Source organism: Pseudoalteromonas sp. SA25 (assembly GCF_011378705.1).
Lineage (GTDB): Bacteria > Pseudomonadota > Gammaproteobacteria > Enterobacterales > Alteromonadaceae > Pseudoalteromonas > Pseudoalteromonas arctica.
In genome coordinates this window covers 229,983-287,653 of the sequence record NZ_WTKV01000001.1, presented here as the reverse complement: position 1 = coordinate 287,653, position 57,671 = coordinate 229,983, and the positions used below count along the sequence as shown (strand labels likewise).

Annotated in this window: 46 protein-coding genes and 1 pseudogene (2 of these 47 cut by a window edge); 26 read left to right on the top strand and 21 right to left on the bottom strand. The window is 39.1% G+C overall.

The annotated features are described in order from the left end of the window. Positions 1–1,303 carry the 5' end (the start) of a preprotein translocase subunit SecA gene (secA, locus tag GQR45_RS01325; RefSeq protein ID WP_007582061.1) on the bottom strand. Its footprint begins 1,412 nt before the window's first position, so the window shows 1,303 of its 2,715 coding nt (coding positions 1–1,303); the start codon lies at positions 1,301–1,303; the stop codon falls past the left edge of the window. A 371-nt stretch (positions 1,304–1,674) separates the two neighbouring features. Beyond that, on the bottom strand, positions 1,675–3,702 hold the full coding sequence (locus GQR45_RS01320; protein WP_165724886.1) for a methyl-accepting chemotaxis protein: 2,028 nt from the start codon (positions 3,700–3,702) through the stop codon (positions 1,675–1,677). Between the two features lie 116 nt (positions 3,703–3,818). On the opposite strand from GQR45_RS01320, the gene GQR45_RS01315 reads away from it, so the two are divergent. After that, positions 3,819–4,589, top strand: a complete 771-nt coding sequence (locus GQR45_RS01315) for an NADP-binding protein (protein WP_165724885.1) — start codon at positions 3,819–3,821, stop codon at positions 4,587–4,589. Here the strand turns inward: GQR45_RS01315 and hutH are convergent. The 3 genes from hutH to hutC all read right to left on the bottom strand — a co-directional run bounded on the left by hutH (position 4,586) and on the right by hutC (position 8,571). After that, entirely contained in the window at positions 4,586–6,121 is a 1,536-nt protein-coding gene (gene hutH / locus GQR45_RS01310; protein WP_165721234.1) for a histidine ammonia-lyase, read from the bottom strand. The two genes, GQR45_RS01315 and hutH, sit on opposite strands and share 4 nt — an antisense overlap. A gap of 2 nt (positions 6,122–6,123) precedes the next feature. Next, entirely contained in the window at positions 6,124–7,797 is a 1,674-nt protein-coding gene (hutU, locus tag GQR45_RS01305) for a urocanate hydratase (RefSeq protein WP_165724884.1), read from the bottom strand. A gap of 66 nt (positions 7,798–7,863) precedes the next feature. Then, positions 7,864–8,571 (bottom strand): histidine utilization repressor, encoded by a 708-nt coding sequence (gene hutC / locus GQR45_RS01300; RefSeq protein ID WP_165724883.1) that lies wholly within the window; start codon positions 8,569–8,571, stop codon positions 7,864–7,866. Between the two features lie 119 nt (positions 8,572–8,690). On the opposite strand from hutC, the gene hutI reads away from it, so the two are divergent. Both hutI and GQR45_RS01290 read left to right on the top strand, forming a co-directional pair. After that, positions 8,691–9,938, top strand: coding sequence for an imidazolonepropionase (gene hutI, locus GQR45_RS01295; RefSeq protein WP_165721233.1), 1,248 nt, complete (start codon positions 8,691–8,693; stop codon positions 9,936–9,938). Positions 9,939–10,058: 120 nt separating this feature from the next. After that, positions 10,059–11,723, top strand: coding sequence for a GGDEF domain-containing phosphodiesterase (locus GQR45_RS01290; protein WP_010553808.1), 1,665 nt, complete (start codon positions 10,059–10,061; stop codon positions 11,721–11,723). Here the strand turns inward: GQR45_RS01290 and GQR45_RS01285 are convergent. Then, positions 11,720–12,769 carry a formimidoylglutamase gene (locus tag GQR45_RS01285; protein ID WP_165721232.1) on the bottom strand — a complete coding sequence of 350 codons (1,050 nt, stop codon included), beginning with the start codon at positions 12,767–12,769 and terminating at the stop codon, positions 11,720–11,722. The genes GQR45_RS01290 and GQR45_RS01285 overlap by 4 nt on opposite strands. Before the next feature lies 1 nt (position 12,770). After that, a complete protein-coding gene (gene rraA, locus GQR45_RS01280) occupies positions 12,771–13,268 on the bottom strand; it encodes a ribonuclease E activity regulator RraA (protein ID WP_002959955.1) in 498 nt (165 codons plus the stop codon). A 205-nt stretch (positions 13,269–13,473) separates the two neighbouring features. On the opposite strand from rraA, the gene GQR45_RS01275 reads away from it, so the two are divergent. The 3 genes from GQR45_RS01275 (at position 13,474) to GQR45_RS01265 (ending at position 17,031) form a co-directional block, all read left to right on the top strand. Beyond that, positions 13,474–14,013 carry a phosphatase PAP2 family protein gene (locus GQR45_RS01275; RefSeq protein ID WP_165724882.1) on the top strand — a complete coding sequence of 180 codons (540 nt, stop codon included), beginning with the start codon at positions 13,474–13,476 and terminating at the stop codon, positions 14,011–14,013. Then, positions 14,010–15,041, top strand: a complete 1,032-nt coding sequence (locus tag GQR45_RS01270) for an MJ1255/VC2487 family glycosyltransferase (RefSeq protein WP_165724881.1) — start codon at positions 14,010–14,012, stop codon at positions 15,039–15,041. The genes GQR45_RS01275 and GQR45_RS01270 overlap by 4 nt, the downstream gene beginning before the upstream one ends. A gap of 109 nt (positions 15,042–15,150) precedes the next feature. Next, positions 15,151–17,031 (top strand): methyl-accepting chemotaxis protein, encoded by a 1,881-nt coding sequence (locus tag GQR45_RS01265; RefSeq protein WP_007582034.1) that lies wholly within the window; start codon positions 15,151–15,153, stop codon positions 17,029–17,031. An 86-nt stretch (positions 17,032–17,117) separates the two neighbouring features. Here GQR45_RS01265 and GQR45_RS01260 read toward each other — a convergent pair whose 3' ends face one another. The 5 genes from GQR45_RS01260 to priA form a co-directional block, all read right to left on the bottom strand. Further along, the gene (locus GQR45_RS01260; RefSeq protein ID WP_010553804.1) at positions 17,118–17,492 is read right to left on the bottom strand and encodes a gamma-butyrobetaine hydroxylase-like domain-containing protein; all 375 of its coding nucleotides are present in this window, start codon (positions 17,490–17,492) and stop codon (positions 17,118–17,120) included. Between the two features lie 62 nt (positions 17,493–17,554). Beyond that, the gene (gene hslU / locus GQR45_RS01255; RefSeq protein ID WP_007582032.1) at positions 17,555–18,883 is read right to left on the bottom strand and encodes an HslU--HslV peptidase ATPase subunit; all 1,329 of its coding nucleotides are present in this window, start codon (positions 18,881–18,883) and stop codon (positions 17,555–17,557) included. An 11-nt stretch (positions 18,884–18,894) separates the two neighbouring features. Next, the gene (gene hslV / locus GQR45_RS01250) at positions 18,895–19,413 is read right to left on the bottom strand and encodes an ATP-dependent protease subunit HslV (protein ID WP_002958366.1); all 519 of its coding nucleotides are present in this window, start codon (positions 19,411–19,413) and stop codon (positions 18,895–18,897) included. A 79-nt stretch (positions 19,414–19,492) separates the two neighbouring features. Next, positions 19,493–20,020 carry an SPOR domain-containing protein gene (locus GQR45_RS01245; RefSeq protein WP_007582031.1) on the bottom strand — a complete coding sequence of 176 codons (528 nt, stop codon included), beginning with the start codon at positions 20,018–20,020 and terminating at the stop codon, positions 19,493–19,495. Between the two features lie 20 nt (positions 20,021–20,040). Continuing rightward, positions 20,041–22,227, bottom strand: a complete 2,187-nt coding sequence (priA, locus tag GQR45_RS01240; protein WP_165724880.1) for a primosomal protein N' — start codon at positions 22,225–22,227, stop codon at positions 20,041–20,043. A gap of 230 nt (positions 22,228–22,457) precedes the next feature. Between priA and rpmE the strand changes: the two genes are divergently transcribed. Together rpmE and GQR45_RS01230 are read left to right on the top strand one after the other, a co-directional pair. Next, positions 22,458–22,673 carry a 50S ribosomal protein L31 gene (gene rpmE / locus GQR45_RS01235; RefSeq protein WP_007582029.1) on the top strand — a complete coding sequence of 72 codons (216 nt, stop codon included), beginning with the start codon at positions 22,458–22,460 and terminating at the stop codon, positions 22,671–22,673. Positions 22,674–23,361: 688 nt separating this feature from the next. Continuing rightward, on the top strand, positions 23,362–24,603 hold the full coding sequence (locus GQR45_RS01230) for a malic enzyme-like NAD(P)-binding protein (RefSeq protein ID WP_007582028.1): 1,242 nt from the start codon (positions 23,362–23,364) through the stop codon (positions 24,601–24,603). An 82-nt stretch (positions 24,604–24,685) separates the two neighbouring features. Here the strand turns inward: GQR45_RS01230 and metJ are convergent, their stop codons facing one another. Next, positions 24,686–25,006, bottom strand: a complete 321-nt coding sequence (gene metJ, locus GQR45_RS01225; protein WP_007586263.1) for a met regulon transcriptional regulator MetJ — start codon at positions 25,004–25,006, stop codon at positions 24,686–24,688. 289 nt (positions 25,007–25,295) lie between these two features. On the opposite strand from metJ, the gene metB reads away from it, so the two are divergent. Continuing rightward, positions 25,296–26,543, top strand: coding sequence for a cystathionine gamma-synthase (gene metB / locus GQR45_RS01220; protein WP_165724879.1), 1,248 nt, complete (start codon positions 25,296–25,298; stop codon positions 26,541–26,543). Between the two features lie 5 nt (positions 26,544–26,548). Continuing rightward, positions 26,549–28,894, top strand: coding sequence for a bifunctional aspartate kinase/homoserine dehydrogenase II (gene metL, locus GQR45_RS01215; RefSeq protein ID WP_165724878.1), 2,346 nt, complete (start codon positions 26,549–26,551; stop codon positions 28,892–28,894). 64 nt (positions 28,895–28,958) lie between these two features. Here the strand turns inward: metL and GQR45_RS01210 are convergent, their stop codons facing one another. Continuing rightward, positions 28,959–31,451 carry a PBP1A family penicillin-binding protein gene (locus GQR45_RS01210; protein ID WP_165724877.1) on the bottom strand — a complete coding sequence of 831 codons (2,493 nt, stop codon included), beginning with the start codon at positions 31,449–31,451 and terminating at the stop codon, positions 28,959–28,961. A 130-nt stretch (positions 31,452–31,581) separates the two neighbouring features. On the opposite strand from GQR45_RS01210, the gene GQR45_RS01205 reads away from it, so the two are divergent. From GQR45_RS01205 to GQR45_RS01165, 9 genes and pseudogenes are all read left to right on the top strand, one after another. Beyond that, on the top strand, positions 31,582–32,661 hold the full coding sequence (locus GQR45_RS01205) for a pilus assembly protein PilM (protein WP_165724876.1): 1,080 nt from the start codon (positions 31,582–31,584) through the stop codon (positions 32,659–32,661). Beyond that, the gene (locus GQR45_RS01200) at positions 32,649–33,221 is read left to right on the top strand and encodes a PilN domain-containing protein (RefSeq protein ID WP_165724875.1); all 573 of its coding nucleotides are present in this window, start codon (positions 32,649–32,651) and stop codon (positions 33,219–33,221) included. The genes GQR45_RS01205 and GQR45_RS01200 overlap by 13 nt, the downstream gene beginning before the upstream one ends. Next, a complete protein-coding gene (locus GQR45_RS01195; RefSeq protein ID WP_165724874.1) occupies positions 33,211–33,816 on the top strand; it encodes a type 4a pilus biogenesis protein PilO in 606 nt (201 codons plus the stop codon). Before GQR45_RS01200 ends, GQR45_RS01195 begins: the two co-directional genes overlap by 11 nt. Next, complete coding sequence (locus tag GQR45_RS01190; RefSeq protein ID WP_165724873.1) at positions 33,813–34,352, top strand: pilus assembly protein PilP; 540 nt, start codon at positions 33,813–33,815, stop codon at positions 34,350–34,352. The genes GQR45_RS01195 and GQR45_RS01190 overlap by 4 nt, the downstream gene beginning before the upstream one ends. Continuing rightward, positions 34,339–36,445 (top strand): annotated as a pseudogene (locus tag GQR45_RS01185) (type IV pilus secretin PilQ family protein). The gene GQR45_RS01190 and the pseudogene GQR45_RS01185 overlap by 14 nt, the downstream one beginning before the upstream one ends. Positions 36,446–36,629: 184 nt before the next feature. Then, complete coding sequence (gene aroK / locus GQR45_RS01180; RefSeq protein ID WP_004589350.1) at positions 36,630–37,148, top strand: shikimate kinase AroK; 519 nt, start codon at positions 36,630–36,632, stop codon at positions 37,146–37,148. Positions 37,149–37,175: 27 nt separating this feature from the next. Beyond that, on the top strand, positions 37,176–38,246 hold the full coding sequence (aroB, locus tag GQR45_RS01175) for a 3-dehydroquinate synthase (protein ID WP_007586276.1): 1,071 nt from the start codon (positions 37,176–37,178) through the stop codon (positions 38,244–38,246). Next, positions 38,247–39,590, top strand: coding sequence for an AAA family ATPase (locus tag GQR45_RS01170; protein ID WP_165724871.1), 1,344 nt, complete (start codon positions 38,247–38,249; stop codon positions 39,588–39,590). A 53-nt stretch (positions 39,591–39,643) separates the two neighbouring features. Then, positions 39,644–40,501, top strand: coding sequence for a Dam family site-specific DNA-(adenine-N6)-methyltransferase (locus GQR45_RS01165; protein WP_007586285.1), 858 nt, complete (start codon positions 39,644–39,646; stop codon positions 40,499–40,501). On the opposite strand, the gene GQR45_RS01160 is transcribed toward GQR45_RS01165, so the two are convergent. Then, positions 40,458–40,643, bottom strand: coding sequence for a DUF2970 domain-containing protein (locus GQR45_RS01160; RefSeq protein ID WP_007586286.1), 186 nt, complete (start codon positions 40,641–40,643; stop codon positions 40,458–40,460). The genes GQR45_RS01165 and GQR45_RS01160 overlap by 44 nt on opposite strands. Positions 40,644–40,646: 3 nt before the next feature. After that, on the bottom strand, positions 40,647–40,949 hold the full coding sequence (locus tag GQR45_RS01155; protein ID WP_007586287.1) for a hypothetical protein: 303 nt from the start codon (positions 40,947–40,949) through the stop codon (positions 40,647–40,649). A 161-nt stretch (positions 40,950–41,110) separates the two neighbouring features. Here GQR45_RS01155 and rpe point away from each other — a divergent pair, with 161 nt between their 5' ends. Genes rpe through trpS form a run of 3 tightly spaced genes read left to right on the top strand, consistent with a single transcriptional unit; the run spans position 41,111 to position 43,496 of the window. Continuing rightward, positions 41,111–41,794 carry a ribulose-phosphate 3-epimerase gene (rpe, locus tag GQR45_RS01150; RefSeq protein ID WP_165724870.1) on the top strand — a complete coding sequence of 228 codons (684 nt, stop codon included), beginning with the start codon at positions 41,111–41,113 and terminating at the stop codon, positions 41,792–41,794. Further along, positions 41,794–42,459 carry a phosphoglycolate phosphatase gene (locus GQR45_RS01145; protein ID WP_007586289.1) on the top strand — a complete coding sequence of 222 codons (666 nt, stop codon included), beginning with the start codon at positions 41,794–41,796 and terminating at the stop codon, positions 42,457–42,459. Before rpe ends, GQR45_RS01145 begins: the two co-directional genes overlap by 1 nt. 32 nt (positions 42,460–42,491) lie before the next feature. Further along, complete coding sequence (trpS, locus tag GQR45_RS01140) at positions 42,492–43,496, top strand: tryptophan--tRNA ligase (RefSeq protein ID WP_024589884.1); 1,005 nt, start codon at positions 42,492–42,494, stop codon at positions 43,494–43,496. 115 nt (positions 43,497–43,611) lie between these two features. Here the strand turns inward: trpS and GQR45_RS01135 are convergent, their stop codons facing one another. Beyond that, positions 43,612–44,532, bottom strand: a complete 921-nt coding sequence (locus GQR45_RS01135) for a TraB/GumN family protein (protein ID WP_007586291.1) — start codon at positions 44,530–44,532, stop codon at positions 43,612–43,614. A gap of 36 nt (positions 44,533–44,568) precedes the next feature. After that, on the bottom strand, positions 44,569–44,934 hold the full coding sequence (locus GQR45_RS01130; RefSeq protein ID WP_165724869.1) for a hypothetical protein: 366 nt from the start codon (positions 44,932–44,934) through the stop codon (positions 44,569–44,571). A gap of 282 nt (positions 44,935–45,216) precedes the next feature. On the opposite strand from GQR45_RS01130, the gene GQR45_RS01125 reads away from it, so the two are divergent. After that, the gene (locus tag GQR45_RS01125) at positions 45,217–47,361 is read left to right on the top strand and encodes a winged helix family transcriptional regulator (RefSeq protein WP_165724868.1); all 2,145 of its coding nucleotides are present in this window, start codon (positions 45,217–45,219) and stop codon (positions 47,359–47,361) included. A gap of 198 nt (positions 47,362–47,559) precedes the next feature. Here GQR45_RS01125 and uvrA read toward each other — a convergent pair whose 3' ends face one another. After that, on the bottom strand, positions 47,560–50,385 hold the full coding sequence (gene uvrA / locus GQR45_RS01120; protein WP_165724867.1) for an excinuclease ABC subunit UvrA: 2,826 nt from the start codon (positions 50,383–50,385) through the stop codon (positions 47,560–47,562). A gap of 162 nt (positions 50,386–50,547) precedes the next feature. Here uvrA and GQR45_RS01115 point away from each other — a divergent pair, with 162 nt between their 5' ends. The 3 genes from GQR45_RS01115 (at position 50,548) to GQR45_RS01105 (ending at position 55,590) form a co-directional block, all read left to right on the top strand. After that, positions 50,548–51,915 carry an MFS transporter gene (locus GQR45_RS01115; protein WP_010553785.1) on the top strand — a complete coding sequence of 456 codons (1,368 nt, stop codon included), beginning with the start codon at positions 50,548–50,550 and terminating at the stop codon, positions 51,913–51,915. Positions 51,916–51,935: 20 nt separating this feature from the next. Continuing rightward, positions 51,936–52,616: a single-stranded DNA-binding protein gene (gene ssb / locus GQR45_RS01110; RefSeq protein ID WP_165724866.1), complete on the top strand. Its 681-nt coding sequence runs from the start codon at positions 51,936–51,938 to the stop codon at positions 52,614–52,616. A 244-nt stretch (positions 52,617–52,860) separates the two neighbouring features. Next, positions 52,861–55,590 carry a response regulator gene (locus tag GQR45_RS01105; protein WP_165724865.1) on the top strand — a complete coding sequence of 910 codons (2,730 nt, stop codon included), beginning with the start codon at positions 52,861–52,863 and terminating at the stop codon, positions 55,588–55,590. Between the two features lie 228 nt (positions 55,591–55,818). Here the strand turns inward: GQR45_RS01105 and pntB are convergent, their stop codons facing one another. Beyond that, positions 55,819–57,213 (bottom strand): Re/Si-specific NAD(P)(+) transhydrogenase subunit beta, encoded by a 1,395-nt coding sequence (gene pntB, locus GQR45_RS01100; protein ID WP_165724909.1) that lies wholly within the window; start codon positions 57,211–57,213, stop codon positions 55,819–55,821. Positions 57,214–57,223: 10 nt separating this feature from the next. Then, positions 57,224–57,671, bottom strand: partial view of a Re/Si-specific NAD(P)(+) transhydrogenase subunit alpha gene (locus GQR45_RS01095; RefSeq protein ID WP_165724864.1) — the 3' portion only. It continues 1,091 nt past the right edge of the window; 448 of the gene's 1,539 nt are visible here — the last part of the coding sequence; the start codon falls outside the window, past its right edge; it ends in the stop codon at positions 57,224–57,226.

Genomic DNA, 57,671 nt, shown 5'->3' with positions numbered 1-57,671 from the left:
ATTTTTCTTCTTGTGTTAGGTAAACTAAGTCGGCGCGATCATCACGAACCATTGGCTTATTAGTTGGCATAACAACAGTATCTAGGCCGTAGATAGATTGAAACTCAAAAGCTTCAGTATCGGCAGTACCTGTCATACCTGCTAATGTTTCGTATAAACGGAAGTAGTTTTGGAACGTAATAGATGCAAGTGTTTGGTTTTCGTTCTGAATATTTACACCTTCTTTAGCTTCAACAGCTTGGTGTAAACCTTCTGACCAACGACGACCTTCCATTGAACGACCAGTATGCTCATCGATAATGATTACTTCGTTTTCTTTTACTACGTAATCAACATCTTTTTGGTATAGCTTGTGGGCACGAAGGGCGGCATAAACGTGACTTAGTAGCGTAATGCTTGCTGCTGAGTAAAGCGAATCGCCTTCTTCAATTAAGCCGCGTTCAGTAAGTAGCTCTTCTACTTTAATTTGACCACGTTCTGTTAAATGAACTTGCTTAGACTTTTCATCAATAGTGTAATCGCCGTCACCTTCAACACCTTCTTCGTCTTCTTTTTCTTGAAGTTCAAGTAAAGGAACGATGGTATTTATTTCAGTGTATAGCTCAGAGCTGTCCTCAGCTGGGCCTGAAATAATAAGCGGAGTACGCGCTTCATCAATTAAGATTGAATCCACTTCATCGACTACGGCATAAAATAATGGACGCTGAACACGTTCATCAATGCTAAAAGCCATATTATCGCGAAGGTAGTCAAAACCAAATTCGTTATTTGTACCGTACGTAATGTCAGCAGTATAAGCTAGCTTCTTCTGCTGTGGCATCATACCCGGTACGTTACAGCCTACAGTAAGGCCTAAAAATTCAAATAACGCACGGTTGGTTTCAGCATCACGTTTAGCAAGGTAGTCATTCACAGTAATTACGTGAACACCTTTGCCTGTTAAGCCGTTTAAATAAGCTGGTAGGGTAGCTGTTAGTGTTTTACCTTCACCGGTACGCATTTCTGCAATGCGACCTTGATGTAAAACCATACCACCTAATAACTGCACGTCGAAATGACGCATGCCATTTACACGCTTTGACGCTTCACGTACCACAGCAAAAGCTTCAGGTAGGATATCGTCAAGGCCTTGTCCGTTATCGTAACGTTCTCTAAACTCAGCTGTTTTAGCTCTTAAATCTTCATCAGAAAGCGCTTCAAGTTGCGTTTCTAGCGCATTGATTAGCGCGACCGTCTTTCTTAAGTTTTTAATAGTGCGGTCATTGCGACTACCAAAAAGCTTGGTAAATAAATTAGATATCATGATAAAACCGTTACAATGTATTCTTTGTCAGCCGAGTATCGGCTAACCCATTTTTAACAATTGGTAATTAATATGTGCTTTTAAATAACACTTAGAACATATTAATTAGCAATATCGTATTAAACCGCTCAAAAAGCACTGTTTATTACGTGCGCTACTATACCAGACTCTGCCAAACAACAAACTATCTCAATAAAAAGATCTGTGTATAAAATCGAAAAATTTGATCTGGTTCGTAAAAATAACTTTGTATTACTCAATTACAGTAAAAATAGTAGCGAACTGTAAAGATATGGTGCTAAATAAATTAAAAACAAGGGTTATAGCTGCGCTTAAGTTTGACGCTTAAACACAGCTATTAAATGAGTGTTTTATAATTTAAATTGGTTAACCGTTTTGTTAAGTGCTGCAGCTAAATCACTTAAGTCACGAGCTTCGTCAGCGAGGGTGTGCGCATGGTCAGCGGTACTGTTCACTAAGTTATTAATTGCCGAAAGGCTCGTATTAATATCTTCAGCAACGACTGTTTGCTCCTCAGTTGACGTGGCTATTTGATGACTTTGGTCTTGTACTTTAGTGACCGACTGCGCAATATTGTGAAGTGAGCTAAGTACTTCTTTAGTTTGCAGTACTGAGCCCTCGGTTTGATCTTGTCCTTGTTGCATCATCACTGAGGCCTGTTGAGCTATTTGCTGCAAGCGCGAAATCATATTACGAATATCGTCAGTTGATTCTTGTGTGCGACTTGCTAGTGAGCGTACTTCATCAGCAACAACGGCAAAGCCTCGACCGTGTTCACCGGCACGAGCTGCCTCTATAGCCGCATTAAGTGCAAGTAAGTTGGTTTGATCGGCTATTGAATTAATTACATCTACTAATGCACCAATATTATTACTTTCTTGCTCAAGGCCTGCAACCACTTTAGATGCTTCGCCAATATGCAACGCCAGTTCAGTCATTACTTTTTGCGCCTGTGTAGAACGGCTTGCACCTTCAGCTGTAATTGCCTGAACTTCTTCAGCTGCATTATTTGTATGTTGTGCATTACGTGATATTTCAAGCACAGTAGTCGCCATTTCAGTTACCGCGGCGCTGACGCTATCAACTTGCTGCTTCTCTTGCTGAATTTCAGAATTAGTTTGCTCAGAAACATGTCTTAGCTGAGCTGCTGCATTACTTAGCTGTTCTGCTTGCGCTGCGGTTTCTAGCATCATGGCTCGTAATTTATCAATAAAAGTGTTCATATGATTGGCCAGCTGTCCCACTTCATCTTGGCTATTAATATCAATTTTTTGAGTAAGGTCGCCTTCACCCGATGCTATATCACGCATAATGTGCGTAAGTGTAGTGATGGGTTTTGAAATCATATGGGTAGCCCATAAAATCATGGCTAATATAATAATTAAGATAATAACTACTGCAGTTGTTGTTGCGGTTACTGCGGCATTTACGGGCTCTTCAATCATGCTAGTAGGAATAAGTAGACCTACATACCAATCTATATGAGGCTGCTCTAGCTGCAGACGATGGTAAACCACATAAAACTGCTCACCTTTAAAAGTAACCATTTGGCTGCCTTTAAGGTTATTTCGCATTTGTGTATTTAATTCTTTAAAGCCTGCTGTATCTGTAAATTGTTGCTCAAGCGCATCGAGTCCTTCTTTACCGTTTGCACCTTCATCTGTAATTGAAAGTTTGTGTCCAGTGGCTTTTGAAAAGTGAACTACTTTTTGATTTCCATCGAGTAAAAATCCATAACCTTGGCCGTTAAAGCGAATATTTTCGACCATGTCGTTAATTTTGTTTAGTTGTAAATCAACACCGCCCATACCAATGAGTTTACGCTGTGCGTTATAAACAGGTTGTTGTACTACTGCAGATGCTACGCCTGTGGTTAAATCAACAGAGATTGGACCTACGTAAAGTTTGTTAACTTGCATGGCTTCTTGCCACCAACCACGCTTGTAGGCGTAATAAGGCTGGCCGTTGTAGTGACTTGTACGTTCATTTTCTTTAAAGTATTCACCGGTGGTTGCTGAGGCAAAAAAGGCCGATAAGATGTTTTCGTCGTTTGAGCTTAAACGCACAAAGTCTTGGTTTACTTCGTTGTAACCTGACGCGCTTTCGAGTGCTTGATCGCGAGTATCCCAATTTTCAAAAAAATTGATCAAATGTGGGTTATTAACAAAGGTTGATACCATTTTACCGTACATCGCAAAGTAACTTTGCATTGAAAGTTGCTCGGTCTGTAGATAACTTTGTGCTTCGTTTTCTATGTTTTCTCTAGAGAGATTAGCAATGTGTTTAACAAAAAATGTTGAGGCGATAATTAGTAAAACGGTAATTGTTCCACCAATCAATAATAATATTTTCTTCCGTAATGATAAATTATTTAGCATGAGTGCGCATATTTTTATTATTTATGAAATTATATCTAATCATATCTTACTTAAAATCTCTATAAAGTTAGATAGAAAGAACTAATTATGCGTTTAAAATAAAGGCTTATACAAAAATGACAAATAAAAGTAATAAATTAGTAGTATTAGGTGCAGGTTGGTTAGGGCATGCTTTATGCGTAAGTGCGCAAAAAACTGATTGGCAAGTACAAGGAACGCATAGAACAGATATACACGAGTTTGATTTTGAGCGTCAGTTTACACTTGAAGATGGGCAATTAAGACATCAAGTTGATTTACAAAATGCTTATTGGGTATGTGCTATTCCACCACGTAGCAGAGACAGTGAAAGTAATTATCCTGAAACCCTCACCGCAGCGCTTAAGCTCTCAAAGGAGTTAAACGCAAAGGGCTTTTTATTATGCTCATCAACCGGCGTATACGATCAAGAGCCTGGTGTATATAGCGAAAGTTGCGATATTTCATGCACAAACGAGCGCCAAATAAAGCTCTATGAGGCAGAAGAGCAAGTACTTGAGCAAGACGGGAAAGTGCTGCGTTTAGCTGGATTACTAGGGCCTAATAGAGAACCTGGTCGTTTTGTGGCAGGCAAAGAGCTTAATACATCAAGTGAGCAAGTAGTAAATATGGTGCATCAACAAGATGTAATTAATGCTATTTTTACAGTGATAGAGCACTGGCAAGTAGGGCAAAATATTTATAATGTTGTTAATCCTGCGCACCCAACAAAAGCTGAATACTATGCAGTGAAGTGTGCAGAACATGGTGGCGAGTTACCACGCTTTACCAGTGATGATAAAGCTGAGCGCAAAGTTATTGGCTCAGCTATTGAAGCGCTAGGCTTTACTTACCAATATGGTATTTAATATGCTGAAGGCAGGGGACTGCTCTCTATGAAGTCGCATAGCTTACCTTCACTTAGTAATGTATTAGCAGCTTCGATATCGGGAGCAAAGTAGCGGTCTTTATCATAATAACTCACATGCTCGCGTAATAACGCTTTAGCGCTTTGCACTTTATTTGATGGTTCAAGCGGCTTTCTAAATTCTAGCCCTTGAACCGATGCTAACCATTCTATTGCCAAAACACCTTGGGTATTATTGGCCATTTCATCTAAGCGCCTTGCTGCAAAGGTTGCCATAGAAACATGATCTTCTTGATTTGCAGATGTAGGCAAGCTATCGACCGAAGCCGGATGCGCTAATGATTTGTTTTCTGACGCAAGCGCTGCTGCGGTAACTTGGGCAATCATAAATCCTGAATTTACACCGCCGTTTTCAACTAAAAATGGCGGTAATTTGGATAGGTTTGAATCGATAAGTAATGCAATTCGCCTTTCTGCTAATGCACCAATTTCGGCAATTGCGATAGCTAAGTTATCGGCGGCCATTGCAACTGGCTCTGCATGAAAGTTACCTCCCGATATTATGTCGCCTACATCGGCAAAAACTAGCGGATTATCGGTTACACCGTTTGACTCGCATAACAATACTTCTGCGGCTTGGCGTATCTGAGTTAGGCAAGCACCTAGCACTTGAGGTTGGCAGCGAAGGCAGTATGGATCTTGTACTTTTTCACAATTTACGTGGGAATCACTAATTTGAGAGTGCGTATCGAGTAGCTCTCTAAATACTTGAGCGGTGTCTATTTGTCCGCGCTGACCACGAATATCATGAATACGTGCATCAAATGGCGCGCGACTACCCATTGCCGCTTCTATGCTTATCGAGCCGATAACGCAGCTTTGTGCATATAAGTTCTCGCTTCTAAATAGGCCTTGTAGTGCAAACGCAGTCGACGCTTGTGTGCCATTTAATAATGCTAAGCCTTCTTTAGCTGCAAGGGTAAGAGGTTCAAGCCCCGCTATTTTTAACCCTTGTGCTGCACTAATTATTTTTCCTTTATGTCGCATTTGACCTTCAGCTAATAAAGGTAGGCACATATGCGCAAGAGGGGCTAAATCCCCCGATGCCCCCACGGAGCCCTTTTTAGGCACGCACGGATATACTTCGCTACTAAGCAGCTGCATAAAAAATTGGATTACTTGCAGGCGAATACCCGAGTAGCCGCGCGAAAGCGAGTTTACTTTTAAGGTGATCATTAACCTTACTGTGCTGTCATCCATGTATTCGCCAATGCCCGCAGCGTGTGAAAGCACAATGGAGCGCTGTAATAATTCAAGTTCGTCGTCGGCAATTTTGGTATTAGCTAATAACCCAAACCCGGTGTTAATTCCGTATACAGTGCGGTGCTCATTAATAACGTTTTGAACGGTTTGTGCGCTGGCTGCTATTTGTGATTCAGCATGCTTTACAAGGTTTAACTTTACCGGTGAATTATTAATTTTTCTCAATGTGTTTAAATCAAGTGAGCCTGGTGTGAGAGTAAGTTCGAACATGATCATTCCTCGTTTAGCATAGGTAGGTCTAAATTTTGTTCTTTAGCGCAGTTCTTTGCTATGTCGTATCCAGCATCAGCATGGCGCATTACACCCGTTGCAGGGTCGTTCCAAAGTACGCGAGCAATACGCTCTTTAGCTTCATTTGTACCATCGGCAACAATAACCACACCTGAGTGTTGGCTAAAGCCCATACCTACACCGCCACCATGATGAAGAGACACCCAAGTAGCACCACTTGCCGTATTAAGCAGTGCATTGAGTAATGGCCAATCCGATACTGCATCTGAGCCATCTTTCATACTTTCTGTTTCACGGTTAGGGCTGGCAACTGAGCCCGAGTCGAGGTGGTCACGACCAATAACGATAGGGGCTTTAAGTTCGCCATTTTTAACCATTTCATTAAAGGCCAGTGCAAGGCGTGCTCTATCTTTTAAACCTACCCAACAAATACGTGCAGGTAGCCCTTGAAATTGAATGCGTTCACGCGCCATATCAAGCCAGTTATGCAAATGTGCATCATCAGGAATAAGCTCTTTTACTTTAGCGTCGGTTTTATATATATCTTCAGGGTCGCCTGATAATGCTACCCATCTAAATGGTCCAATACCTTCACAAAATAAAGGGCGAATATAGGCGGGTACAAATCCAGGAAAATCAAACGCGTTGGTAACACCTTCATCAAACGCCATTTGACGAATATTATTTCCGTAATCAGTAGTGGCGGCACCCGCTTTTTGCAGCGCCAGCATGGCTCTAACTTGGACTGCCATTGATTGTTTAGCTGCTTTTACTACCGCTTTTGGATCTTGCTCACGCATTTTTGCAGCGTGCTCCATTGTCCAGTTTTGTGGTAAGTAACCATTTAATGGATCGTGAGCTGATGTTTGATCTGTGACTACATCAGGTGTAATACCTGTTTTAACCAGTGTACTAAATACATCGGCAGCGTTACCAAGTAAGCCAACTGATAGGGCTTCACCTTTTATGCACGCGTCGGTTATTAATTGCAGTGCGTGTTCAAGGTTCGTTGCTTTTACATCAACGTAGCCTGTTTTTATACGAAAATCGATACGGCTTTCATCACATTCAACAACTAGCGCACTAAACCCTGCCATTGTAGCGGCAAGTGGTTGCGCACCGCCCATACCACCAAGGCCACCCGTTAATACCCACTTGCCTTTAGCACTGCCTGAAAAATGTTTCTTTGCCATGGCTATAAAGGTCTCGTAAGTGCCTTGTACAATGCCTTGCGAGCCAATATAAATCCAAGAACCCGCTGTCATTTGTCCGTACATCATCAAGCCTTTTTTATCGAGCTCGTTAAAGTGCTCCCAATTTGCCCAGTGTGGAACAAGGTTTGAGTTGGCAATAAGTACACGAGGGGCATTACTGTGGGTTTTAAATACACCAACGGGTTTTCCTGATTGTACAAGCAGAGTTTCGTCGCTTTCGAGTCTATCGAGGGTTTCTATAATTTTGTCATAACTTGGCCAATCACGAGCTGCTCGGCCAATACCACCATATACAACAAGTGCATGAGGATGTTCTGCAACTTCAGGGTCTAAATTATTCATTAGCATGCGCTTAGCAGCTTCAGTTTGCCAGCTTTTAGCACTTATTTTATCGCCATGAGGTGCACGTATTACGCGACTTGTGTCGAGTCGGTTGTTCATGTTTTGCTCCTGTTGTATATACAAGGTGATTTGTTATAAAAAAAGCGCAGTAAGCGCTATTGTTTGTTATTTTTTAAATGTTAAGTGACCACCTAAGCGATATTTACTGCCTGGTGATACAAGGCGCGCAAAGCTTACAATGCCGTTAATAGACCATGTGCGTCGAATAACTTGTAAGCATGGCTCTTCGTTATATAAGTTTAACCATTGGCACATTTCGCTGTTTGGCATAATAGCCTCTACGGTATGCCTCGCTTGGGTAAGTGGTGCAACACTAGATAGATATTCATGAGGTGTAAGCGTGCTAAAGTCTTGTTGTAAGTAACCAGCCGCAAGTGCAGGGTTTACAAAACGCTCTTCTAGCTGCAAGGGGCTGTCGTTTTCGTTATGCACGAGTACACTTCGATATACAACACTGTCAATCTCAACACCAAGCGCAATGGCAATAGGTGCGACTGCATTTATTGATTCAAGTATGAGTACACTACAGGTGTAGTTGCCGTTACGCTCTTTTACTTCATCAGCAATGTTTTTTATTTCGAGTAACGATGACTGCGATTTAAATGTGGCTACAAATGTACCTAACCCTTGGCTGCGGGTTAAAATACCTGCCTCGGTTAACTCGCTTAGTGCTCGGCGGGCTGTCATTCTGCTGACACTAAATTGACTACTTAGTTCGTTTTCAGAGAGAACACGTTGGTTTTCTTGCCACGTACCGCTGCGAATTTTATCAACAATGAATTGTTTTATTTGCGCAAATTTAGGTGTCGTCATTAAATTTATGGTTACATTAAAAATAAACTATATAAATAAGATGACACAATTACCTTGTATATACAAGATGGGTTGTTAGACTATATTTTCATCACTCTGGGCGTAAAAAGGGCTGTAAAATGCAAAGCACAACAAAAAACTATGAGTTGGAAGAAATCGACTTACTTTTAACTGATGCCAATATTGCCACTATGGATAGCAATATAAATGCCCCTTATGGCGCAATCGAAAATGCTGCTATAGCTATCAAAAATGGTAAAATTGCGTGGATTGGAGAGCAATCAACATTGCCCAGTTTTGATGTGTTTGCAACGCCGACATTGAGTATAAAAGGGCAGTGGTTAACGCCGGGCTTAATAGATTGTCATACACATTTAGTGTTTGCAGGTTCAAGATCGCAAGAGTTTGAGCAGCGCTTGCAGGGTGTAAGTTATGAGCAAATTGCGGCACAAGGCGGTGGCATAGCAAGTACGGTTAAGGCGACGAGAGCAGCCGATCGAGAGCAATTATTTGTTGATGCAAAAGATCGCTTAAATACGTTGTTAAAAGAGGGTGTAACCACCGTTGAAATAAAGTCGGGCTATGGGCTAGATACTGAAAACGAGATAAAAATATTAGAAGTCGCTCGTTTATTGGGTGAGCATCATCCTATTGATATTAAAACTACTTTTTTAGGGGCGCATGCTCTACCGCCTGAATACAAAGACCGTGCTGATGAATATATTGATTTGGTATGTACTGACATGCTTGATCAGGTAGTGGCTAATGATCTTGCTGATGCAGTCGATGTATTTTGTGAAAATGTAGGGTTTAGTTATTCGCAAACCAAACGTGTTTTCCAGGCGGCTAAAAAGCATAACCTCCCAGTAAAATGCCATGCTGAGCAGTTATCTAATCAACATGGTGCTGAGCTGGTGGCGCAGTTCAATGGCCTTTCGGCAGATCATATTGAGCATCTCGATGAAGAGGGTGTAAAAGCCATGGCAAGCGCTGGGACGGTCGCGGTATTACTGCCCGGTGCATTTTATTTTTTAAGAGAAACTAAATTCCCACCTATTGAGTTACTTAATCAATATAAAGTACCTATAGCTATTGCGAGTGATTTTAATCCTGGCACTTCACCGCTGTGCTCAGTGCACTTGATGATGAACATGGCATGCACATTGTTTAGATTAACACCCGAGCAAGCATTGGCAGGTGTTACTCGCAATGCTGCTAAAGCACTAGGGTTAGACGACCGTGGTATTTTAAAGGTTGGTGCAAGAGCTGATATTGCGCATTGGCAAATAAGTCATCCATCACAATTAAGTTACCAATTTGGCGTAAATAAACTGTTAAATTTATGGATTTTGGGTAGAATTAACTAGTTTGTATTATTTTTACCCACATATAATCTGGTTTAAACTTTTTTAGCGAATACGGATGCCGTTAATTTGAACATACTAACCGACAGTAACTTCCCAATATTTTTTAGTGGTGCACTATTGATGGCGATGATTGCCACTTTATTTGCCGTTAAAAATGCCAGTATTAAATTTAGCTATTTATGCACAGCAGCTGTTGGTTTGGCTATTTTGAGTACGGGCGCAGCTTGGCTTGCCATTTTACTTGCCTTTGGATTTTGTTTTCATTTATGGCAAGCCTTTGAGCGAAATAATTGGAGCATGATTATTACCAGCTCAATGGCTGGTCTTTTATTTGTTGTTCTATTTTCAGCTCATTTATTATTGGAAGTTCCGTTATTTTGGGTTGTGTTAGCAATATTATTATTAGCTATTGTTGGCTTTTTAAATGACGAAAGCGCTGAAATAGAAGTCGTGATAGAGCCAGAGCCTACAGGTGATACATTTATAGAAGAGTCTCCGCTTTCGGTTTTTGCAGATAGAAAACAGTTACGCCAAGGTTACTATGCATGGTGCGACAATAAGCAAGTAAGTGCAGCGTTAATCGTTATTCGTCTTGAAGGATTTGAGCAAGTTAACCAGCATATAGGACGCGACTTTGGCGATATACTGTTAGCGCAATCGGCTAATCGAATAAAAGAGCTACTTTCAAGTGACGAAATAGTGACTTTAACTGGGCAAGAAAAGCTAGCCCACTTAGGGGGCCTTAACTTTGCATTTATTTGTAGTTTCGCGAATCAAAAACATTTACATGAGTTGGTTATTGAACAAATACTGGGTGCAACGCTTAAGCCATTTAATGTTGCTAACTGCACTGTAGAGGTAAAAGCGAGGGCGAGTTATGTTGATTGTAATGAGCAAGACAATAACTTTGATAATTTAATATCGTACGCATACCTAGCACTCGATAGCCACCCAAATCGCAAGGTTGTGCCTTATCATCAACAAATGATGATTGAACTGCGAGAGCAACAAGCGCGACTAAAAGAATTAGCAAATATTGATTTTTCGAGCGAATTAGAACTCTATTTTCAACCTATAATTTGTAACGAAAACGGTCAAATTGAGTTTCTAGAATTACTACTGCGTTGGCAGCACCCTAAGCAAGGAATTTTATCTGCTAATCGTTTTATTGACGACATAAGAATAGCAGGGCTTGGTTACCCGCTTGCTAAATTTGTAATGGAGAGAGCCGCTGAACTTGCAATGGCGCTTAGAGTAGAAGGTATTTCTATACCGCTTAGCATTAACGTATTTGGCCCTGAAATGCTAAATGAAGAGTTTGTTGAATTTGTTGATGTTGTTATAAATGAACATCACTTAGAGGCGGGGGACTTAATTGTTGAATGCCCTTTACATATTTTTGCTGGTTTAGATGACAAAGGCCGAGGCATGATCGCAAGGCTTAATAACATAGGCTTAAAAGTATGCGTGGATGGACTTGGTGATAACCCGGTACTACTTTCTAAGTTGCCAAGTTTAGCGGTTGAGTATATTAAGGTTTCACCTTCACTTACCGCTGACTTTAGTAATCAAAACAATATACGCAGTTTAGTTGGTGGAATGGTTGATATGCATAGCCAACAAAAAACAAAAGTGATTTTTGAAGGAGTAGAAACACTTGAGCAACTTAAGTTTGTAAAAAGCTTAAAAGGTTATGCTGCCCAAGGTTATTACTTTGGTCACCCGCTAAGTAGTATCGGTTTAATGAGCTGGCTAAAAGAGTGGCGATCGGTTCAACAACGTTAAGTGTTTTCTTTGGCTTGTAGGTAGCTATTTACAAGTGCACTAATCACTTGCCCTACATGGGCAGCACCGGCATCTAACCCGTTAGGGTGCTGGCTAGGCGCTGCTTCACATAAGTGTAAGTACTTAGAGTGCCGGTGGCTTGCAGCTAAATGCACAAAGTGCTCAGTGTCACTCACACTAAATCCGCAATATGTATACGCACTAACTGGCATATAAGTAATACTATCTAAATCAACTTCAACACCCAGTGGTAAATCATTAAAATTACTTAGTGCATTTTCAATTGCCTGCGTTAGTGTAATTTTTCGCTTAACTTGTATAGATTGATAGCTATCAAACTTAAAGTTAGCTTCACTCATTGCATCTATAATTGCTTGATTATTTTTTAATTCATGTAAGCCAATAACATGGTAATTACTTAGATGTTGCTCGTTATACGCGTAGCGAAAACCATTACCACTATGGCGACCTTCACATTCTCTAAAATCGGCATGAGGGTCAAAATTGATAGCATTAACAGGCGTGTTTTTTGACTTACTTAGCGCGCGAATAATACCTAAGCAATTATTGTGACCTCCGCCAATTACGATTGGCTCAAGCCCTGCTTTAAAAATAAGGCTTAATACTGACTCTACGCGTTCATCAAGTTGTTGGCATAAATCTCGTAATTGAGTTAACTGCTGGGCTTGCTGATTATTAAGTTGGTTGCTTTGCGCCATTAAATCATCAGTATTTACTTCACCCAATAAAAGTACTTTTTGAGTGGCAATAAATTGATTATGAGATTGGTTTAAAAAACGTTTTAAAAAAGCAGGCCATGCTTCATTTGCACCGCTATTTCCTAAATTTGCTTTTGGGCCAATATCTTCGCAAATACCAAGAAGTACGTAGCGAATGCCAAATTGAGCTGCGTCAATAAGTGCTTGTTGCAGGTTTACTTGAGTGTCTAGCAAGGCCATTGATTGCCATGCTTTTTTTTCATTTACGCGGCTAGAGCAAAGTGCTCTAACCGCGCTTTCATCATATACTTTTAAATGGGAGGTCACGTTATACTTCTACAACTTCCAATTCTAATTCTTCTGCAGATAAAACAATGCCAGTACTATCAGCATAAATAAAGTCATCATCAAAAAATGATACACCGGCAAAGTTAACGCCTATAGCATCCTCGCCAGCACCTTCACTGTCAGCTGCAACAGGAATGGAAGCAATTGCTTGAATGCCTAAATCAAGTTCTTCAAGCTCATCAACGTGGCGTACTGCGCCGTAAACAACAATACCATTCCAGTTGTTTTCAAGTGCAAGTTCGGCCAATTCAATATCAATAAGTGCACGGCGAGTTGAGCCACCACCGTCAATAAGAAGCACTAAATCTGTACCGTCTTGAGAAAGTAATTCGCGGATCAGTTCATTATTTTCAAAACATTTAACCGTTTTAATGCGGCCACCAAAGCTGTGTCGACCACCAAAGTTGATGAACATTGGCTCTAGCACGTCAACCACATCAGCAAAGTGGTCACATAAATCAGAAGTGCTGTAATCCATTATTTTATCCTCAAAAGGTACATTAATTTATACCTCAGTATACCCTCCTTATAAGCAATAACAACGACTTAATCGCAGTAAATTTAGACAAAACAAGCGCTAAATCATTAATCGCAATAATAGTGTCTTAAAAGCGTCACTCAATTGTTATTTACAACACATAAGCTAAATCGGTGTTCATATATTATGCAATGAGGGGGAAGTGATGGATAACAATAATATGTTTAAAAGGGCAGCTCTGCTAGATGAGCAATTATTTTTAACTCTGTTTAATTGCAACTCACCGAAGTGGTTTAAAATAATGGCGTTTGGATTATCAAAAAGCGGTGATGGTGGGCTTTACATACTTGTGTGTTTAGCGGTGTGGTGGCTTAGTAATAATGAGCAGCAACAATTATTACCTGTAACGATATTAGTTGGTTTTGCTATAGAAAGGCCCATTTATTTATTGGCCAAAAATAGATTTGCCCGTATCCGTCCATGCGACTGCTTAGTAACAAATGCTTACATAGTACCCAATGATAAATTTAGTTTGCCCTCGGGTCACAGCGCTGCAGCGTTCTTAGTTGCGATTATACTAAGTCACTTTTTCCCTGAATATATATGGCTACTACTTAGTTGGGCTGCTGGTGTGGCTATTTCTCGTGTTGTATTAGGCGTACACTTTCCTGCTGATATTATTATAGGTGCGATTATTGGCAGTGTTTGTGGCTTATTCGCATTAGCGCTCGTGGTATCTGTATGAAAATATTGTATGGAGTGCAGGGGACCGGTAATGGTCATATAACGCGGGCTAGGGTTATGGCAAGCTGCTTTAATAAACTTGGTATTGATGTTGATTATGTGTTTTCAGGGCGAGCAAATAAAGATTACTTTGATATGCACGAATTCTCAAATTATAAAGCGTATCGGGGCTTATCGTTTGATACTGAAAATGGGCAAGTCAAAAATTTAAAAACACTTAAAAACATGCGAGTTTGTAAGCTGGTGAGTGATATAAAATCGCTTGATATAAAACAGTACGATTTTGTACTTAATGACTTTGAGCCAGTCACAGCATGGGCTGCAAAACGGGCCGATATACCCGTTATCGGTATTAGTCACCAAGCCGCATTTTTGTCAGAAAACGTACCTATATTTGGTCGTGGTGTACTTAGAAAATCACTCATCAAGCATTATGCACCAGCATCTACCTACTTAGGCGTACACTGGAAGCCATTTGCAAATAATATAATCCCGCCTTTTATTGCTCATCATAATCATGAGAATCCTGTCGCGGTACTAAATAAGGTATTGGTATATTTACCGTTTGAAAACTTAGATAGCATTGTTGATTACTTAAAAGACTTTCCCGAAAAAGAATTTTATTGTTATCACCCAAATGCCTGCAATCAGTCTTTTGGACATATACATTTGCGACCACCCTCACGCTCTGGTTTTTTAAATGACTTAGCAAACACGAGTGGCGTTATTGGTAATGCGGGGTTTGAGCTTGCCAGTGAAGCGCTTAAGTTAGGTAAGAAGTTACTATTAAAGCCTTTAGATGGGCAGTTTGAGCAAACCGCAAATGCACAAACTTTGTTTGCCATGGGCATGGCGCATGTTATGAACTATTTAAACCCGCAAGCCCTTGATGACTGGAATAGCGCCCCGCAAAATAAGCAAATAAATTACCCTAGCGATCCCGCGCCTTTAATTGATTGGTTGGTTAAACAACAGTGGAATAACACACAATCGTTACATAAAGGTTTGTGGGATAGTGTCGCTTTATAGCCATCATAATTAAGTAGCTTAGAATAACCAATAATAAAAAGTTAAATTAATGAGTCGCTTCTGAGCTATCAGCTATAATACAAATGCATATTTAAAAAAGGCGTTAGCGATGAATTTTTTACAAAACTTAACAATCAAACGACGTTTACAGTTAAACGCAGTCGTTGTTGGTTTAGCAATGGTGGTCCTTTTATGCGTAATAATTTATGAAGCGAGAACAACGTTAAGCTTAAATAAAACAATTCAGCTTGCTGAAGAGCTTAATATCCATGAATTAGAACTGCGTAAACATGAAAAAAACTTTCTTTTTTATAAACAAGAAGAAGCATTAGACTTATTTGAACAAGATTATAACCAGCTTAAAAGTAAAATTGCTAAGTTGAATGTAATTATGCAAGAGCAGGGCATCGAAACCCAAAAAATAAGTAATCTCGATAATTTGGTAAGTGCTTATAACAATGACTTTATGAGTGTTGTTGTGCTACAAAAACGCATAGGATTACACCCAAAAGATGGGCTGTATGGCGAACTAAGAAGTGCAGTACACGAGGTCGAAAGCTTGCTCAAAGAGCAAGATAATTACAAACTCTTATCTTCTATATTACAATTAAGACGGGCTGAAAAAGATTTTATGCTACGTTTTGATCTAAAGTATTTAACTCGATTTGATGAAGGGGTTGATACTTTAAAACAGCAAATCGCTCAGGCTCAATTTGATACAGGGTACACAGCTCAATTAAATGGCTTTTTAAATTCCTACCAAACGCAATTTCAAGCATTGGTCCAGGCACAGGTTGAATTGGGCTTAGATTTAAATTCAGGTGCACTTGGAAAAATGCGTAAAAGTGTTGAACAAAGTGATGCAATCGTTGCGCAGATACTATTAAGCACTAAGCAACAGGTAGATAAAAGCGTTGAACAGGCACAATTTTTAGCCATTCTTATTTTTGTGATTGCTGGCATTATTGTTTTAATGTTGGTTTATTTCACGAGCCGCTCGATTATTGTGCCTATAGAGCGGGTTTATCACACCATTAACGATATTCGTCGTAATAATGATTTAAGCGTGATGATAGAGCAAACAGGTAAAGACGAAATTACCACCATGACGGTCGACTTTAATAGTTTAATAGGCGATTTTAAAAACTTAATTAACGAAGTTAATGGTGCTTTAAATACGCTTAACATAGCAACAGAGCATTTATCAGAAAGTACCGCAGCAACAAGCTCCGGTATGCAAGAGCAATTACATGAAGCCGACATGGTTGCAACTGCAGCCACCGAAATGCAGGCGACGATTCAGGATATTTCACATAACACTGAAGCGGCTGCTAAAAAAGCAGAGTCAACAAACTTAAGTGCTCAACAAGGGCGCAGTGAAGTTGACTCTACCGTTAAGCACATTAGAGCCCTATCTGATTCGTTAGGGAATGCATCAAATGTAGTATCGCAACTTGAAAAAGATGGCGAAACAATTGGTTCAGTGCTTGATGTAATTCGGGGGATTGCAGATCAAACAAATTTACTCGCACTTAATGCGGCAATAGAAGCGGCACGTGCTGGTGAGTATGGTCGTGGTTTTGCTGTTGTTGCAGATGAGGTTCGTTCATTAGCGAAGCGTACTCAAGAGTCCACGAGTGAGATTGAAGGTATTATAAGTACCTTACAGCAGCGTACTCAAGAAGTGGTGAGTATTATGCACAAATGTCGCTCTCAAGGCGATGAAAGTGCCTCGCAAGCAATTAAAGCAGGTGAGTTATTAGGCGCAATTACTGAAGATGTACAAACAATAATGGAAATGAGCTCTCAAATAGCGGTTGCTATTGACGAGCAGAGCCAAGTGGCATCAGAGGTTAATAAAAATGTAGTAAGAATTCGCGACATTGCGCAAGATGCAACTGAACATGCTGCTAAAAACGCCCAAACTAGCGAAGAAGTATCTGAGCAAGCTAGAGTGTTATTTAGCGCTATTGATAAGTTTAAAGTGTAACTAACCTGAACTATGGATAGTAAATATCTTAACCAGGGTTTAGGTTAACTAATCTAAAAATACCCACCTAAAGTTACCAATAAGGTTTAAGGAATAAACTTTATTGGTACACTGTTTTTGTTTTGTTCGTGCTCGGCTACGCGTGCCGAATATTCATCGCTCAACGTTTGTTGCTGCGCTTGTAGTTTTTCAAAGTAACTCCAACTGAACAGTCCACTATTGTGACCATCATCGAAATCTAAACGCAGTGCATAATGCCCGACAGGTACTATGTTTTTTATACCTACAGATTGTTTATTAAGTACTAGCTTCATTGGACCAGAGCCATGGCCTTGCACTTCAGCAGAGGGAGAGTGAACGCGTAAAAATTCACAGCTAAAGACTGCTTGGCTATCGTCGTCAAAATAAACATCTAAATTTTTACTCACGCTGTGGTAATGCACTTTTGTAACGTGTTTCATTTTATATATCCCATTAAAAAGCCCCCAATCTGGAGGCTTTTAGTATAACGTTTATATTCGTTTTATAGAATGAAGCGGCTTAAGTCTTCATCTTCAACAAGTGCGCCTAGATGTTTTTCAACGTAAGCGGCGTCAATAACAAGTGATGAACCTGCTTTTTCAGAAGCATCGTATGAAATTTCTTCCATCAATCTTTCCATCACAGTATGCAAGCGACGAGCACCGATGTTTTCGGTTTTTTCGTTAACTTGCCACGCAGCCTTAGCAATACGCTCAATAGCATCATCACTAAACTCAATCGTTACTTGCTCAGTTTTAAGGAGCTCTCGTTGTTGCTCAGTAAGCGATGCATGTGGCTCTGTCAGGATACGTTTAAAGTCATCTGCAGTTAGTGGCTCAAGTTCTACTCGAATCGGTAAGCGACCTTGTAGCTCAGGTATCATGTCTGATGGTTTAGACATTTGGAACGCACCTGAGGCAATAAACAACATATGGTCAGTTTTAACCATACCGTGTTTAGTGTTTACTGTTGAGCCTTCAATTAGCGGTAGTAAGTCGCGCTGAACACCTTCTCGGCTCACATCAGGGCCTGATGAATCACCACGTTTACAAATTTTGTCTATTTCATCAATAAACACAATACCGTTTTGCTCTACTGCAAAAATAGCTTGTTCTTTTAGCTCTTCAGGGTTTACTAATTTAGCGGCTTCTTCTTCCGTTAATAGTTTGAAGGCCTCTTTAATTTTTAACTTACGTTTAGTGCGTTTATCGCCGCCCATGTTTTGAAACATGCTTTGTAACTGGTTGGTCATATCTTCCATACCAGGAGGCGCCATAATTTCTACGTTTGATTGAGCTTGCGCTAGTTCAATCTCGATTTCTTTATCATCTAATTGACCTTCACGTAATTTTTTACGAAATGTTTGGCGAGTAGATGAAGTATCGTCGCGTTGGCTTTCGCCATATTGATCTTTAACCGGTGGTAAAAGTGCATCTAAAATACGCTCTTCTGCTGCTTCTTCGGCGCGATGTTTAAACTTTTTAGTTTGCTGTTCGCGAGTCATTTTAATTGAAACATCAACGAGGTCACGTATGATCGTATCTACTTCTTTACCAACATAACCAACTTCAGTAAATTTAGTCGCTTCTACTTTAATGAATGGTGCGTTAGCAAGTTTTGCTAAACGACGGGCAATTTCTGTTTTACCTACACCTGTTGGACCAATCATTAATATATTTTTTGGTGTTACTTCACTGCGTAAATCTTCATTTAATTGCATGCGGCGCCAGCGATTACGAAGCGCAATAGCGACCGCTTTTTTAGCTTTAGCCTGACCTATAATGTGCTGATCTAGCTCGTGAACAATTTCTCTTGGGGTCATATCAGACATAATAGTTCCTATTATAATTCTTCGATTGTTTGGAAGTTATTAGTAAATACGCAGATGTTGCCTGCAATAGTTAAGCTTTTCTCTACTATTTCACGAGCGCTTAAATCTGTATTTTCTAAAAGGGCGGTTGCAGCTGATTGCGCAAAGTTACCACCACTACCAATTGCAATTAAATCGTTTTCTGGCTGAACTACATCGCCATTACCGGTAATAATTAAAGAGGCTGTTTCGTCTGCTACAGCGAGCAGCGCTTCGAGTTTTCGAAGGGCACGGTCGCTTCGCCAATCTTTAGCCATTTCTACTGCGGCTTTAGTTAGGTTACCTTGGTGCATTTCTAATTTGCTTTCAAAACGTTCGAAAAGAGTGAAGGCATCAGCAGTACCGCCGGCAAAACCAGCGATTACTTTGCCATTATAAAGACGTCGAACTTTGCGGGCGTTGCCCTTCATTACGGTGTTACCAAGTGAAACTTGGCCATCGCCGCCAATTACAACTTTGTCGCCGCGGCGAACACTTACAATAGTAGTCATGTTATTCCTCATCATCGAGCTGCAGAGGCAACTCGTAAAAAACGATTATGATGAGGTTATATGGGTGAATGGTTTATTTTCAAGTCCAGCCCCAAATTCCGCAGCCGACTATTTTTACACGTTTAAGTTTGTTTTTATCGCTTTCGGCTTGGCGTTTGGTTTTATAAGGGCCTAAACGTACTTTATACCAAGTACCATTGCTGCCTTCAGCCTGTTTTATCTCAGAAATGAGCCCTGCAAATGCGATTTTAGCTTTTAACGATTCAGCTTGTGCATGAGTCCTGAACGAACCGCATTGCATAACATAAGGACCTTTTTGCTCAAGTTCTTTTACTTCAACTTGAATCTCGTGGTTTCTAATTTCTTTAATAAATTCCGGTGTACGTGGAATAACAACTTCTACTTTTGCGGGTGCAGTTGGGTTAGCTTGTTTTTCGACAAGTTTTGGATCGGCATTACTTTTTATAAACCATAGTGTGTAGGCAAAACCACCTACAAGTAAGATGGCTATAACGGCTAAAAGAATAGGAAATGGTTTTTTAGCGGGTGCGTTTTTTTTACTGTTTCTGCCTGCAGGCTTTTTATTAATATAATCGTGCTGTGCCATGGTGTTATTTTGGCCTTAACCTAAATCATGTCTATAGGGTCTACGTCTAAGCTCCAGCGTACTTTTTGTGCAAGTTTACTGGTACTTAAATAATCAACCATTTGCGCAAGGTACTGATGTAATATGCGACGATCTTGCGCTTGAATATGTAATTGAAAACGATACATACCTGCGACTCTTTCAAGTGGGGCAGGGATCGGACCGAGCAATTGTATACCAGATACCCCATTCACAGGAACCAAATCCGTCAAAAAATCGACGACTAGTTTAATACTATGCCCTTGTGCACGCACAATGGCCATATTTGTAATTGGCGGTAAGTCAGCATCATCGCGCTCACTAAGAGCAAAGCGGGCAAAGTCTTGGTAACCGTTATTAACTAAGTCTTGTAAAAGAGGGTGTTCTGGAAAGTGTGTTTGTAATAACACTTGACCAGGCTCTCCTGAACGTCCAGCACGCCCCGCTACTTGGGTGACTAATTGCGCTAAATGCTCTGTCGCTCTAAAGTCGCATGAGTATAAGCCGCTATCTACATCTAAAATTATAACAAGGCTCACACCTGCAAAGTGATGGCCTTTGGCAAGCATTTGTGTGCCCACTAAAATGCGTGCGCCCCCTAGGTTTATTTCATCAAGTGCTTTTTCAAGGCTACCTTTACGGCGAGTTGAATCGCGGTCTATACGAGTAACGGGTGTATCAGGGAACTCGGTCGATAAAAACTCTTCAATTTGCTCTGTGCCTTTACCGTTAGGAAATATTTGCGTACTTCCACAGTCAGGGCATTGGTGAGGGACAGGGTACTGGTCGCCACAGTGATGACAGATCATTTGCCCAATCGCTTTATGAAATGTAGCGCTGGTACTGCATCGTTTACACTCGCTCAACCAACCGCACTCATGGCAAATAAGGGTGGGTGAGAAACCTCGGCGATTTAAAAATACCATAACCTGTTTACCGCGATTTAAGTGCTGACGCATAGTAGCAAGGCTTGCATGTGCAATACCTGCTTGGTCGGGCTGACCTTTCATATCGAGTAACTTAAACTGATTGTCAGTCGCTGTTTGTGCACGCTCGGTTAAACTTAATAGCTGGTATTTGTTATTAATTGCTTTGTGAAGTGTTTCAAGCGCGGGTGTGGCGCTGCCTAATATAAGCGGGATTTTATGCTGAAAAGCTCTGTAAGCGGCTAAATCACGAGCATGGTAACGAAGGGTATCTTGCTGTTTAAATGACGAGTCGTGTTCTTCATCAACAACAATCATACCGAGTTTTAAAAATGGCAGAAAAATACTCGAACGTGTGCCAATAACTATCGCACAACTGCCTTTTTCGCAAAAACGCCATGTTTGTAAACGTTCGTTGTCGGTAAGTGCTGAGTGCCAAAGCATAATGGGTGTATCAGGAAAGCGGCGGCGAAAACGGTTTACGGTTTGTGGTGTTAGGCCGATTTCGGGCACGAGTACGAGGGCTTGCTCGCCACGTTTGAGTACTTCTTCTAGGCACTGTAAATACACTTCGGTTTTACCGCTGCCCGTTACGCCTTCTAATAAAAAGCTGCTAAAGCCAGTACTTTGATTTATAGCTGTGCAAGCAACCGCTTGTTCTTTATTAAGTACTGGTTTACTACCGACGGTTGGAGCAACACTTTGCCATTGGTTATCGTGCTCAATAGTTTGTGTTATGAGTTCTTTATCTATTAAGCTATCTATTGTTTTTTTACTAAAGCCCAGTGCTTTTAACTCAGTTAATGATGACTTACCTGATTGCGATAACTGCTTTAATAGGTTGAGCTGTGTTTTAGCTTTTAATGACGGTACTTTTGCACCTTTTTCTGTCAGGGCAACCATATTAATACTGGTTTTATCAGGCGATTCACCTTGGCGAAGTGCACCAGGTAGCGCTATATGAATAGTTTCGCCTAATGGATAGCAATAATAGCGGGCAGTAAAGCTAAGGAGTTCTAAATGCTGGGCACTTAAAATAGGGGCGTCGTCTATTACCTCTATAATATTTTTAATTTTATTTAAAGGGACGTCGGTACTGCTTTTAATACCCAGAACAACCGCTACTTTTTTTTGATTACCAAAAGGTACCAAAACCCGCATGCCAGGTAGTAAAGGAGTTGATAAGCCACTGAGCTGTTCTTCTATTTTATAATCAAAGGTGCGTGGAAGCGGGACTTTAATAGCAACTTCAACAAAACTCATAACAACTCAACCCGTAAAATTAATGCTGTAATGTACTAAAAATAACGCTAAAAACCTACTAGCAATAGCGCTTGAGACAGAGATTGTTCACTTTTTTGGCAAAAATATAAATAAATACTTGTGTGGGGGGAGGTTGTTGGATAAAATCCGCCACCAACAAATTTGTTTTAACGACGTATGGTGCCAAACTCCGGGTTTGGAGAGCGATGCGGCCTTAACTAGAGGTTCCTATGAAAGAAGGTATTCACCCTAAGTACGAAGTAATTTCTGCAACATGTTCATGTGGAAATAAATTCGAAACTAGCTCAACTCTTTGTAAAGACATTCACTTAGACGTATGTTCTGCGTGTCACCCGTTTTACACTGGTAAGCAAAAAGTTTTAGACACTGGCGGACGTGTTGATCGCTTCAACAAGCGCTTCGGTGCACTTGCCAGCAAGAAGTAATTATTGCTGTTTAGTTAAAAAAAGCACCTTATGGTGCTTTTTTTGTGCCTAAAATTTGTTATTTATTATCTTATACCAACCTGCATAAATCTTTGAGCAATTTAACGTATTAAATTGCACTATAACGTCGTTAAAAATTTTTTATTTAGAACAACTAGATACAAAAATTTTTGCCTAGTTCTAGCGTAATTTTCTTAACGTTAAATAGACACCATATATAAGCAGATTGGTATTATTTCGTTGATTTTAACGATCCCCTCCTTTTGCATAACTATTTCCTATTCTTATTCTGAGTATGCATAATCCTTTACAGACAAATCGATAGATATTCTCTATATTTTAAATAGTACAATTTTTAACTAGGTTGATAAAAGTAGCTAACGTGGGCTTATCTGTTTTTAAAGTAGGGTCGTAGGCTGTTATTCTAAGTTTATGCTGATACTTTAAGTATACATTTTATAAGATTTTGATAGGCATAAAAGCACCTAAAAACTTACTTTTTAGGTGAATTTTTATTTATTAAATGTCGATATAATCCTGCAAAGTTACTGAAAAACCTCTTAAAATTAAAGGATATAGCATATAACAGGATAGACCTGATATTGCTTGGAATTTAAAAATAATAAGGGTATCGTACCCCAAGACTCCATCTCTCACTTTAACTTAAATTGCAGGATACCATCGCGTTATGTCTGACTTTCGTGAACAAGCACTACATTACCACTCACATCCCGTACCAGGTAAAATTAGCATTGAGCTTACAAAACCAGCTGAAACGGCTCATGATCTTGCACTTGCGTATAGCCCAGGTGTTGCCGAACCTGTACGTGAAATAGCTGCAGATCCTGCAAATGCTTATAAATATACTGGTAAAGGTAACATGGTTGCGGTTATTACTAATGGTACTGCAATTCTAGGCCTTGGTAATTTAGGTCCTTTAGCGTCTAAGCCCGTAATGGAAGGTAAAGCGTTATTGTTTAAACGTTTTGCAGGGCTTGATTCTATCGATATTGAAGTTAAGCACAAAACAACAGAAGACTTTATTAATACGGTTGCCAATATTGCCGACACATTCGGTGGTATTAACCTTGAAGATATTAAAGCACCAGAGTGTTTTGAAATAGAAAAAGCATTAATAGAGCGTTGTAGTATTCCTGTTTTTCATGATGATCAACACGGTACTGCCATTGTAACGGCTGCTGGTATGTTAAATGCGCTAGAAGTACAAGGTAAGTCAATTGAAGATGCAATTATTGTATGTTTAGGTGCAGGCGCTGCCGCTGTTGCGTGTATGGAGCTGTTAATTAAGTGTGGTGCACTGCGTGAACACATTTATATGCTTGACCGCAAAGGTGTTATTCATACCCGCCGCGATGACTTAAATGAATATAAACAGCTTTTTGCTAACAATACCGATAAGCGTACATTGCAAGATGTAATTGCAGATGCGGATGTATTTGTGGGTGTTTCTGGCCCTAACTTATTAGCGGCTGAAGATTTAAAGCTAATGGCTGCAAAACCAGTTGTGTTTGCATGTTCAAACCCAGATCCTGAGATTGATCCTGCACTTGCGCACGGCGCACGCAACGATTTAATCATGGCAACAGGGCGCTCTGATTACCCAAACCAAGTTAATAATGTTTTATGTTTCCCGTTTATTTTCCGTGGTGCACTTGATGTACGTGCAAGTGCTATTAACGATGAAATGAAAATTGCTGCAGTAGATGCTATTCGAAGTATTGCCAAAGAGCCAGTACCTGCAGAAGTTTTAAAAGCCGCTGGAGTAGATAAACTAGAATTTGGTGCGCAGTATATTATTCCAAAACCAATGGATCCACGTTTACTGCCGCGTATAGCAAGAGCTGTTGCACTTGCTGCTATTGAGTCAGGTGTTGCACAAATTGAGCTACCTGAAAACTATATGCAGTAAATCTATACAGTAGAGCTATGCAATAAAATTTAGACATAAAAAAACCTCAGTAATTACTGAGGTTTTTTTATCTTTGTAATATTTATTCTTCGTTTAAAACGGGTACTTCTAGACCCATTTCTTGCATTATTTTTTTAACTTCTTCTGGTACTTTTTCGGCGTTATCTTTACGTAAGTCATCGTCATTTGGTAAAGGTTGGCCAGTAAAAGCATGCAAAAATGCCTCACATAGCAATTCACTATTAGTAGCATGGCGAAGGTTATTGATTTGACGACGTGTACGTTCGTCAGTTAATACCTTTAATACATTTAGCGGGATCGAAACGGTGATCTTTTTAACTTGCTCTGATTTTTTACCGTGTTCTGCGTATGGGTGAATATACTCACCATTCCATTTAGCCATAAGATGTATCGTTGCCTCAGATTATTAATTTCTCACACGGTATAAAAAGCGTGTAAATATGCGTGAAATTCTATCGATTTAAAAAAGATAGTCAAATAATAGATACCGATCTATCTTAATAAGCCTATTGTAGGTGTAAAGATAAGCACACTTTTGTGAGCTAAAATGTGTTATTCGCAGAGGCCCCTTCTACTTTTAGCCATCTAGAGCTTTAAAATACTTTGACTTATCAAAACGGATAACTTACTCTTTTAGACGTCTAAACATCCAAATTAATCAGGTGACGAATATGAGCGAAAAAAACAAAGCGACCATTGCTGTACGTAACGGCGTTGATGCTGATAAACATCATGGTGCGGTGGTACCGCCAATTTATTTATCGACTACTTATTCGTTTGCCGACTTTGATACTAAGCGTGAGTATGATTATGGTCGTAGCGGTAATCCTAATCGTGATATTTTAGCTGAGACGCTTGCTAAGCTTGAAGGTGGCGCTCGTGGCATAATTACAGCTACAGGCATGGCTGCCGTGCATTTAGCTACTCAGCTACTTAATAGTGACGATACGTTAGTAATTCCACATGATTGTTATGGTGGCAGCTATCGTTTATTTACATCTTTACAAAAACGCGGACTACTAAAGCTCGAAATATTAGATTTAACAAAAGAAGAAAGCCTTCAACAAATTTTAGTAATTAAACCTAAGCTTATTTGGATAGAAACCCCAAGTAACCCAGTACTTCGTTTAACAGATATTAAAGCGGTTACCGATGTTGCAAAGCAATGCGGTGCATTGGTGGCTGCAGATAACACGTTTTTGTCGCCTGCCTTACAAAACCCTCTTAAGTTTGGTGTAGATATTGTGGTGCATTCAACCACTAAATACATTAACGGACACTCAGATGTAGTAGGCGGCGCTGTTATTGCAGCAACACAAAAGTTAGGCGATGAGCTTGCTTGGTGGGCTAATAACATTGGTATTACGGGTGCGCCTTTTGATAGCTATTTAACGCTTCGTGGTTTACGTACTTTAAATGTGCGCCTAAGGCAGCATCAAGAAAATGCACTGGCAATAGCTAAGTATCTTGAAAGCTCTGAATATGTAAGCCAAGTTTACTACCCAGGTCTTGAGTCACATCCTCAACATGAGCTGGCTAAAGCACAGCAACTTGGTTTTGGTGGCATGGTGAGTTTTGATATTAAAGGCGATATAAATGACGCTGCGGCATTTTTAACTAGTCTTAAAACGTTTAGTTTAGCTGAGTCACTAGGTGGCGTAGAGAGCTTAATTTGTCACCCTGCAACTATGACGCACGCAGGTATGGAGGCAACAGCACGTTTAGAAGCGGGTGTGGGCGATACGCTTATTCGTATTTCGGTAGGTATTGAAGATATACACGATTTAGTCGCTGATTTTGAGCGAGTGTTTGAACTTGTAAAACCAGGGCAAAATAAAAATGTTGGCCGTGTAGGCAAAGGTGCAGGCACTTCTGGTGGGAACGTTAAATTAAGTGCAGCCCGTCCGGCGCTTTGGTGATTAATATGGTCAATTGTGTACATAAATTTGGTGGTTCAAGTTTAAGCTCAAGTGAGCGATACCAAAGCGTAGCAAAAATAATAATTACACATACTCAACCGGGTGATTGTGTGGTGGTATCGGCTGCGGGTAAGACAACCGATACGCTAGTATTACTTTGGCAAAGCTATCAAAAACAAGATACTCAAGCAGTAGCTGATATTTTACTGCAGTTAAATAACCATCAAAGTGATTTAATAGAGCAGCTATTAGAAGCCGATTTAAAACGAAGTGCACTTAAAACACTAAGTATCGAACTTAGCTATATTGCAGAACTTGCTCAAGCTGAGCAGCTAAAAGAGGCTGCATTACTTGCACATGGCGAACTGTGGTCAGCACGTTTACTCGCTACTTATTTACAGCAGCTAAATATTGAGGCATGCGCTCAAGATGCGCGTACTCTTTTTACCTTAAATGATGGCGAATTAATGCATGCGCAAAATGCGCAGCAATGTGGGCAGTTAATTTTGCCTAATAAAATAAATGTTGTTACTGGGTTTATTGCAGCAGATATCAAAGGCGAGACAGTAACGCTTGGGCGAAATGGCAGTGACTACAGTGCAACACTACTTGCAAATTATTGCAATGCTAAGCAAGTATGTATTTGGACTGATACACAGGGAGTGTATAGCACTGATCCTCGAAAGGTAAAAAAAGCGATTAAATACGGCAAAATTTGCCGTGGGCAAGCTAATTTATTAGCTCGTTTGGGTAACCCTGTATTACATGCAAAAACACTATCGCCACTTAAAAACACAGATATTAAGCTAGCTGTTCGCAGTAGTTTTGACGTACAAGCAAGTCCAACAGATATAGTCAAAGAAGGTTCAGCGAAGAAAAAGCGCTTTATAACCACGTTGCAAAATGTTGACCTATTAATGGTTGAAGGATTAAGTGAAGGTGAGGTTGCAAGTGTTAGTCAGCTTATTCAGCATAGCCTTCATCACTTTAACCATAATGGTGAAGTGTATTTAGTAGTACCTGCAGCACAAACTTATCTGGTTATTAATTATTTTGCGGGTAGGGCAAATATTAGCGAGTCAAATTTAAACGGTTGTGCAATTGTAGCGCCTGAGCAAGACGTTAATACATTAAGCTTACAAGCATTAGATTTATTAAAACTCCACAGCATAAAGCCTCGTTTTGTCCATCAAGATACTGGCTATGCTTTATTGCTTACCGATCAATTTATAGATAGTGATATACAAAGTGCCTTACACGATAAGCTAATTAATAAAGGCCAAGAAATCGCAATTATAGTTGCGGGGCTTGGTAACGTTGGCGACGTTTTCATTAAACAGTTATCGGCACAATTTGAGCGTTTATCGGATGACTTTAGTATTAAATTAGTCGGTCTAATTCGCTCTAAAAAAATGCTGTTTAATGCAAGTGGTATTAATACACAGCAATGGAAAACTCAATGGCAGCATGAGGCAAATAGCTATCAATCTGCAGATTTACTGAATGCTATAAATGAGCTCGATTACGAGCATAAAATTGTAATTGATATTACCGCAAGTGAACAATTTAGCTTGTTATATCCAGACTTTGTAGATAGAAACTGTCATTTAATTAGTGCTAATAAATACGCTGGAACAGCACCTACTACTTGGTATAAAGCACTTCGTAGTAATATTAAAGGACGTAATTTACATTGGCGATATAACACCAGTGTAGGCGCTGGCTTACCTATTAACTTTGCTTTGGTTGATTTGCAAAATAGTGGCGATAAAATAACACGTATAGAAGGTGTTTTCTCAGGCACGCTTTCGTGGCTATGCAGTAAATATGATGGAACTAGATCATTCTCTGAGTTGGTACTGGAAGCTCAGAAAATGGGATTCACAGAGCCAGACCCTCGCGAAGATTTATCTGGGCGAGATATGCAGCGTAAACTACTTATTTTAGCTCGAGAGCTAGGTGTTGAGCTTGAACTTGACGATATTAGTTTATCGGCATTGATGCCAGATGAACTTGCGCTGGGAAGTTGGGATGACTTTTTAAATAAAAAAGCACAGCTAGACGCGTTCATCGAAGAGCATGCAGTGACAGCAAAGTCTAAAAATTCAGTACTTAGATATACGGGCTTGTTAGAAATCACACAAGGTGAAGTAATTGCTAAAGTGGGAATAGCGTATGTGCCTAATGGCGATGCGTTAGCAAACCTTACACCAGGCGATAATATTTTTGTAATTAATAGCAAATGGTATAGCGATAACGCATTAGTGATTCAGGGGCCAGGAGCGGGTAGGGAAGTGACCGCTGCGGGTGTGCACTCTGATTTGTATTGGCTTGTTCAAAACTTAAAATAAACATTTGGTTTAAACAAAAACGGCAGCTTAAATAAGCTGCCGTTTTTGTATTACATACATATTATTAAAATAGCTCTTCTTCTGTTTTAGTGTCTTCTTCAAATATATCGCTAGGCTGAGATAGCACATACTTTGTAGGTGCGGTGCCTTTTTCAAAATATTCAAATCGACTCGTGTAATCATTTTTATGGCTAAGTAAGCCGGTAGCTAAATCAATACGAATAGAAACAAGTCCCTCAGGCGGCTCAATTGGGGCTTCAGGCTTGCCTTCAAGTGCCGCTTTCATAAATTCAACCCAAGCTGGCTGCGCGGTTTTAGCGCCAGATTCCGCACCTGATATTTGGCTGCTATCTAGGTTGTTATTATATGTAGAGCGACCAAGAGCGTTGCCCGGATTATCAAAGCCAACCCAAACTGAGGTCATCACATTACTATTAAAACCGCTAAACCAGGTATCTACTGAGTCATTAGTTGTGCCTGTTTTACCCGAAATATCGCGACGATCTAGCGCTTGTGCTCGCCAACCGGTTCCACTCCAACCTGTTTTATGAGCCCAGCTACCACCCCCCCAAATTGCACTATTCATAGCGTCAGCAATTAAAAATGCATTTTGCTTAGAAATAATTCTCGGCGCACATTTTTTCGTTTGCTCCATTTCATCATCACTATTATGCATTGAGAGTGCATTGTGTGTTGGCAAAGGCTCTTCGTCACAGGCAAGAGCAGGGTTTGCTTTAAACAATACATTGCCGTAAGCGTCTTGAATTTCTGAGATAAAGTAAGGTTCAATTAAATGACCGCCATTGGCAAATGTGCTCATGCCTCTTGCAAGTTCAAGTGGGGTAATAGAAGCACTACCAAGTGCTAATGATTCACTACGGTTAATGTCAGCGTCTTTAAAACCAAATTTTAGTAAGTGATCAGCTGTACGTTGCAATCCAACACCACGTAGTAAGCGCACCGAAATAACGTTTTTAGACTGTGCTAAAGCACGGCGAATTCGAATAGGACCGTTGTAAACAGCAGGGCTGTTTTTAGGACGCCATGCTACGCCTTGGCTCTTATCCCATTGGTTTATAGGTGCATCATTTAATATAGACGCAAGCGTGTAACCTTTTTCAAGTGCTGCCGAATATATAAAAGGTTTTATATTAGAACCCACTTGACGCTTAGCTTGTATCGCTCGGTTGTATTGACTTTGCTCAAAGCTATAACCCCCTACAATAGCTTTTATTCTACCGTCTTGTGGATCGAGGGATACAATAGCGCTTGATGCTTCTGGTATTTGGCTTAATAAGTAGCTGTTATCTTCGTTTTGACGTACCCATATTTGCATACCTGGCGTTAAAATATCAGTAGCTGCTTTTGGAGCAAAGCTTTGGCGGTAGCGAGTAATATACTTACGCGCCCATTTTAAACTATCCCAACTGAGGGTTGCTTGCTCACCGTTTTTAAGTAGTACTGTAGCTGTTTTATTATTAACACTAAGTACTGCTGCAACTTTTAAAGTGCCTAACTCATTTACGCTCTGTAATTTATTGAGTATTTGTTGCTCAGTTAAAGCTGGTTGTGTTTCAGGATTCCATAAAACATCAGTTGGACCTCTAAAACCATGACGCATATCGTAACTGTGTAAGTTATTTACTAGTGCGTTTTGCGCTGCTTTTTGAACCTTTGACTCTACTGAGGTAAAAATTTTAAAACCAGAGTTGTAGGCTTTATCTACCCCATAGCGCGAAACCATTTCAGCGCGCACCATTTCAGAGATATACGGTGCGTATAAGTTTATTTCTGCACCGTGAAAATAAGCTGTAATAGGTTGGCTAGTTGCTTCGTTATATTGCTCTTGTGTTATATAGTCTTCGGTCAGTAAACGGCCTAAAACTACATTTCGGCGTGCTTTTGCACGCGTTGGGTTACGAATTGGGTTTAAAGCTGAAGGTGCTTTAGGTAAACCTGCAATCATCGCCATTTGTGCAAGTGTTAAATCTTTTAGCTCTTTACCGTAATAAACTTGCGCTGCTGCACCAATACCGAAAGCACGATTACCTAATTCTATTTTATTAAGGTAAAGCTCTAAAATTTCGTCTTTTGTTAACACTCCTTCAATATGAAGCGCTATAAATATTTCTTTAACTTTACGAATATATGCTTTTTCGCGTGTTAAAAAGAAATTACGAGCAAGCTGCATAGTAATAGTACTTGCACCTTGTTTTTTCTCGCCAGTAGATATAAGAACAACAGCCGAACGTACTATACCAATAGGGTCTATGCCTATATGATCGTAAAATCGATTATCTTCTGTCGCTAAAAATGCATTAATGAGTGTTTGAGGAATTTCATCAATAGTCACTGGAATACGACGTTTTTCACCAAATTGATTGATTAAAAGCCCATCTTTAGTGAATACTTGCATAGGAGTTTGTAATTGCACGTCTTTTAAAACTTGCACACTGGGGATATCAGGTTTAACGTAGTAATAAAGACTGATCAAAGTAATCAGACCAATTAACACACAAATGATAAAAAATTGTAAAGTTCGTTTTAATAAAATCACTTATATTTCCCTAAATGGACTCCCAATTGCGAGTTTTGACTGCTAGTATATATTGATTAAAAAATGAATAATATTTTTTCATATAAAAATTATAACTTGTTTATTATTAAAACAAAGGCCAAGTTGAAACATGCTAAGTCAACTATTTCAAAAACCGTCCCAAATGATGGTAGGAATTGATATTGGATCACACTCTATTAAGGCTGTGCTTTTACGTGAAATTGAAACTGGATTTCGACTCGAAGCACTTGCAATTGAGCCGATGCCAAAAGGCGCAATGAGTGAGCGCACAATTCAAGATATTGAAGCGATTGGTAACGTAATTACAAAATTAAGAAAAAAATTACCAAAGTCGTTAAAATCTGCAGCAGTGGCTGTTTCTGGCCAAACAGTCATTACAAAAGTGATCTTCATGGATGTATCGTTAACTGATGCTGAACTTGAGTCGCAAATTGAAATTGAAGCCGATAGTTTAATTCCATATCCTCTTGATGAAGTGAGCCTCGACTTTGAGAAGCTTTCGACGAATGAGGCCGATCCTAGTAAAATGAATGTTTTGCTTTCAGCTGCTCGTACTGAGAGTGTAGAAGCGCGTGTTGGCGCTTTAGAAGCTGCAAATTTAGAAGCTAAAATAGTTGATGTAGAAAGCTATGCATTAAGTCGTGCAATGGATGTGTATTACCAACAATTACCCAGCGACGCATTTAATAAATGTGTGGCTGTGGTTGATATTGGTGCGGTTTTAATGCTCGTGAGCGTTGTTCAAGCTGGGGAAACAATTTATACACGTGACCAAGTTTTTGGTGGCGACCAATATACAAATAGTATTGTTGCTTATTATAATAAAGGTTTTGATGAAGCTGAAATTGGTAAAACATCAGGTGATTTGCCGCCAAACTATACCTTTGAAGTATTAGCCCCTTTTCAAACTACGTTACTTCAACAAGTGCGACGTGCGGTGCAAATGTTTTTAACAACCAGCGGTAAAGAGCAAATAGACTATATTGTTCTAACGGGTGGTACATCGATGATAAAAGGTATCAACCGATTACTCATTGAAGAACTTGGTATCCACTCTGTCGTTGCTGAGCCTTTTGAAAATATGGAAATTTCTCCAAAAGTAGATCGTAATGTAATGCAGCGTCACAAAACGCAGTTTGCAATTGCGACAGGGTTGGCATTAAGGAGCTTTTCAACATGCCACATATAAATCTACTTCCTTGGCGTGAATCGCAGCGCGAAGAATCGAAAAAAAAATTTGTAACTATACTTATTGGTGTCGTTATACTTTGTTTTGCGAGTATGTACTTATTAAGCTCTTTTTATAGTGCATTAAAAGACGGTCAAAACTTAAAGAATAACTATTTAAGTTCAGAAATTAGCATGCTAGATAAAAAAATAAATGAAATTAGAAGTTTAGATAAAAGAAAAGAAAACTTACAACAGCGTATGAGACTCATTGAAGAGTTACAAAGCAGCCGTAATTTGGGTACGCAAATAATGGATGAAGTTGCCAAAATAGTGCCGGGTGGGGTTTATTTAACAAAACTCGAGCGCAGAGGCAGCCAAATACATGTATTGGGACGCAGTGAATCTAATAACCGTTTATCAACAATGCTGCGCCAAGTACAAAGCTCATATTTACTAGAGAATCCTTCAATGCAGGGCATTGTTGCAGGCGATCAATCTTCGCGTTTACTCAGTGATTTTAATATGGAATTTTATGTAAAACCATTTAATAAAATTGGTGAGGTTAGCGATGAGCCTTGATTTTAAAGCACTGAGTGAAATTGATTGGAATGAAATAGAGCTCGATAACATTGGCGATTGGCCTATTGCAGTTAAAGCAATTTGCTGTACGTTTGTCGCCGGACTTGTATTGTTTTTTAGTTACAGTCTATTAGTTTCTGATGAAATTGATAGTTACCACAGTGCAGTTGCGAAAGAGGTCGAGTTACGCACTACTTATCGTACTAAGTACGCAGTAGCTAGTAGAATAGATGTTTATCGTCAACAAATGATTGAAATGGAAGATAAGTTTTCACAATTATTAAAACGTTTACCTACCTCTAACGAAACCCCTGGTTTACTTGATGATTTGTCGTATGTTGGCACAACAAGTGGTCTGACTTTTTTAAAAATAGGTTGGTTACCAGAAGTCGAGAAAGAATTTTATACCGAGCTGCCGATTAAAATTGAAGTGATCGGTACCTATCATGAGTTTGGTGAGTTTGTAGGTAAAGTGGCTCAGTTACCACGAATTGTAAGCCTGCATGATTTTTCTATTTTATCATCGGGCGATAAACAGTTAACATTCAGTGTTGTTGCAAAAACATATCGTTATGAAGAAGGGGTTAAAAAATGAAACTCCTTCGCGTAGTACCTTTAGCAATAGCGTTTGTTTTAGCTGGTTGTAATGATGATACGTCTGAGCAAAAAGAATTCATTGATCAAGTTAAGGCAAGTACAACACCAAAGGTTGAATCAATTCCTGAGCTTACAAAGTTTGAAATATTTGAATATAGTGCAGGGCAGCTACGTAGTCCATTTGTAGCGCCCCAGCCTGAAATAATTCAAAATAAATTAACGCAAGTAAAAAACTGTTTGCACCCAGATCAAGAGCGTCGCCGCGAACCGTTAGAAAAATACCCGCTAGATAACTTAGCAATGAAAGGCACAATTGGTTCTAGTGGACAAATATGGGCATTAATAACAGCAACTGACGCTACTTTGCATCGTGTAACGGTAGGGAATTACCTTGGTAGTTATGATGGCAAAGTAAAAACAGTAAGTAACGACTATATAGAGTTAGTGGAATTAATCCCTGATGGGTCTGGCTGTTGGAAAGAGCGCTTGACTAAATTAGAAATGTTAGAGGCGGCAACAGATGGCGCAAATTAATAATAAAAAAGGTAAAAAATAGCATGCATAAGGATGTACTTTGGCTTCATCGTATTTCACAAACATTACTGGCTGCTGTTGCTTTAGTCACTGTAAATTCAGCCGTTGCAGGGCCGTTACTTTATGATGTTCGTTATAATCCATTACTTAAAGGCGAAACTGAGTTACAGCTAGTTTTTGATGAAGAGTTAACGCTTGAGCCAAAAGTTCAGGTGTTTAATAGCCCAGCCCGAATCGAAATGTTTTTTGATACCGCAGAGTTAGAGGTTGGTTTAAATGATGTTGAAGTTAATCAAGCTGGAATTAGCAGTGTTACTAATGTTTTAACTAACAGTGGTTTAAAGGTAACGGTAAACTTAGATAGATTAAAAATTTATGAAACTGAAGTTCATAACAACTTAGTATCAATACGCGTGTCTGATAATCCTCTTACAGAATCTGAAAATGAAGATGTAGCGATGGACTCAGGTGACGTAAGTGGAAATTACATCAACCGTATCCAATCAATTGATTTTAGACGTGGTGAAAAGGGCGAAGCGAAAGTACTCGTATTTTTACAAGACACTCAAGCTGCAATTGAAGTCCATGAAAGTGGCGGTAAAATTTACGCTGACTTTCATCACACCGATATTTTAGATGACCTACTTTATGAATTAGATGTATTAGATTTTGGTACTGTTGTAAGTAATATCGAGACTTTTAAAGAAGACGGATTAAGTCGTGTCGTTATTGAGCCAAACGCTCAGTTTACATTTACGTACCAGCAAATAGATAATATTTTAACGCTGACGGTAGAAAAAGATGAAACGCAAAACGCCTATTTAGATGGTGGCGTTGAGTATCAAGGTCGCCCTATGACCTTAAATTTTCAAGATATCTCTGTGCGAGCAGCACTACAAATTATTGCGGGTTATAACGATTTTAACTTAGTAACCAGTGATTCAGTGACAGGTAATATAACACTGCGCTTAGATGGCGTACCGTGGGATCAAGCGCTTGACGTAGTATTGCGTATTAAAGGGCTAGACAAACGGATGGATGGCTCTATTTTAATGGTAGCGCCTGCAGAGGAGCTTGCGGCACGTGAAGCTAAAGATTTAAAAGCTAAACAGCAAGTTGAAGACTTAGAACCACTCTATAGTGAATACATTCGATTAAACTATGCTAAAGCCGAAAATTTTGCTGACTTATTAAAAACAGATAGGAACAGTATTATAACTGCCCGTGGTAGTGTATCGGTTGATCAGCGTACAAATACTTTATTGGTAAAAGATACTGTAAAGAGTATAGAAAACATTCGCCGGATGATAGAAACACTCGATATTCCGGTACAGCAGGTTGTAATCGAATCTCGAATGGTAACTGTGCGCGATAACGTTACTGAAGACTTAGGCGTACGCTGGGGGTTTAGTGATCAAGGCAGTAGTGTTGGTATTTCTGGCTCCCTTGAAGGCGCAGAAGGTATTTATAACGCGACATCAACTTCAAATGCGCCAAGTATTTCAGATCGATTAAATGTAAATTTACCAATTTCTAATCCTGCGGCCAGTATTGGTTTGCACATAGCAAAGTTGGCTAACGGTACATTAATTGATTTAGAGCTAAGTGCTCTTGAAGAAGAGAATAAAGGCGAAATTATTGCTAGTCCGCGTATTATAGCGGCTAATCAGCAAAAAGCGCGAATAGAGCAAGGTACTGAAATCCCTTACACTGAGTCAGCTTCAAGTGGTGCTACTACTGTAAGCTTTAAAAAAGCGGTACTAAGCTTAGAAGTGACACCTCATATCACACCTGATAATAAAGTAATTCTAGACTTAATTATTACTCAAGATACTCGTGGTGATACTGTACAAACGGGAACAGGTGAAGCAGTGTCTATTGATACCCAAGAGATTCAAACTCAAGTGTTAGTTGAGAATGGACAAACCGTAGTACTCGGTGGTATTTTCCAGCAGCAGATCATTAATACTACGAGTAAAGTGCCAATTTTAGGTGACATTCCTTACGTAGGAAGACTATTTAAAACCACAAGTGAGTTTAATGAAAAGCGTGAATTACTTATTTTTGTGACACCAAAAATACAAATTGATTAAAATACAGTGGTTTTATGTTAACCAACGGGTGATTATTTAGATTAATTGCTCGTTATATGGCTTTTTATGCTAATTGACTTGAAATACCCCCGCAATTACTGAGATAATCCCCTCCTTAATTTTGGGGCCAGGTCGTTAGGCGGGGTTTTATTTCAAATTTTAGAGTTTGTTTGTACTAAAAGATATGGCTGAGAAACGTAATATATTTCTAGTTGGCCCCATGGGGGCTGGCAAAAGCACGATTGGTCGTCACATCGCTGACCAATTACACCTTGAATTTGTTGATTCTGATCAAGAAATCGAACGCCGCACAGGTGCAGATATTGCATGGGTATTCGATCTTGAAGGTGAAGAAGGCTTTAGACTTCGAGAAGAGTCTGTTATTGGCGATTTAACCGAGATGCAAGGTATTGTACTTGCTACCGGTGGTGGTTCAGTAATGAGCAAAGAAGTTCGAAACAAGCTTTCGGCTCGAGGTATCGTTGTATACCTAGAGACACCTATAGAGAAGCAAGTTGCACGCACGCAACGCGACAAGCGTCGCCCATTACTGCAAACTGAAGAAGCACCTCGTAACGTACTAGAGCGCTTAGCAGAAGAACGCGAGCCACTATACAAAGAAGTTGCTGATTTTGTTGTACGTACCGATGAGCAAAGCGCTAAAGTTGTTGCTAACCAAATCATCGAGAAATTAGATTTTTAAAAACCAATAATAAAGGAATAGCCAAGCATGCTTAAATTAACTGTTAATTTGGACGAGCGAAGTTATCCTATTTATATTGGGCAATCTGCACTTCAAGATAATGGCCGCCTGGTTCACCACATTGGTGATTGTCGGCCTATCATCATTACTAATGACACAATAGCGCCTTTATATTTGCAAAGGTTACTTGATTCATTAGCTGATCTAAATCCGCTATCTTTTATTATTCCTGACGGTGAGCAATATAAATCACTGGAATGGTTTGAAAAAATATCAGCATTTTTACTACAAAATAACTGTGGCCGAGATACGTGTTTAATTGCGTTAGGTGGCGGTGTTGTAGGTGACCTAACTGGTTTTGTAGCGGCTTGTTATCAGCGCGGCGTACCGTTTATTCAAATACCAACGACAGTGCTTTCACAGGTTGATTCATCGGTAGGTGGAAAAACGGCAGTAAATCATCCGTTAGGTAAAAATATGATAGGGGCATTTTATCAGCCTCAAGCGGTTTTTATTGATACGCAAACATTACACACTCTACCTGCACGAGAGTTTGCAGCAGGTATGGCTGAGGTAATTAAGTATGGTCTGATTTACGATACCGAATTATTTGCCTATTTAGAGCGAAATGTGACTAATTTACAGCAACTAGATGAAGCATGCTTACAGCATATCATTTTTAGATGTTGTGAAATAAAAGCGCTTATAGTTGCTCAAGATGAAAAAGAACATGGCTTACGGGCTTTGTTAAACTTAGGCCATACATTTGCCCATGCAATTGAGGCACAGATGGGTTATGGCGTTTGGTTACACGGCGAAGCTGTTGCAACAGGAATGGTATTAGCAGCTAAACTTGCCAAGACACGCCAAGATTTAAGCGCAAGCGAAGTTGATCGAATTATTAAGCTGCTTGAGCTATATAATTTACCAACAGAAATTCCAAAGCAAATGACTAGCGAGCAGTTTTTAACGCATATGCGTAAAGACAAAAAGAATAAAAAAGGCACTATCCGCTTTATTCTACCTACCCAATTTGGCCAGTGTGCATTAGTTGATAATGTATCTGATGATCAAGTTAGAGACTTAATCGAGCAGTAAATGCAGTCACAAATTTTACCAAGCCGTGCGGCTTTGGTGGATAGAATCGCACTGCAATTTGAGTACGGGCAAAATTTAATTGTTTTACTTGGCACTTCTGGGCTAGGTAAAAGCTATATGCTCGAAACCTTCATTACAGATAAATACAACGACTTTAATAAAGCCTTCGTGCAAGTAAGTGCGCAAATGACTGATGCTCAGCTAATGAGTGAGTTATTAGAGCAAAGCTTTAACTCTCCCCTGATTGATCATAACTTAAGTTTACCTGAAAACTATTACCAATTACTGCAGCAGCAACCATGCGGGCCATGTTTATGGGTACTTGATGGCGGTAGGCAATTATCTGATGAGATGTTAATTGAGCTTGAGTTACTTTCTAAAAACAGCCCAAATACGCTATATATTATAATAGCTTCACAGTCTAAACTGGCTTTAAATAACGCTGTTGAAATTTATCTGGAGCCGCTAACGCTTCGAGAAAGCAAGATGTTATTGCAGTGGTACTTTACAGACTTACCCTATGATGAAGACCCTGTATTTAGTACTTTTTTAGCTGAGACTCACGGTAATCCAAGCTTATTGCTTGCTTGGCAACCTAGTGAGCACATAGCCGATATTATTGTTAAAGACAAAGTGTCTTGGCGATTACACTTATTGATTTTGATGTTGCTGATTATGCTTTTAATTATTGGTCTGCTTTATAAGTCGGATATGACACAGTGGTGGCAACAGTATTATCAACAAGAAGAAACACAAGTAGTAAATACAGCAATATCTATAGAGCAAGTAAGTGAGCCGGCTATAAAGAAAAATGACTCAATAATTAACTTAAATGACCCCAAAGTTGTTGAGCCAGATATTAAGCCAGAGCGTGTACACATTAATGATGTGCCTGCCATAATGCAAAGCCTTACCGAACCTGGCAACACAGTTAACGTATTAGACAATGATGTTGATGATAGTACTAATAATAAAAGCAGTGTATCAAGTGACGTTAAATCTGAAGCTCTAAAAGTAAATACAGCAGAGCAAACTCAGATCAGCCAAGATAATATATGGTACATGCAGCAAATAGATACAAATAGTGTTATTCAATTATTAGCCGTAACTCAGCAGGAAGTTAGCGATAATTTTATTGCTCAATTCAATCTACAGCAGCAAACTCATACTTACCAAACAAAGCGAAATAATAAAATATGGTGGGTTGTTACATTTGGCAGTTTTGAAAGTATAAACGAAGCAAAATCAGCAATGGATACTTTATCTGCTGAGGTTAGAAAAAATAAACCTTTCTATAAAAAAATTAGTAAAATAAAGCAAGAAATAGCACTCGTTGATCAGTAAAACACACTGCTTTAGTGTAAAATCGCGCAACACCAGATTGAAGTAAAGAGCCAATGCAGCAAAAGAGTAGAGCCTTCCTTAAATGGGCCGGCGGAAAATACAGCCTAGTTGAAAATATTAATGCGCGATTAAACCAAGCTAGCAAGCATGCTGATACGTTGGTTGAACCTTTTGTTGGTGCAGGCTCTGTGTTTTTAAATAGTGACTTTAAACACTATATTCTCAACGATATAAATGCAGACTTAATTAACTTATACAAAGAGCTAAAAAGCTCTCCAGATGAGCTGATTAGTGACGCTAAAAAGTTATTTGTAGATTTGAATAATCACGCAGATGCTTATTACGAATATCGTGTGCAGTTTAATCAAAGTCGTGATGTATATGAACGTTCAATATTGTTTTTATACATGAACCGCCATGGTTACAACGGACTCTGTAGGTATAATTTAAAAGGTATTTTTAATGTGCCTTTTGGTAAATATAAAAAGCCTTACTTTCCTGAAAAAGAAATGTATTTTTTTGCTGAAAAAGCACAAAAAGCAACCTTTACCTGTTTAGATTACGATGATGTTTTTAAGTTAGTGCCTAACAATGCAGTTATTTATTGCGACCCACCTTATGTACCATTAAGTAAAACCGCTTCTTTTACGTCTTACGCTAAAGGGGGGTTTAATTTAGATGATCAGGCTAATTTGGCTAATCTGGCTGAGAAGGCTGCCTTTGAAAATGATACACCAGTGCTTATCTCTAATCACGATACCGTATGGACTCGAAAAATTTATAGCCAAGCATCACTTGACCAAATTCAAGTAAAGCGCACTATTAGCCCCAAAGGTGGCTCTAGAAATAAAGTTGACGAGTTGATGGCTATGTATTTAGCACCCAAGCAACCACAGCGTAAATTGCGATAACAAAAGCAATAAATAGTACAACCGCAATTAGGATGATAGAGACAGGAGAGTGTTGTTTAAAATCGACTTGGCGTTTATTTTCAGATTGAACACCAAAAAATGCTGCTAGCACACTTTGCAACGCACTAAAAAATTGCAGCATTATTTAAAATAAAGGTTTTAAAGATGGAGTGTTTTTAGAATCATCAGAGCTAGTAAGTAGCTCTAGTAAATCGAGGTAATGAAACTGAGCACTACGGCTATCGCCAGTTAACCACGAAAACCACGATGACTCTTCTTCAGCTTTAATACACGTGATTGTAGTTAATGTGTTTTGAGCACTTACCACTTGTGTATTATGACAATTACCCACTGAGCTTAATTCTTGCTCAGAGCTTGAATCAAAGCTAAACGCCCCGATAAGCAGTAATGCCGACGCAATTAATATCCCAGTTTTAAAAGCACGCATGATGAAATCCAATAATTTGTTACTTTTTTAATCATAGCAAATATTGATTAAATATCAAACTTAAAGTTACCTGAAATAGGGGCTATTACGCCATATTACTTGGGTAACATCTTCAATTAAGTTACATTAACGCAATACACTATTTATTGATGGAGTTAATCATGTTTAACCCAGAGCAAAAATATTTAATAGCCCCTTCTATTTTGTCTGCTGATTTTGCAAAACTAGGCGAAGATGTTGATAAAGTACTCGAAGCGGGCGCTGACGTGGTTCACTTTGATGTAATGGATAATCACTATGTACCTAATCTCACAATTGGTCCTATGGTGTGTAAAGCACTCAGAGATTACGGCATTACAGCACCTATCGACGTACATTTAATGGTTAAGCCTGTAGATAGTCTTATTCCATTGTTTGCAGAGGCTGGCGCATCAATTATTACTTTTCATCCAGAAGCCAGTGAGCACGTCGATCGTACAATACAGTTAATAAAAGATCACGGCTGTAAAGCAGGCTTAGTGTTTAACCCTGCTACAAGCTTAAGTTATTTAGATCATGTTATTGATAAGCTAGATACCATTTTACTTATGTCGGTTAACCCAGGTTTTGGCGGGCAAAGCTTTATCCCTCATACGCTTGAAAAATTACGCCAAGCTAAGCAACGCATTATTGAATCGGGTCGAGATATTCGCTTAGAGGTTGATGGTGGCATTAAAGTCAATAACATTGCAGCAGCAGCACAAGCAGGCGCTGATATGTTTGTTGCAGGCTCAGCTATTTTTAACCAACCAGATTACAAAGTTGTGATTGATCAAATGCGTGAGCAGCTTGGAAGTGTTAAGTAATGAAATACGATATAGCCTTATTTGATTTAGATGGTACCTTAGTTGATAGCGTTTACGACTTGTATATTGCTATTAACCTAACCTTGAGTGACCTCGCTTTTCCTATTGTTAGCCAACGCTTGGTCGAAAGCTGGGTCGGTAATGGGGTTGAAGTCCTCGTTAAACGCGCTTTGAGTGGTGATATGCAAGTGAGTGAGCATCTAGATGAGTCACTTAGTAGTAAAGCAATATTACAGTTTTATAAGCACTATGAACAACAAGTTGGTGAGTATAGTGTTTTGTACCAACATGTAGAAACCGGGCTTGCAGCACTTCGTGGTATGTCTAAAGCACTAATCACTAATAAGTCTCGAATATTTACAGAAAAACTACTTGATAAACTGGCACTAACGAGTCATTTTGATGTGATTGTATGCGGTGACGATATGGCAAAAAAACCATCGCCAGATCCATTGTTATTTGCCTGTAAAAAACTAAAGGTTGAACCTAGTAAAGCGATAATGATAGGTGATTCTAAAAGCGATATACTTGCAGCTAAAGCCGCTAATATAGACGTAATCGCACTTAGTTACGGCTATAACCAAGGTGAAAATCTCAAGGATTATAATCCACAGTACCTATGCGATCACTTCTTAGATATAATACCTGTTCTAACGCAGCGTTAAATATTATTAATTAAGCAAAATAAAGGAAAATCATGAGTAAACCAGTAGTTTTAAGCGGCATTCAGCCAACCGGTGGTATGACAATAGGCAACTATGTTGGCGCTATTAACCAGTGGCTAAAGTTACAGGAAGACCACGAAAGTTTCTTTATGTTAGTAGACTTACACGCTATTACGGTTCGCCAAGAGCCTGAATTACTGCGCTCTCGAGTGTTGGATGGTATTGCTCTTTACGCGGCATGTGGCATTGATCCTGAAAAATCTGCGTTATTTGTACAATCACAAGTACCTGAACACGCACAGTTAGCGTGGGTATTAAATTGTTACGCGCAAATGGGTGAGCTTAATCGAATGACTCAGTTTAAAGACAAGTCATCTAAGCATGCAAATAACGTAAACGTGGGCTTATTTTCATATCCGGTATTGCAAGCTGCGGATATTTTATTATACCAAGCTGATCAAGTACCCGTTGGTGAAGATCAAAAGCAACACTTAGAGCTTACTCGCGATATAGCAACACGCTTTAATAATTTATACGGCGACGTATTTAAATTACCAGAGCCGTACATTCCTGAGTTTGGTGCACGCGTAATGAGCTTGCAAGACCCACTTAAAAAGATGTCTAAGTCTGACGAAAACCCAAATGGTTACATCATGTTATTAGATGAGCCTAAACAAATTGTGAAAAAGCTTAAAAAAGCAGTAACAGATTCAGATGAACAAGCACGTATTTATTTTGATCGCACAGAAAAGCCTGGCGTATCAAACTTGCTTACTTTATTGAGTGTTGCAACTAAGCGCTCAATAGAAGACCTAGTTCCTGAGTATGAAGATAAAATGTATGGCCATTTAAAGAAAGATACAGCAGATGCAGTTGTAAACATGATTGAGCCAATTCAAGCTCGCTTTAAAGAGATCAGAGAAGATCAAAACCTACTTAATAGCATAATGAAATCAGGTGCTGAAAAAGCAAGTGTACGTGCTGAGAAAACATTGAAATCGGTATACGATGCGCTTGGTTTTATTCCTCGCGGGTAAGTTTATTAAAATAAAAAAATGCCGCTTGTTAGCGGCATTTTTTATATAGCACATATCAACATGATAGACCCAAATAGAAACAGTAGCGATATCGCTAGTTTATCTGTTTTATCCATTATTCAGCCCCTCTTACTGTTATATCTGCCGTGCTATCAATATCAACTAGAGAAACTTTATAGCCCTTGTTTTCAAGTAAGGTAAGTAAACTATCTTGTCCTGCGAGGTGGGCAACTCCAACAAGTACAAACTCATTTTTGTCGTTGTTAAACATGGCTTCTACTTTTGGTAACCAATCATTATTTCTATCTGTAATGATTTGTTTATAGCTATTCGGATCATTTTGCTGCATATCTTCAAGTGCCACTTTATTCAGTGTGTCTGTATCACCTTTGCGCCAGGCAGCTAAAAGTCCTTTAAACATATCGCCATAGTTGTGAAGCTCGGCTAAGTTACGTTTAATGAAATCGTTCTCGTTGCCTTGACCCATTGTTTTAAAAAACTCTAACTGAAATTCCATTGTTTCTAAGTAATCTTTTGTTTTGTTATCTTCAGTCGCTTTTTTAGTAAAGTAAGCATCAACCCCTTCACCCATTAAATTTTGCTTTTGAAGCTCCATCGACATTAAAACAATACTAACCATAGCAGGGCGAAAACCATCTAACTTAGCTAGGTTAGCGCCAAACTCGCTAAGCTTATTTTCAAGTAAAGCCTTAATCTCGGGTTCTAGCTTTTGACTTAACGTTTCGTTATTTGTATACGATAGCGCACCTAACATTTGCATTTGTGCATTGGTGTCGGCTGGGTCAGGTAACGGTGCTTCTAAAATAATTGTATCTGCTTGTTCATAAGCATGGTTAAACTCAGCGGGTAGTGGCATTTCAGCTTTAGGTAGTATGTGAACTGTACCGCCAATAAATAGTGAGTCATTGCCATTACTTACTTGCCATACAGAGCTTTGAGCCTGTGCTGTATTTGCTAAAAGGCTGCAACTAAGTAATACGCTGGCAGATACTAATTTTTTTGTGAATTTTTTCATGATAATTCCTTAATATAACTTTTAATTTTATTGTTTTTAGTTCGATAACACATTGCTGAAATATGTAGTGATTGACGATGTTACCTTTGAAAGATTTTTATCAATTTGCGAGTTTATTTTGCTCATTGAAGAGTCAAGCTCAGCTGATATTTTTTCATCTATTGAAGAAAGTAACGTTTGCTTATCAACATTACTTTTTAAAGACTCAGAAGCGTCTATTTTGTTTGTTTTTTGTAGTTTTTGATTAACAGGGCTAATTGCCTTTATGCTTTCACCAATCATGCATTTCTCAAAATTATTTTGAACGGTGTTTTGTTTAGTGTCAGCTGCAATAACTGAAGTAGTATTAAAAGCAGTTGCTAGTAGTAAAGCCGGTAGTATTTTTTTCATTGTGCTGTTCATAATTAAACCTTTTGTATTTTTTGCTGCAGCCAATTTAGAATCACAAATGATTTTTTACTAAGCTGCTTGTTGATGACGGTTTAAAGAATATCGCTGAATTTATTAAGAGTCGCTTATCTAGTTATGAGCAATTAATAGATAAGGTTTTAAAGCTAAATAATTGTTTAAATTTAGTATGTTAGCTTTAAACCTTATAATGCTAATATAAGGTTTAAAATGCTTTTTCTATAAAATAAAGTGTAGATGTGATACGGTTTATAAAAATAAAAATACGTAAAGACTATGAATTATCAAATCGGACCTTGGCAATTTATTAGTAATCGCTGTGTGATTACTTCAAACCATTTAGAAAGGGAATTAGATCCACTTTTAGTAAAGTTATTACTCCACTTTATAGATAAGCCTCAACAAATCGTTTCCCGCCAAGAGCTTATTGAGAGTGTGTGGCAACAAAGCTTTGTTGACGATAATGCGATTAACCGTGCAATCTCAGAGTTAAGAAAGCAGCTTGCCCACCCAATTGAAAAAGCGCCGCTTTTAAAAACGCATTACCGTAAAGGATATAGCCTAACAGTAATACCTGAGCGTTTAACGCAAGCAAACGTTTTGAAAGAGCCTGCAAACATTTTGTCTGACTCACCGGGTATTTCTGCCAAAAATGAAGAGATAGCTACTGCAACTACTTCTCAACCAGTTCAAAGAACGAATAGTAAAAAGTTTTTGATTTATTCTTTATTCGCCATTATTTGCCTGTGCTTTTTAGTATGGTTTGGGTTGTTTTTTATTAATGCACCTTCTAGCGAAAAGATTAAACAGATCACGGTTAATAAGGTAGCAAGCACGTGGAATATAGGCAGTGAGGTTCATCCTGAGATGTCCTCAGATAAACAATATTTAGCTTATACAAATGTTGAACCTGAAAATGACGTAATGCATGCATTTGTAAAACGACTATCTGATCAAAGGGAAGTTGAAATTACCTATCCTGGCTTTCAAGTATCCATTTTATCGTGGCAGTTAAATCAGCACTCTGTGTTGTTACAAGCGACTAACTTAAAGCAGCAAAAGTGTGAAATGGTTCTCGTTGATTTAAGCCAGTTTCCTGTTATAGGAAAGGCTACATTAATTAAAAAGTGTGACCTTAGATACACAGGTTATGCGCAAGTAGACGAAAGTGGTGAGCATATTTATTACACCGAATATAAAAATGAGCATGAGGGTTCAGGTTTATATAAATATGATTTAGAACTTAAAAAAGAATTCATAGTGATCCCACCACCAGGCGTCATGTATGGCGTAATCATGCCTCGTTTATCTCATTCTGGTAGTAAAATAGCATATGTACTTAGTCAAAAGGGTAAGCCTTTTTCTGTATTTAGCTACAACTTTGAGACCCATGAAACCAAGCGGTTATTTAAAGCAAAGAAAAGCATAATTAGCTTCGCGTTTGACTGGCTTGCAGACGATAAAGGCGTGATTGTTTTTGAAGGCTCTGAACTTTCAACCATTGTGGTTGAGGAAAATAATATTATTAAACGCACACTAACGGTTACCCCAGCAATTTCACCTTATTATATTGCAGTTCACTCTGATAACAGCCTATTTTACTCGGAAAATATGACACAGGCATACTCGCTTATTAAAGCTACAGACCCTTTTGGTGATAATCCTGAGTATGAAGCACTTTATAAAAGTGATAAAGACGAGTACAACATTGCTGAAATAATTAATAAGGAAGGGACAGCACATGTTTTTGTATCAGAGCGTTCTGGCAGCAGTCAATTGTGGCTCTCTCAAAATGGTCTTACAAAGCAACTTAGCTTTTTTAATTACGATGATGGCTCATCAACTTTTGTATTAGGAGGACTAAGAGCTTCTCCTAATAAGCAACGCATGATATTCATGAAAAATAAAGGTTTTTCACTTTATGACGTAAACGCTCAAAAATTTTATCCATTTGAAGAATTTAATAAGCATAAAATAGTAAGCTATATTTGGTCAAAAAATAACGACAGCATTATTTATGTTAAGCGACTTGGTTCAAAAAATATATTGGCAGAATTTAATTTAGTAACACGTGATACACGTGTAATAGAAGGTATAAAAGCTAATAAACTCATTTCAGATAGTAAAGGTAACGGGTACGTAACCAATGATAATCAGTTAATTCGCCTTTCAGATAGGCAAAGCTGGGAATTACCTAAAAACGCCAAAAAGTCAGTTGCGTATGGAGTTAGCAAAGACTATTTCTATTATTCAGATTCTATTTCTAGAGTCGCTAGACTAAATTTACACGAGCAAACTATACAAGATATACACGTGGACTTTCGACCTATTGGTTTTGAAGTGAGTTCAGATAACGAAATTTTATTCACGGGTGCTAAATATAAAGACATGCAAATAATACAGATAAGTTGGAATGACTAGGGCGTGTCTATCTTTCTAGATTAAGCTTGTAGCAGTGTGTTGTTTTTCTTTAATAGCATTTTCGATTGGTATTATGTTGATAAAAGAAAAGTTAGAGCAAAAAAATAGCGAGAAGTGAATCTTCTCGCTATTTTTAATTAAGTGCAATCTCGACAGTTAAATAACCTTAATGCAGATTGATTTGTAACAACCAAACCTCTATTTACTTAATAGAGATTTTAAGTAATGCCCAGTATGTGAACGCTCACATTCGGCTACTTCTTCTGGCGTGCCTGCAATGAGTATTTCACCACCGCCAGCTCCGCCTTCAGGTCCTAAATCGATAACCCAGTCTGCTGTTTTAATAACATCGAGGTTGTGCTCAATAACAACAATTGTATTGCCGTGATCGCGCAGGCGATGAAGTACGACAAGCAGCTGTTCAATATCAGCAAAGTGTAAGCCTGTTGTTGGCTCATCTAATATGTAGAGCGTTTTACCAGTATCACGCTTTGATAGCTCGCGCGCTAATTTTACACGTTGCGCCTCACCACCAGAGAGAGTAGTAGCGGCTTGACCTAAACGCACGTACGACAAACCAACGTCCATCAGCGTTTTAAGCTTACGCGCAATAGCCGGTATTTTATCAAAGTAATCATGAGCGTCTTCAACAGTCATCTCAAGTACTTGGTGTATGTTTTTACCTTTGTATTGTACTTCGAGGGTTTCGCGGTTATAGCGTTTACTCTTACATACATCACACGGTACATACACATCAGGTAAAAAGTGCATTTCAACTTTAATTAAGCCGTCACCTTGGCAAGCTTCACAGCGTCCGCCTTTAACGTTAAAGCTAAAGCGACCTACTTTGTAGCCACGTGAGCGCGCTTCTTGTGTACCTGCAAATAACTCACGAATGCCGGTAAATATACCTGTGTAGGTTGCCGGGTTTGAACGCGGAGTACGACCAATCGGGCTTTGATCAATATCGATCACTTTATCAAAATGATCTAAACCACTAATTGATTTATACGGTGCCGCTTCGGCAGTTGTTGCGCCATTTAGCTCTGTATGAGCAAGTTTAAACAAAGTGTCGTTTATTAACGTTGATTTACCCGAGCCCGATACACCTGTCACACAGGTCATTAAACCAAATGGGATTTTTAAATCCACATTTTTAAGATTATTACCTGTTGCGCCAAATAGCTCTAGCCATTTGTCGTTTGTTGGGTGACGTTCTTTTGGTATTTCTATTCTACGTACGCCTGATAAAAACTGGCCCGTAACAGACTCTTTGCTTGCTAAAATATCGTCGCGTGTTCCTTGAGCAATAATATGCCCACCATGAACACCCGCGCCTGGGCCAATATCAATAATATGGTCAGCGGCACGAATAGCATCTTCATCGTGCTCTACCACAATAACGGTGTTACCTAAGTCGCGTAAATGTACCAATGTTTGTAATAAACGGTCGTTATCGCGTTGATGCAGCCCAATAGATGGCTCATCTAGTACGTACATTACACCTACAAGGCCTGCACCAATTTGGCTCGCTAAGCGAATACGCTGAGCTTCACCACCTGATAGTGTGTCGGCGCTGCGCTCAAGTGATAAGTAATTTAGGCCAACGTTAATTAAAAACGATAAACGGTCGCGAATTTCTTTTAGTATTTTTTCAGCAATTTGGCCTTTTTGTCCGGTTAGCGTTAACCCTTCAAAAAACTCCATAGCTTCACCAATACTCATGCACGTGATTGCAGGTAAGTTGGTTTTTCCAATAAATACATTTCGAGATTCTTCGCGTAAACGCGAGCCATTACAGCTAGGACATGCTTGGCTTGTTTGGTATTTAGCAAGCTCTTCGCGTACTGAGTTTGACTCGGTCTCGCGGTAGCGGCGATTCATGTTATTTAAAACGCCTTCAAACTCATGATTACGCGTAATTAAATCGCCACGGTCGTTACGATAATTAAACGCAATTTTAGTGCTACCAGAGCCATCTAAAATAATTTTTTTCGAGTCGCTGTCTAAATCTTGATAAGGCACATCTAAATCAAAATTGTAATGATCCGCAACCGCTTGTAGCATTTGATAGTAATAAAAGCTGCGTTTATCCCAGCCTTTAATTGCACCGCCAGCAAGGCTTAACTCTGGGTTATGCACTACGCGATTAGGATCAAAATATTGACGTATACCTAAACCATCACAGGTTTGGCACGCACCAGCAGGGTTATTAAACGAAAACAAACGCGGTTCTAGCTCAGTCATTGCATAGCCACAAGTAGGGCAGGCAAAGTTTGCTGAGAATAGAATTTCTTCAGCGCTGCTATCATCCATGTATGCTACATGTGCAACGCCATTAGACATTTCAAGCGCGGTTTCAAACGATTCAGCTAAGCGTTGTTGTAAGCCATCTTTTACTTTAAATCTGTCTACAACAACTTCTATTGTATGTTTTTTATGAAGCTCAAGTGTTGGTGGATCAGACAAGTCACATACTTCACCGTCTATACGGGCGCGAATATAACCTTGGCTTGATAGCTGCTCTAATAACTTAACATGCTCACCTTTACGCTCTTTTACTATAGGCGCAAGCAGCATTAATTTACTGCCTTCAGGCAGTGCCAAAACAGTATCTACCATTTGACTAACTGTCTGCGCAGCAAGTGGTAAATCATGTGTAGGGCATCGTGGTTCGCCAACGCGGGCAAACATAAGTCGTAAATAATCGTAAATTTCGGTAATAGTACCCACAGTTGATCGTGGATTATGAGACGTTGATTTTTGCTCAATAGAAATTGCAGGAGAGAGGCCTTCGATGTGATCTACATCAGGCTTTTCCATAAGCGATAAAAATTGTCTTGCATACGCAGAAAGTGATTCAACATACCGGCGTTGTCCTTCTGCATAAAGTGTATCAAATGCAAGTGATGACTTCCCCGAACCAGATAGACCAGTAATAACTATTAATTTATCACGTGGGATGGTTAGGCTGATGTCTTTTAAATTATGCGTACGGGCGCCTCGGACTTCAATGTTTTCCATGCTATCTCGTTTATTACCAAAATTATTTACTCAGTATCGCATAATACGAAGCAATATTAATCCTTGATCAATGAAAAATCCTTACTTATAGGCGATTAATTATTGCCAAGCTTATGGTAGAATCCCAACCTCAATTTTTCATAGAGTAAGATCACGCAGATAATGACCGCATCTTCACTTAATTCACGAGAAAAACGCGCCGCAGTATCGCTGGCGAGTGTGTTTGCATTTAGAATGCTCGGCTTGTTTATGCTGATGCCTGTATTGGCTATTTATGGACAATCGCTTGAAGGTTTTTCGCCTATTTGGATTGGTTTTGCCATTGGTGCGTATGGTTTAACGCAAGCCGTATTGCAAATACCTATGGGTCGATTATCCGATAAGATTGGTCGTAAAAAGGTTATTGTTGGTGGTTTAGTCGTATTTGCTATTGGCTCTGTAGTTGCTGCATTAGCTGACTCTATTCAAATGGTTACCGTAGGCCGCGCTCTACAAGGTATGGGCGCAATAGCCAGTGCACTACTCGCGTTTGCTTCAGATTTAAGCCGCGATGAGCAACGACCAAAGGTAATGGCCGTTATTGGTATGAGCATAGGAATGAGCTTTGCCTTTGCTATGCTACTTGGGCCAATTGTTGCAGCTTCGTGGGGTATTGCGGGTGTATTTTGGTTGACTGCTATTTTAGCTGTTTTTGGTATATTTATAGTGACTATGCTAGTGCCAAATGCGGTAAATAAAGCGCCCAAAGGCGATACATTAGCAAGCTTTAGCGACATAAAAAAACTAATTAAGCACCCTCAGTTAGCACGATTAAATGCAGGTGTATTGCTATTACACTTAACGCTAACCACAATATTTGTCGTACTGCCGAGTCAATTAATTAAAGATGGCTTAGTTGCCGACCATCACTGGTATTTATATATTCCAGTGCTATTTTTAGCATTTTTATTAATGGTACCAATAATGATTGTGGCCATTAAAAAAGAGAAAGAAAAACAAGCATTTATTGGCTCAGTAGCCTTGTTAACTATTAGTATGCTAGCAATGTCGGTATGGGTTAATAGTGTAGTAGGCATTGCTGTGTGTATGCTGCTTTATTTTGTGGCGTTTAACTTTTTAGAAGCCACTATGCCTGCGCTTGTATCGCGAATAGCACCTGCAAGCCAAAAAGGTTCAGCAATGGGTGGCTACTCATCTAGTCAGTTTTTAGGCGCCTTTTTAGGCGGTATGTTAGGTGGTTATGTAGCACAAACTACAACGACGCAAGCTGTGTTTGCGGCAGCGGCACTTGTTGGGTTAATATGGCTTATTATTGCGTGGAAAATGCAAGTCCCACCCAAAAGTAAAGTTATTAGTTTAATGACCAAATTAGATTCTGAAGAGCATGCTCAAACACTTGCTTCTCAGTTAGTTGCTTTACCAGGCGTAATAGAAGCAACTGTGGTTCGCGATGAAAGTCGCAGCTATTTAAAGATTAATGATAAAGAATTTGACCTAGACCAAGCACGTAAAGTAGCTGGTTTAATCTAACATTTATAGGAGATGGTTCCATGGCACGCGGTGTGAACAAAGTAATTTTGGTTGGTAATTTAGGGCAAGATCCTGAAGTTCGTTATATGCCTAACGGCAATGGTGTAGCAAATATTACCTTAGCAACTTCGGATAGCTATAAAGATAAAAACACTGGCCAAATGGTTGATAAAACTGAGTGGCATCGTGTTGTGTTCTTTGGCAAATTAGCTGAAATTGTTGGTGAATATTGTCGTAAAGGTTCACAAATTTATGTTGAAGGTAAACTTCAAACACGTAAGTGGACCGATCAACAAGGCCAAGAAAAATACACTACAGAAATAGTTGTAGATGGATTTACTGGTCAAATGCAAATGTTAGGCGCACGTGGTGGCGATCAGCAAAGTGGTGGTTACCAAGGTAATCAGCCGCAAGGTGGTCAACAAAGCGGTGGTTACGGTCAAAATAACCAAGGCCAAGCTGCACAGCAAAGTGGCTATAATCCGCAGCAACAAGCCGCACCAGCAGCACAACCAAAACCGGCTCCAGCACCACAGCAGCAAAGTAATCAATATCAGCCGCAAGGTGGTTATGCACCACAGCAAAAAAGTGCACCACAACAGCAAGGTGGTTTCGCTCCTAAACCACAAAGTGCTCCGCAGGGTGGCGCATCAAACCCAATGGAACCAACCATTGATTTTGACGACGATATCCCCTTCTAGTTTTCCAACCTTTACAGTGTAAATATGTATTATAGAAAAGCCCCGTTCATACGGGGTTTTTTTATACGAGTTGTGTAGTGAGGGCAACCCAGAACTATCAATGAATATCGTCATTAAGCAATAAAATGAAATAGTATTAGTAAACATGTTAAATTATGGTGGTATTTACATTTTATTTAATTGATATATATATCGTTAACACTTACCATTAAAGGACTTTCACCTTGATTACACAATGAGAAACATGAAAACTAATATCTTATTTTTATTTCTTGTTTTTCAATTTGTGAGTCCAATTTCAAACGCTCAACCTTCTTCAAATGTTACTCATGTTTTATTTATAAATTCAACAAACCAAGATATGCCTTGGCACAAAAGTGTTGATTCTGGACTGCGTAAAAAACTTATAGAACGTTCTTTTAGTTATGAACTCTTCGTTGAAAATATGGATGTAAACCGATTCGATGAAGCAAATCAAAAACAGTTAATGAAGGACTACCTCAAACAAAAATATAAAAATAAGCACATCGATATTATTGTTACTCAGTCTCCTTCTGCAGCAGTACTTTTATCGCAATTAGATGACTTTTTTATAAATGCTCCAAGAATATATTTGGAACCAGGCGCTCAATTTAGTTTGCCTAAAAATACTAACGGAGCAGTGATCCAAGCTAAATTAGATTACGCGCAAGCAACAGCAAGCGCTGTTAATTTAATGAAGCCTAAAAAATTAATCGTTATATTAGATACAAAAAACGATATTGGGATGAGCTTTTATCGAGGGCTCTTTTCGGTTATTAACCGTGACTTTTCGTATTTAGACGTAGAGAAGTGGTTTGATCTTTCAATGCCAGAGCTGCTCACTAAAGTAAAAAATGCGCCAGATGATTCAATTATATTGTTTACTCCCATTTTCAGGCATTACGACAATAAATCCCTTAGCCCTTATCAGCTCGTAGAGCAATTAGCAAAAGCAAGTTCTGCGCCCGTTTTTAGTTATTGGGAGGTACTATTAGGCTCAGGTGTTGTTGGTGGGTATGTGTTGTCGGGTGAAAAAATAGGCGAACGTATTGCCGATTCGATAATTTTATACAATGAAAATAAAAGCTTAAGTGAAATCAGTGGTGAAGGGCTAAGTGTTTACGCTTATGACTGGCGTCAATTAAACAAGTTCGATATAGCTCCACAAAGCTTGCTAGAAAAGTCGATCATATCTTATTACGAGCCAACCTATTTTGAGCAAAATAAAACATTAATTTACAGCGCTGCTGCGATTATTTCTATTCTTAGCAGCTTTTTAGTTTTCGTATTGTTTTTAAATCAACGCCGCATTCAACTTTTAAAAGAGCTTGATGAAGAAAAGCAAAGATTAGAGTCTCGCGTTGATCAGCGTACTGAAGAACTGTTGCAAGCCAAAGAAGAGGCCGAAAAGCTGACATCCGCTAAGTCTGAATTTTTAGCAAATATGAGTCATGAAATTAGAACTCCTATGAGTGGGATTATTGGCTTAACCAACATTTTGCTCGAAAAAGGTTTGCCTGGGGAATATGAGCATTATTTAAATAAAATTAAATATTCTTCAGATCAACTCCTTGTAGTTATTAACGATATTTTAGACTTTTCAAAAATTGAGTCTGGAAATATTAACCTTGAGGAATTTCCTTTTTCTGTAAATTCGGTTGTTGACTACATCAAAGCAACTTTTGATGAGCTAGCTCAAAGTAAAGGGATCACATTTGATATTGTCATTGGTAAAGAGGTTAAGCTCGATTTAATAGGTGATGTAGTTCGAATAAACCAAGTACTGCTAAATTTATGCTCTAACGCAATTAAATTTACTACACAGGGCTTCGTATCGGTATTAATAGAATCAAAAAGATCGTTAGCTGATCCTAAGAGCGTTTGTTTGTATTTCATTGTTAAGGATTCCGGTATTGGGATTGCCGAGCAAAGCCTTACCAATTTATTTGAATCTTTTACTCAAGCTGACAGCTCTACAACCAGGAAATTTGGCGGCACAGGTTTAGGTTTAACTATAAGTAAGCGTTTATGCCAATCGATGGGTGGGGATATAACGGTAAAAAGTACTCAAGGTGTAGGTAGTGAATTTATAGCTTCGATTAAGGTGAAATTGAATAACCAAGCGTTGATTGATAACACTCCCGACCTAACATTTACTGATTCGTTTGAGGTATTAATTATAGATGATAATGAAGATGATCTTAAGGTAATTGAAAATCAGCTAACGGCTATGGGGCTGGTATGTACGGCCTGTCAATCTGCTAAACAAGCTATTGATATTATTGAACACAATAAAGAGAAATTTAAAGTTATTATTGTCGACTGGGCTATGCCATCAATGAGTAGCGAAACTTTTTTAATACGCATTTTCAATATTAATCCTCAACTTTATAACAACACGATTGTGCTTATAATGAGTGACGAAAGTTTACTTAATAATGCAGCCAAAAAAGTAAGTATAAAAACTATTTTGCAGAAACCTGTATACACGAGTGTTTTGTATGAGGCGATTGAAAGTAAAGTAGTAGGCCCTCTTAATGAAGTGCCTATAGTAAACACCGTAAGTGAAGCGTCGCTGGCAGGTATAAAAATATTGGTTGTGGAAGATAACTCGATCAATAAACTAATCGTTACAAACATACTAGAGAAGGCTGATGCTCAAATTTACTTGGTCGACAATGGATTAGAATGTATTCAAGCCGTGAAATTACAATTGTACGATATTATTTTGATGGATATTCATATGCCTATTATAGACGGGGTTGAGGCGAGTAAAATTATTCGTAATGATAGTGATGAGACTATCGCAAATATTCCAATAATTGCTTTAACAGCTAATGTTATGAAAGATGATATTACACGATACTTATCCATTGGCATGAACGCCCATGTTGCAAAACCTATTAAAGCGCAAAATCTACGTGAAACTATAATCCGCTGTTTAAATAAATAGCTGAACTATTAAAGTGATTTAATAATTATCTATATTAAGTACCTATCGTAATATCTCCCGTTGTTTGATCCTGTTTTGAATAACTTAAAATAGAATTTGACTCAAAGGTTTAATAGGTAGTTTAACTAGTTATAATCACGGCAATTAAGCGGAGCTCAAAAATATAAAATTTAAGTAATGCAAAAATAACAAAGCCATGGAATCCTCCACGGCTTTACAACGTTACTTTTATAGTGCAGCAACAACTTCGACTAACGTGTCTTTGGCATCTCCAAATAACATTTGTGTGTTTTCTTTAAAGAATAAGGGGTTTTGCACGCCTGCATAGCCTGTCGCCATACTGCGTTTTAAAACAATGGATGTTTTACCATGCCAACACTCAAGTACAGGCATTCCTGCAATAGGGCTGTTTGGTTCCTCAAGTGCCAATGGATTGACAATATCGTTCGCACCAATAACAAGTGAAACATCAACTTGTGAAAAATCGTCGTTTACTTCATCCATTTCAAAAACAATGTCGTAAGGAACTTTAGCTTCAGCTAATAACACATTCATTTGTCCAGGCATTCGCCCTGCAACAGGGTGTATTGCAAAGCGCACGTTAATGTCTTTTTCACGTAATTTACTTGTGAGTTCAGAGACTATTTGCTGTGCTTTTGCAACGGCCATCCCGTACCCCGGAATAATCATTACTTCTTTTGCACTCATAAGTAGTGCAGCTGTTTCGGTTGCACTTATGGTAAGCACTTCACCTTGATCTTGAACCTCTCCAGATGAGGCTTTTACATTGCCACCACCAAAGCCGCCGGCAATGACAGATAAAAAATTTCGATTCATAGCTTTGCACATTATGTAGCTTAAAATAGCTCCGCTTGAACCTACTAATGCGCCAATGACAATAAGTAAGTCGTTATTTAGCATAAAGCCTGTCGCGGCAGCGGCCCAGCCTGAGTAACTATTAAGCATAGATATAACAACGGGCATATCGGCACCGCCAATTGCCATAACCATATGAACACCAAAAACTAAAGCAAGCGCTATCATAATAACCAGTGGCAACACGCCACTCCCTACAGCCGATTGCACAACAAATTGCTGCCCAAGCCAGGTAACAGAAAATAATAATAAAAGGTTGAATATATGCCGCCCTGGTAGTGTTAAAGGCTTGCTGCCTATTCGACCAGATAATTTACCAAAAGCGGTAATTGAACCTGAAAATGTAATAGCGCCAATTAAAACTCCTACATAGGTTTCAATATCATGAATAGTTAAATCAATACCCGAAAAGTGGCTGGAAGCGTCAGCAAAATTAGCATAGCCAACCATTATAGCCGCGAGCCCAACAAGGCTGTGCAAAATAGCAATCAGCTCTGGGATCTCAGTCATTTGCACGCGTTTTGCTACAAGTAGGCCAATACTGCCACCCACTAATAATGCAATCATCAATTCAATATAGTTATTGGTAACAACGCCCAAAACAGTCGCAAAAAGCGCAATAACCATGCCTGAAATACCATACCAATTACCTTTACGGGCAGTTTCTTGGTTGGATAGGCCGTTTAAAGCCAAAATAAAAAGAACCATCGCAGCAATATATGCCACGGTTACAATACCAGTACTGATCATGACAACCTCACTTACGGAACATTTTGAGCATGCGATGTGTTACAGCAAAGCCGCCAACAATATTAATACTCGCAATTAACACGGTAAAAACGGCAAACCATTTAATGGTGTCGTCTGTTGAGCTTATTTGAATTAAAGCACCGATAACAATAATGCTTGAAATGGCATTGGTTACACTCATTAAAGGCGTATGCAGCGCAGGCGATACACTCCAAATAACCATATAACCTACAAAGCAGGCTAAAACAAAAACGGTAAAATGAGACATAAAATCAGCGGGTGCAACGCCACCAAGACCAAGCAGTGCTAATGCACCGATAGCAGCGCCAATAATAGGTCCAAATACCGATTTCTTCTTCTCAACAATAGTGGGGGTAGAAATTGGTGTTGCGGCTACCTTTTTAGGGGTTGCAGATAGTGTGGGCGCTGGTGGCGGCCAGGTTGTTTTTCCTTCT

Excerpts from the sequence above, each read along its gene's own strand:
- GQR45_RS01320 (WP_165724886.1), bottom strand. The coding sequence starts at position 3,702 with ATGCTAAATAATTTATCATTACGGAAGAAAATATTATTATTGATTGGT.
- GQR45_RS01315 (WP_165724885.1), top strand. The coding sequence starts at position 3,819 with ATGACAAATAAAAGTAATAAATTAGTAGTATTAGGTGCAGGTTGGTTA.
- hutH (WP_165721234.1), bottom strand. The coding sequence starts at position 6,121 with ATGTTCGAACTTACTCTCACACCAGGCTCACTTGATTTAAACACATTG.
- hutU (WP_165724884.1), bottom strand. The coding sequence starts at position 7,797 with ATGAACAACCGACTCGACACAAGTCGCGTAATACGTGCACCTCATGGC.
- hutC (WP_165724883.1), bottom strand. The coding sequence starts at position 8,571 with ATGACGACACCTAAATTTGCGCAAATAAAACAATTCATTGTTGATAAA.
- hutI (WP_165721233.1), top strand. The coding sequence starts at position 8,691 with ATGCAAAGCACAACAAAAAACTATGAGTTGGAAGAAATCGACTTACTT.
- GQR45_RS01290 (WP_010553808.1), top strand. The coding sequence starts at position 10,059 with ATGGCGATGATTGCCACTTTATTTGCCGTTAAAAATGCCAGTATTAAA.
- rraA (WP_002959955.1), bottom strand. The coding sequence starts at position 13,268 with ATGGATTACAGCACTTCTGATTTATGTGACCACTTTGCTGATGTGGTT.
- GQR45_RS01275 (WP_165724882.1), top strand. The coding sequence starts at position 13,474 with ATGGATAACAATAATATGTTTAAAAGGGCAGCTCTGCTAGATGAGCAA.
- GQR45_RS01270 (WP_165724881.1), top strand. The coding sequence starts at position 14,010 with ATGAAAATATTGTATGGAGTGCAGGGGACCGGTAATGGTCATATAACG.
- GQR45_RS01265 (WP_007582034.1), top strand. The coding sequence starts at position 15,151 with ATGAATTTTTTACAAAACTTAACAATCAAACGACGTTTACAGTTAAAC.
- GQR45_RS01260 (WP_010553804.1), bottom strand. The coding sequence starts at position 17,492 with ATGAAACACGTTACAAAAGTGCATTACCACAGCGTGAGTAAAAATTTA.
- hslU (WP_007582032.1), bottom strand. The coding sequence starts at position 18,883 with ATGTCTGATATGACCCCAAGAGAAATTGTTCACGAGCTAGATCAGCAC.
- hslV (WP_002958366.1), bottom strand. The coding sequence starts at position 19,413 with ATGACTACTATTGTAAGTGTTCGCCGCGGCGACAAAGTTGTAATTGGC.
- GQR45_RS01245 (WP_007582031.1), bottom strand. The coding sequence starts at position 20,020 with ATGGCACAGCACGATTATATTAATAAAAAGCCTGCAGGCAGAAACAGT.
- priA (WP_165724880.1), bottom strand. The coding sequence starts at position 22,227 with ATGAGTTTTGTTGAAGTTGCTATTAAAGTCCCGCTTCCACGCACCTTT.
- rpmE (WP_007582029.1), top strand. The coding sequence starts at position 22,458 with ATGAAAGAAGGTATTCACCCTAAGTACGAAGTAATTTCTGCAACATGT.
- GQR45_RS01230 (WP_007582028.1), top strand. The coding sequence starts at position 23,362 with ATGTCTGACTTTCGTGAACAAGCACTACATTACCACTCACATCCCGTA.
- metJ (WP_007586263.1), bottom strand. The coding sequence starts at position 25,006 with ATGGCTAAATGGAATGGTGAGTATATTCACCCATACGCAGAACACGGT.
- metB (WP_165724879.1), top strand. The coding sequence starts at position 25,296 with ATGAGCGAAAAAAACAAAGCGACCATTGCTGTACGTAACGGCGTTGAT.
- metL (WP_165724878.1), top strand. The coding sequence starts at position 26,549 with ATGGTCAATTGTGTACATAAATTTGGTGGTTCAAGTTTAAGCTCAAGT.
- GQR45_RS01205 (WP_165724876.1), top strand. The coding sequence starts at position 31,582 with ATGCTAAGTCAACTATTTCAAAAACCGTCCCAAATGATGGTAGGAATT.
- GQR45_RS01200 (WP_165724875.1), top strand. The coding sequence starts at position 32,649 with ATGCCACATATAAATCTACTTCCTTGGCGTGAATCGCAGCGCGAAGAA.
- GQR45_RS01195 (WP_165724874.1), top strand. The coding sequence starts at position 33,211 with ATGAGCCTTGATTTTAAAGCACTGAGTGAAATTGATTGGAATGAAATA.
- GQR45_RS01190 (WP_165724873.1), top strand. The coding sequence starts at position 33,813 with ATGAAACTCCTTCGCGTAGTACCTTTAGCAATAGCGTTTGTTTTAGCT.
- aroK (WP_004589350.1), top strand. The coding sequence starts at position 36,630 with ATGGCTGAGAAACGTAATATATTTCTAGTTGGCCCCATGGGGGCTGGC.
- aroB (WP_007586276.1), top strand. The coding sequence starts at position 37,176 with ATGCTTAAATTAACTGTTAATTTGGACGAGCGAAGTTATCCTATTTAT.
- GQR45_RS01170 (WP_165724871.1), top strand. The coding sequence starts at position 38,247 with ATGCAGTCACAAATTTTACCAAGCCGTGCGGCTTTGGTGGATAGAATC.
- GQR45_RS01165 (WP_007586285.1), top strand. The coding sequence starts at position 39,644 with ATGCAGCAAAAGAGTAGAGCCTTCCTTAAATGGGCCGGCGGAAAATAC.
- GQR45_RS01160 (WP_007586286.1), bottom strand. The coding sequence starts at position 40,643 with ATGCTGCAATTTTTTAGTGCGTTGCAAAGTGTGCTAGCAGCATTTTTT.
- GQR45_RS01155 (WP_007586287.1), bottom strand. The coding sequence starts at position 40,949 with ATGCGTGCTTTTAAAACTGGGATATTAATTGCGTCGGCATTACTGCTT.
- rpe (WP_165724870.1), top strand. The coding sequence starts at position 41,111 with ATGTTTAACCCAGAGCAAAAATATTTAATAGCCCCTTCTATTTTGTCT.
- GQR45_RS01145 (WP_007586289.1), top strand. The coding sequence starts at position 41,794 with ATGAAATACGATATAGCCTTATTTGATTTAGATGGTACCTTAGTTGAT.
- trpS (WP_024589884.1), top strand. The coding sequence starts at position 42,492 with ATGAGTAAACCAGTAGTTTTAAGCGGCATTCAGCCAACCGGTGGTATG.
- GQR45_RS01135 (WP_007586291.1), bottom strand. The coding sequence starts at position 44,532 with ATGAAAAAATTCACAAAAAAATTAGTATCTGCCAGCGTATTACTTAGT.
- GQR45_RS01130 (WP_165724869.1), bottom strand. The coding sequence starts at position 44,934 with ATGAACAGCACAATGAAAAAAATACTACCGGCTTTACTACTAGCAACT.
- GQR45_RS01125 (WP_165724868.1), top strand. The coding sequence starts at position 45,217 with ATGAATTATCAAATCGGACCTTGGCAATTTATTAGTAATCGCTGTGTG.
- uvrA (WP_165724867.1), bottom strand. The coding sequence starts at position 50,385 with ATGGAAAACATTGAAGTCCGAGGCGCCCGTACGCATAATTTAAAAGAC.
- GQR45_RS01115 (WP_010553785.1), top strand. The coding sequence starts at position 50,548 with ATGACCGCATCTTCACTTAATTCACGAGAAAAACGCGCCGCAGTATCG.
- ssb (WP_165724866.1), top strand. The coding sequence starts at position 51,936 with ATGGCACGCGGTGTGAACAAAGTAATTTTGGTTGGTAATTTAGGGCAA.
- GQR45_RS01105 (WP_165724865.1), top strand. The coding sequence starts at position 52,861 with ATGAAAACTAATATCTTATTTTTATTTCTTGTTTTTCAATTTGTGAGT.